This is a genomic window from Nocardia sp. NPDC020380, assembly GCF_044386975.1.
Classification (GTDB): Bacteria; Actinomycetota; Actinomycetes; order Mycobacteriales; family Mycobacteriaceae; genus Nocardia.
Genome location: NZ_JBIRVQ010000012.1, coordinates 287,148 through 329,979, shown reverse-complemented (window position 1 = coordinate 329,979; position 42,832 = coordinate 287,148). Strand labels below are relative to the sequence as shown.

Sequence of the window (42,832 nt, the reverse complement as noted above, 5' to 3'; positions counted from 1 at the left end):
GGTCATCGGTCACGATCGACACGGCCCCGCGACCGGATGCAACCCGGTCCCATGCTCTTGGCAAAACGGTGGTCCCATCACCCTGGCAGGCGACACCGTATCGGAAGGATGATTGTCCATTCTGCAATCTCTCTCGATAGACCCATGACTATCCGTAGCGGGGGAACGCACCGTCGTGGCCGCCCCGCCGCACTCGGATATCACACTGAACCGAAAACCGGCCGCGCACTTGAACGAGCACGCCAACCAGATGGAACATTTCGGCCAGGCCACCATTCGCCGTCAGGCGCGCCCGTCGGCGGCCGCCCGATCGGCGGCCTTCCTCATGACTTGTCCTAGCAATCGCCGGGTGAGCCGAGCCGGTAGGCGGCGCATCACGCGTGGCATGAGACCGGGAATCACTTCGGCACGCCCGGACGCCAACCCGCGCAGAGCCTGTGCGACACAGTCGGATACGGGCATGGCCCCGGTCTCGGGCAGCGCGCGCCTGCGCTGCAGTTCGGTGGCGACGGCTCCTGGTGCCAGGACCGTGAGGGTGATGCCCCGAGCGGCGAGCTCGTCGTGTAAGCCACGGCCGAGGGTGTTCACGTATGCCTTGGCCGCCGTATGTGCGGCAAGCCAGGGCATCCCGTGCTCGGCGCCGGGGGAACCGAGCAGCACCACACCGCCTTTCCCGCGCCGCGCCATCCTTTCCCCGAACCGATGGGTGAGGACGAGGTGGCTGAATGCGTTGAGGTGCAACGATTCCACCGCGGCGCGCGAATCCCGGTCCAGGAAGCGTCCGGGAGCCAGGTCGCCGGCATTGGACACCAGCAACCCGACATCGAGGTCGGAGGTGGCTTCGGCCAGCCGGTCGGGCGCTGCCGGATCGGTGAGGTCGAGAGCAACGACCCGACACTGGATTTCGTAGTCTCGATGGAGTTCTTCGGCCAAGGTGGCGAGCATGTCGGTCCGGCGCGCGGCCAGCACGACATGCAGTCCGTTCGCGGCGAGCTGCCGGGCGAACTCGCGTCCGATGCCCGACGAGGCCCCGGTGACCACCGCCCACGGGCCGAAACGATCAGCCGAAAACCTCGGCGCCGTCAAAGACATCGTGAGTACGCCATGGTGTCGTCGGCCGGAAACAGGCGCTCGCCGGCGGGCGTGCCCGCCGCGTGGTAGAGGGCCTGCAGGTTGTCGCGGGCAAAGAATCGGTCGGCGTCGAGGCCGCCGCCGACCAGGTTGAAGAATTGCGTCAATCCCAGCTCGCTGCCGCCGGCGGCGCGGTATGCGGCCCGGTAGAGCCGAGGGACGTTCAGCTCGGAGATCGTGCAGGTGAAATCGAAGGTCGAGGCGGTGCGCTCGTCGCGGTGGCGCTCGTATTCGCGCACTGCCTCATCGATGGGTTGTTCGCCGGACAGGCCCGCATGCAGCTTGTCCGCGAGCAGTTCGGCGTAGACCAGTGCGTCGGAGATACCCCATCCGGTGAACGGATCCTTGTGGTAGCCGGCGTCGCCGACCAGTGCCCAGCCGGGGCCGGCGGAGCGGCGGTAATAGTTGTCCGGATACCGCATGACGCGGAATCGTTCGGCACGTCTGCCGGCATCGCGCAGTTGCTCACCGTACGCAGGCAGGATCTGATCGATCACTTGATGGAAGTTGCCTTCCACGTCGGCGCGGAATTCCGTGAACCGGTCGATGCGGCGCATCACGGTGACCAGGTGCTGATTGTCGTTGGTGGGCCAGGCGCCGAACCACTGCTGATCGTTTCCGGTCCGGTGCTGGAATTCCCAGTCCAGTCCGTCGTAGTAGTTGTAGGCGAAGAAGCCGGAGGCCGACACCACTCGATGGTATTCGGCGTCCACCAGATTGCCGACGGTGGAGTTGCGGCCGTCCGCGCCGACGACGAAGGACGCACGGAATTCCTGCTCGGCGCCGTCCACGAATTTGCCGCGGACGCCCGCGACCCGCCCGTCCTGCCGGATCAGGTCGCTGACGGCGAACCTCTCGATCACCTCGGCGCCGGCGGCACGCGCGGCGTCGATCAGCAGCGCGTCGAGCACGGTCCGGCGCGGAGCGAAAGTCTCGGTGATGCCGTCGATCTCGGCGAATCCGCGCAGCGCCGAGGAGAAATTCTGCCGACGTACCGCGGGCACGCCCGTGGACACCAGTTTGTCGAGCAGGCCCCAGTCGCGCATCCGGGCCAGGCCTGCTTGAACGATGTAGTGCGTGGAGATCGTATCGCTCGGAAATGCTTTCCGGTCGACCACCAATACCCGATACCCGCGGCGGGCGAGCAACATGGCCAATGGCGAACCAGCACAGCGCGCACCGACCACGATGACGTCGTACATAAGAAATCAACTCCTTCGTGTATTCGAACGTCACCCTCGGCTGTGCCGCCGCGGCCGAGTCAAGTTCCGGCTCTGCATGAGCCATGTCACATCCGGGTCTGCGAGTTCGGCACGCTGTCACCTGGGGCTTGACCGTGCCGCGGCGGCAGGCCCGACACTGGTGTTCGGAATTCGTAATCCGTTGGAGGTTGGGATAATTGAAGTGGCCCTTCACCGCGGCGACGGTGCTCATGCTGGCGGCGTCCCCCGGAATCAGCGGGTGCGCAGACCGCGCGACCAACGCATCGGAATCCTCCGCGCGATTGCAAACACTGCTGGATAGGTTGGTGCGCGAGGCCGAGGTTCCCGGAGCGCAATTGGTGCTCACCCGCGATGCTCATGATCTCCGGTTCACCAGCGGTGTCGCCGATATCGCTAGCAGAGCCGCTTTCCCCGAGACCGCTCAGGCGCGGATCGCAAGCAATACCAAGACTTTCGTCGCATCGGTCGTGCTGCAGCTGACCGCCGAACACCGCATCGAACTCGATGCCCCGGTGGCCCGGTATCTCCCCGGCGTCGTCACCGGCCCCGGCGGCGACGGCGATCGGGTGACGGTCCGAAACCTCTTGCAGCACAGCAGCGGCATTCCGGACTATCTCAACAGCATGGACCTCGACTCCGTCGAAACCCTCACCAGCCACCACTCGATCGACGACCTGATCCGGCTCGGACTGGATCAGCCTGCACTGTTCGCCCCTGGTACCCGATTCGACTACTCCAACACCAACTACCTGCTCGCCGGCCAACTGATCGAACGGGTCACCGGCACACCCGTCGATATCGAGGTGACCCGCCGGATCCTGAGCCCGCTGGGCCTGCGCGACACCTACTGGCCGCGCTACCCCGACGAGAGCGTCATCCGCGGTCCCCACCCACACGCCTACCTCGAAAAGAACGGCGCCCGTACCGATATCACCGACATCGACCCCAACGGCGGCCTGCCCGACGGCGCGATGCTCTCGACCGGCCATGACCTGAACCGGTTCTTCATGGCACTGCTGTCGGGCGCGGTCGTACCGCCGGCACAACTGGCCGAAATGCAGCGCACCATCGCCACCGGCGACCACCCACCCCTGGCGGACCAGGTCGGATTAGGGCTGTTCCGCAGTATCACCGCATCCGGAGTCGAAACCTGGGGCCATGGCGGGAGCATCCCCGGCTTCTACACCGCGGACACCGCCACCCACGACCGCGCGGTGACGATCATCCTGAATCAGGTTCCCGCAGAGTCGGCTCCGGACATCGACGACCTCATCGCCGATCTCGTGGACGAGATCATGCGCCCGTAGAGTCAGTACGTCGAGGCTGTCCGAGCACGGCGACTCGCGGGGTGAAGTTGGCAGGGAAATCGGCGCCGTCGAACACCTGGATACGTTCCGGGTCCAGCCGCAGCACCGAGAATCGCGGGCTGTCCGGACCGGTCGCGAATTGCCGCAGGTCGTACCCGAGCGGCGGTGGAGCGGTCATGAACAGATCCCATACGCGGTGTTTCACCGCGGCATCCTCCACCCAGGTCGCGACTGCCTCGCCTTGTACGACATGCTGGGCCGGGCTCCAATAGGAGAAGGCCACAACGGGATTGGCGGCCAGATGGCGGACCTTCACGGGCGTTTTACCGGTCACGATCCAACCGACCGGCCGGTGATCGTCCATCTCCCACAGCGGATGCAGGATCCGGGAGCGCGGACGGCCGTTGCTGTCCACCGACGTGATTGTGCACCAGACGATCTCGTGCGCGAACCGGAAGAAATCGTGTTCGATTGTGTCGAATGTCGCCGCCATGCGGCACCTCCTCGAATTGATCGGGTATTGATTCTCGACGCCGGTCAACTGTGCCCGGCGCCGGAATCCGCGGCCAGCAGGTCGGCGATGCGACCGAGTACATCGAGCTGAGCGGGGTTGTACAGCTCGGTCAAGGCCAGGCCGATCGTTTCCGTGGCGACGTGCGCGCCGTACGGTGCTCCGAGGGTGAAGTCCGTCAGATCCGAATTGCTCTCGCGCATCTCCCGGACCAGCCGCGCCAGACGCTGCGCCAGTTCGTGGCGGGTCCATTCGTCGGCATCGGCGGTCAACTCGCCGAATTCCTCGACCGCGTGGTGTGTGAAATAGGTTTCCAGCAGGTCGGCGTAGGCGTCGAGCAGCGCCGGGCCGACCACGCGACTCAGCACGACCCCGAGCGCGCGGTCGGCGTCGGACAGATCCACCTCGACCGCCGCCGTCGCGAGCCGGGGCGGCAGATCGGTGGGTGTGGCCCGGTTCAGCGTGAGGGACACTTCGGCGCGAATCCGTTGCAGCCGTTCGATGGCCGCGGCCAATTCACCGTCCAGGGTGCGCAGCGCTTGTTCGGGATGGTCGGTCATATCACCCATCTCGATGATCTGCCCCAGCGAGAAACCCAGCTCGGCAAGACGTTTGATCCGTAACACCCGCACCAAATGGGTCACGCCGTAACGCTTGTACCCATTGCTCCCCCGCTCGGGCTCGGCCAGCACGCCGACCTCGTGGTAGTACCGCACCGCCCGCACCGTGGTACCGGCGAGTCTCGCCAGCTGACGTGTACTCCAAGCCACAACCGTCTCTCCTTCGGAACGGATCCGGCGGCGCGACCGCACCGCATCCAGAACAGCCCACACCGTGCCGCGACGGCATTGTCAACTCGGTGTCCGAGCTGCGGCAGGTGTTCCCACGCCGGCGGGCCGACCGGAATACGTTGATGGGCAGGGTGTTTCCTCAGGGCCGGGCTCGCGGCGTTGGCGTGGGCCGGCGATCGCGGCGGTCAGGACAATTCCGAGCATGGTGGTCCGCCCGCGGCGATCTCCGACGACACCACAGGTGAGCTGCGGCTTCGGCATGCCGGACAGGTGGATGTCGGTCATGGGCGTAGTCCTCACAGCGGGGATTCGATCACTTGAGATAACACACGTAAGGCTACGTATGTAGCCTTACCTCTCGCAAGAGGTAACACCCGTAAGGTTTTCGATGTAATCTGACGCCTCGGCGGAAATGCGGCCACAGCGCCCGCCCACGCGCCGCTGCCCCGCGCTACATACCGCCCGAATCGGCGCGACCTCGATACTGCACGAGGTCTCGACCTCTTGAATGCCAACCGAGACGGTGCGGCAGCTCGGAAGGTCAATGCGCAGAACGTCTTCGAGGTGGGTTAATGTGGGCCGATCACGGCATTTCAGCCGTTCTTGAACATGGGGGTTCGATCTCGAGTCGCCTATCGATGAGGCGTGCGCCGTCATTCACGCTCAGAGGCAGGGCGATTGGAGTCATTGCCGTATTGCTGCTGGCGGCCTGCCAGATCGGAACAGCAGCAGCGGAACCGAATCCGGCTCCACCGATCATGCAGGTCGGTGTCACGACACTCCACCTGGTCGATACGAACCGCCCAGACCCGTGGGCGCCGAACACATCTCGTGAGCTCGTCGTCACGATCCACTACCCGGCCACTCACGCCGAGACCCGCCCAGTGTCCGATCGTGTGCTGCCCGGCATTTCGAGCACGGCGCTACCCGCCCGCGCACACGTAGATGCACAGGTCAACGCCACCGCCACCTCACTGCCGGTGCTGTTGTATTCACCGGCCGCCAGCTTCCGGCCTGCCCGCCGGGCTGGCCTCCGCACTGGACCTGACCCGGATCGGGATGTACGGCCACTCACTCACCCGTCCGGTTGTGTGAGGTGTTCCGTGCCGAATCCTTTTCTCCGCCTTTGTTCGCGGCATTGTGCAGCCCGGATTTCTGCGTTGCCGCTCAGCGGATCGGGCAATACAAGAAGTTGATCGCGCCGATGCGGCTCGGATTGTCGAATGTGGGCTCGGACCTTGTGGTCGAGTTGTCGTGGCTCGACGGCACGCCGCCACCGCCGACCTCCCTGGTGCTCACGGAGTTGCTCTTCTTCGTGCGGCTCATCCGCCTGGGCACCAGGGAGCCGGTGCATCCGATCGAGGTCACCACCACGACACTGCCGGAAGTGTTGGGGCCGTATGAGGAATACCTCGGCAGTCCGCTTCGGCATGGTCCCGCTCATCGGATCGTATTCGCCGGCGCCGATGCCGCCTTGCCGTTTCTCACTGCGAACGAATCGCTCTGGGCCGTGTTCGAACCTGAGTTGCGCCGCCGTCTCGCCGATCTCGAGGCGTCGGCGACGACCGCGGAACGAGTGCGCGCCGCGCTGTTGGAGGCCTTGCCGAGCGGATCGACTTCGATGGACACGATCGCTCGAAAGCTGATGCTCAGCAAGCGAACACTGCAGCGCCGGATCGAGGCGGAGGCCACCAGCTACCAGGAGATCCTCGACACCACCCGGCACGATCTGGCCCGGCATTACCTCGAGAACACCGAATTGCCGGTCGCCGAGATCTCGTTTCTCCTCGGCTTCAGTGAACCCAATTCGTTCTATCGAGCGTTTCGCGGATGGACCGGCACCACTCCGGACAAGCTCCGGCGCGGCTTGGCGCCGCTCCGGGCAGTGTGATGCTGCCCGCCGGTGAGCCGAAACGGGTTGCGGGTTCAGGAGATTGACACGTCAGGGTGCACTGCCGCGGTGCGGAGGGCTTCGGCCAGACGAGCGGCCGGGGCGGGCAACGGGCCCGGGAGGTGGGCCACGAGCATGCGCCGAGATTCGGTCGCCCCACCCCGGACGGGCAGCGCCCGGACGGCGGGCGGGAGAGACGGAACCATGAGGGCGGGGATGGTGGTGATGCCGAAACCGGCGGCCACCAGCTGGAGTTTGGCCAGCCAATCGCGGGCGGTGTGAGCGATTTCGGGGCGTTCGTCGATGCCGGGCCAGACACCCATGGTGGTGTCACCGGTCGAGCCGGCAATCCAGCGTTGACCGTGCAGATCGGCCACATCGATGTAGTCACCGCGAGCCAGCGGGTGCTCGGCGGGGACAGCCACCAGGAGAGTGCGTTCGGTCAAGATGTGCAGCTGAAGTGCAGGGGATTCGGTGTCGGGCGGGCGATAGGGCGGCACGGAGGAGAGCAAGGCCAGGTCGATCGTTCCGGCTCGCAGGGCGCGGACCAGGGCGGGCGTGCTGCCCTCGCGGGTGAGGACGGTGATACCCGGGTGGGTGCGACGCAGGTCGGAAAGGGCATGCGGCAGCAGGGAAGCGCCGGCGCTCGCGAACCAGCCCAGGCGGACGGTGGCGCATTCTTCGGGTATGCCCGCTAATTCCCTTGCGGTGGCATCGATTTGATCGATCACACTCGCGGCGCGGCGAGCCACCATCTGACCCGCCGGGGTGAGCCGCACACCGTCATGGCGCCGCTGCAGCAACGGCATACCCGCGGCCTTTTCCAACGCCGCGATCTGGCGGGACACCGCCGACTGGGTATAGCCCAGCGCGGTCGCGGCCGCAGTCAGAGTGCCGCGATCGGCGACTTCCCGAAATACGCGCAACGCAGTCAGCGACACACCACCGAAGGACATGACATTTACGCATACCACACCTGACCAACTCTCGTTGGTGACATGGCACGGAGCTACCATCGTGCCGTGGTCACCGTCCGAATTGCAGCGCATCTGAACCGAAACGGCTCTCCCCCACTCCTCGGTGGCGTTAACTCGATGAGCAGTACTGCCGAGGACGGGGGTGGCGTTCGCCGTGTTGGTCGGTCGTGAGGTCGAGCGTGATCTGCTCGTTGTCCATTGTCGATCTTCTTTCAGACGGAGGCTGCCGGCTCGCAGCGACTTCGAGGGTCGCAGGCGAGCAGGTGAGCGGTCGTCACCTGATTCCGGTGAACTACCGTGGCGGCGCCTCCGGACGCCGGGGTCACCCCTTGTTACGGTGTGCTGGAACGGGTTTCGGTCCAGTCGACCATGAGCCGGCGTTCGGCGAAGAACCATTCACCGTCGAGCTTGACGAATTCGTCGATGTAGCGGATCGAGGCGATCATGAGCGTGCGCTGCCCGGCGTCGTCGAAGGACAGGTGATGGGCCAGGCAGTAGCTTTCCCCGGTGCCGCGTCCGTCACCGTCGAGGGCGATGGTGCTCTGACCGTTGAAGTGGGTGGTGGTGGCGTAGGTGTTGAGGTTGTCGAAGACCGGCACGAGGGCCTCGCGGCCGTGCAGATCCTGGGTGGGCACCGAGGAGGTGGCGTCCATGTACACCACGAAGTGCGTGTCGGGGGTGAAGAGCGCGAGTTGCCCCTTGGCATCCCTGCGGTCGGCGCAGTGGGCGTAGGCATTGATCAATTCGCGAATCGCGAGGTGATCGGCGGCTTCGGCGGGCGAGATCGTCGAACGGGAGCTCATCGGTGTCCCTTTCGTGCCTGATCGAGCACTGTGTGACGGATAGTCAAAAGTAACCCGCGATGCGGCAGAACTGAACGATCGGGTTAGGAGGGGCGTACATGACCGGGATATCCGGACCGGGCCGAAGCGGGCCGATCGAGCGCCGCGAGCTGGTATCGGCGCTGGACCGAGCCGTGCGGCAGCGGATCACGATCATCTCGGCGCCCGCGGGCAGCGGGAAGACTTTGCCGAGGCGACCGGTGATCACCAGTGGATTCACACCGATCCGCAGCGCGCCGCGCACGGGCCCTTCCGCGGCACCATCGCGCACGGGTATCTCACGCTCTCGCTCGCGCCGGTCATCATCTCCGATGTACTCGAGATCCGTGAGCTCACCGCGGCATTGAACTACGGCCTGAACAAGGTGCGTTTCCCGGCGCCGGTGCCGGTGGGGTCGAAGATCCGGGCGGTGGTGACGCTGAATGCGGCGCAGCAGAAGACCTCCGGCGTGGAGGCGATGTTCGGGCTCACCTACGAGATCGACGGCGGCACGCGGCCGGCCTGTGTCGCCGACGTCGTGGTGCTCTACCCGTGAGCGCCCCGTTGCCCGCCGACGCTGTCGAGCAGCGGCTGATACCCGTACTGGGACAACAGATCCGGGTCGTGGTGCGGTGGGGTACCGGCGTGCCGCTGGTGCTGTGCAACGGGATCGGCGCCGCGTTGGAGGTGTTCGATCCGCTGCTTCCCGCACTGAATCCGGAGACCACGGTGGTGCGGTTCGACGTGCCCGGCAGCGGTGGTTCGCCGATTTCGCCGTTGCCGTACGGGTTTCCGTATCTCGCGGCGGTATTGCGAGGGGTGCTGCGCAAGCTGGGCATCCGCGGGCAGGTCGATGTGCTCGGCCTGTCCTGGGGTGGTGCGCTGGCTCAGCGGTTCGCCTTCCAATATCCGCTGCGGTGCCGGCGGCTGATCCTGGTCTCCACCGGCACCGGGGTCCTCATGGTGTCCGGGCATCCGCGGGCCTTGCTGAAAATGCTGACCCCGCGCCGATTCCTGGACCACCGCTATGCCGCCGGCATCGCCGGTGAACTCTACGGCGGCACCGTCCGCCACGATGCCGCCATTGTCGAGCAGCTGTTCGACCGGCAGCTGATGGCCGGGTCGCGCATCGGCTATCTGCATCAACTGCTGGCCGGTTCGGTGTGGACGAGTCTGTTCGCGCTGCCGCTCATCCGCCAGCGCACGCTGATCCTGGCCGGCACCGACGACCCGATCATTCCGGTCGCCAATGCCCGCATCATGGGCCGTCTGCTGCCGCACGCGACCGTGCACCTGCATGCGGGCGGCCACGTCGATCTGATCACCAATGCCCGGGAGCTGGCGCCGGTGATCGAAGCCTTCCGCACCGAGAGAAACGAACAGCCATGAGCCCTTCCGCCGCCATCGACAGCGCCGACTTCTACGCCCTCGAGGATCTGCTCGACGACGGCGAGCTCAAGATCCTGCACCGGGTGCGCGAATTCATGAAATCGGAGGTGGAGCCGATCATCAACAAGCACTGGCAGCGCGGCAGCTTCCCCTTCGAGATCGTGCCCGGCGTCCGCCAACTCGGCATCGCGGGCCTGCCGTATCGCGGATTCGGTTGCCCGGGAAGATCTTTCCTGCTCGACGGCATGGTCGCCATGGAATTGGCCCGCACCGACCCGTCCGTCGCCACCTTCGCCGGTGTGCACGGCGGACTGTCCATGGGCTCGATCTACCTGTGCGGCGACGACGCCCAGCGCGAACGGTTCCTCCCGGGCATGGCGCGCCTGGAGCAGATCGGCGCCTTCGGCCTGACCGAACCCGAAGTCGGCTCCGGCGCTTCCGGTGGCCTGCGCACCACCGCCCGCCGCGACGGCGACACCTGGATCCTCAATGGCAGCAAGAAATGGATCGGCAACGCCACCTTCGGCGATCTCACCATCATCTGGGCCAAAGACGAAGTCGACGGCCAGGTCAAAGGTTTCGTCGTAGCCAACAACACCCCCGGTTTCAGCACCGAGAAGCTCGAAGACAAGATCGCCCTGCGCGTGGTCCAGAACGCCACCATCACCCTCGACAATGTCCGAGTCCCCGAATCCGATCGCCTCCAACAGGCCAACTCCTTCCGCGACACCGCCGCCGTCCTGCGCATGACCCGCGCCGGCGTCGCCTGGATGGCAGTCGGCTGCGCCCGCGGCGCCTATGAGAACGCCCTCCAATACGCCCTGCAACGCGAACAATTCGGCCGCCCCATCGCCGGCTTCCAGCTGGTCCAAGACCTCCTGGTCCGCATGCTCGGCAACATCACCTCCTCCTGGGCCCTCTGCGCCCGCCTCTCCCAACTCCAGGACCAGGGCCGAGCCGAAGACCGCCACTCCTCCCTCGCCAAAGCCTGGTGCACCGTCCGCATGCGCGAAACCGTCGGCTGGGCCCGAGAACTCATGGGCGGCAACGGAATCCTCCTCGAACACAACGTAGGCCGCTTCGTAGCCGACGCCGAAGCCATCTACTCCTACGAAGGCACCCGCGAAATGAACACCCTCATAGTCGGCCGCGCCATCACCGGCCTGGGCGCCTTCGTCTGACCAGGCAAAGCGAGGAGAGTATGAACGGAGGGGGACAGCAGCATTGACAATCCGTGACATACTCTCCCAATCCGGGCATACCGCCACCCATGGCGTGCCCCTGTCGATGCGAGAGTTCATGTACGAAGACCCTGGACGCGCCCAGGCGAAGCAGTTTCTGAACGAACTACAGCAATACGCGCAGACCCTCATGCGGCGGCGACAGCAGCACGGCATGGGAGACCCTGGCCAGCGCTCGATCGACACCGAGCTAGCCGCCGTCAGCCGACAGATCGAACTCCTACTACGCCGAGTTCCGAACCTGAACATCCCAGCCGCCGGCTGAATCCGTTGCGACAATGAGCCCGCAGCCCCACAAGGGCTGGGGGCTCAATGTTTCCACCCCACCGCGCGATGGCGATCAGGCGCGATGCCGTCCGTGCAGACGATGACAGTTCGCCACCGGCACCCGGCGGAACGACCGGCCTTCAGCGGTGAACGCAAGCCCGCCCGGCATACGCCGCGCCTCCGAGCGATCATCACAGACGCCCCACCCCACGGCAGCCACGACGCCGATGCCGCAGAACACGACGACCACGAGCTGGATCAGCACAGACATTCGAAATCTCCAATCTCACTCGTATACAGCATCTTTCGTTTCGACTACTGGTAGTACCGGCCACGCGTCGAGAGAGTCCGCCGCCCACGATCGGTGATCTCCCATATCCCCCGCCCGCCTCGTCGCCGCCCCACGATCAGCCCGCGCGAGGACAGCTTCAATACCGCGCTACGCGTACGCCACATCGTCAGCTGCGCCGACTGCGCAATGGACTCCACACCGAGAATCCCGCCGGGAGCGAGGGACGCCAGCACCGCAACCTGTGCTTGATCGAGCCGGGTAGTGAGTGTCATGCACCGAGGATGCGTGCCGCTCGTTGCCGGGGTCCGCCGGTGCAGCGACTTGGGGAAAGTTGGAAGAAACGCCAGGTCGCGTTGTGCAACACGATTTATGATGGTGCATTCCGCAACAACACTCGAGCGCAACTTGCAACGGAGGCGAGCGGCGTGACCGATGAGGACGAGCCCGCGGAGACGGGTAGCACCCTGCCCCGCAGGCAGCTCGGCAGGTTTCTACGGGAGGCCCGAGATCGAGGCGGGCTGACCGTAGAACAGGCAGCCACGCTGATGGAGTGGAACAAGTCCACTCTCAGTCGGCTGGAACGCGGGCTAACCGAAAAAGTAAGAGTCCGCGATGTTTTGGGACTGTGCGACGTCTACGGACTCGACGACGAGCAGAGAGCCGCTGCGAAGGCGCTGGCCGAGCAGACGCCCGCCAAGTCATGGTGGCACGCCTACGCCGACCTGATTCCGGCGCACTCCAACCTTTTTGTCGGACTGGAGGCGAGCGCAAAGGCAATGACCATCTTTCAGCCGTTGATCGTCCCCGGACTGTTGCAAACCGCCGACTACGCCCGAGCGCTCGACCGAACCTACTTCTCTGCGGACACCGAATCGGAGCTTGATCGCCGCATAGAGTTGCGCACACAACGCCAGAATGTGATCTTGCGTCAACGCCACCCCGCCGAAGCCCTCATAGTCCTGCACGAAGCTGCCCTACGGACGGTCGTCGGTAGCCGTCGCGTGATGGCGGCCCAGTTGCGACACATTGCGAACCTCGGCACCCGGGAGAACGTCGAGGTACGCCTGTTGCCGTTCCGCGTGGGATTCCCGCTGGGTATGCCGCTGCCGCCCTTCATCATCTTTCAATTCGGGAAGGACGCCCGTGGAAAGCTGACGGAGCCGACCGTGGTATTCGCCGAAAGTTTCGCTGGCGCAATGTACTTTGAGCGCCCGACCGAGGTTCGGATGTACCGTGAGGCGTTCAGCAAGGTTCAGCACGCCACCCTGGACGCCCACCCAAGCAAGGACCTGATCCGCGAAATAGCAAGGGAGCATGACCGTGACCGTTGATCTGAGCCGGGCCAAGTGGTTCAAGTCCAGCCACAGCTCAGGCGGACAGGACTGCGTAGAGGTCGCCTTCCTCGAACGTGGCGTGGTCGGCGTCCGCGACTCGAAGAACCCCACCGGCCCAGCTCTGATCTTCACGCCGGGCCAGTGGGACACCTTTACGAGTAGCGTCAGCGCTGGAGAGTTCAACCGCCCCAGCTGATTTCATTAAGCCGACATGCGGGCGCCCAGCCGTCACGTTCAAGCCCAAACATAGCCTGCGGCACGGCCGCTCAGCGCTGGACTACCTGACGCCGACCAAGTACGCAGCCTCGCAACAGGATCGACGATATCCCGGCTGCGCGCCAGCCCGGCCGGATTTTACTGGAGTTGAGGTAGCACGACGAGTTTGGTGGCGAGATCGATCGCGAGGTCGCAGGATTTGTTGGGGAAGCTCCCGTCAAGCAGAAGACGGTAGTCGCTCATAGGTATCAGCAGCATGCACTCCGCAGGCGAGCTCTGGATTGTCGCCAAGGTCGCGTCGTGGGCGGCAACCTTCACCTGCTGGAATGATCTGGACTGCGCCAGGACAGAGTGCAGGTAATCTCCGGTTATGTTGGTGGCCTGCAAATAGAACTCCACATCCGGATTGGATTGATACCTCACCAGGCAACCGGAGAACTGCAGGTTCGGTTCACTGAATGGACCGATGTAGTGGTTCGGTATGCGAACCTCGAGTCCCAAGGCGGACAGCTGGTCCTGCGGAACCGCAGTACAAGGATCGAACCTGAGCGGTTGGTGGCTCAGGCTTGCGGACAAGGGTTCAGCAGGGCCGGTGGGGGTAGTTGTTGTTGTCTTGCTGCATGCGGTGAGCGCTGCGACAAGAAGTACCGGCAACAGGATGAGCCGTGTGAGGGTGCGGTTGCGGCGTTGGGTCATTTCGAGGATGCCTGGACCTTAGAGCCTCCATCGACGAAGGCGTTGATTTTGTCAGGGCTGTCAGCGAGCAGGTCGGTGACGAGTTCGTTGTAGCCGGTGCCGTATCGCGTGCGATAGTCGTCGATCTGGTCCTTGCTTTGGTTTCCTCCGTTCGAGTTGGCGTCTTCGATGTGGTGGTCGAAGTCGAAATCGCCTGTGGCATGGACGTCGCTGGGGCCAGGGAATTGGACGACGACGGGGTTGGGTTTGGGATTCCAGGCTTCGATCTGGGAGTCCCATTGCTGGTCTCGCATCGTGCTTACGACCCCGTGGACGATATCGCCGCCTGGCAGTTTGTTGACGGCCTCTTTGGTGACCGTCTGAAAGACGGATTTGGCGATGTCGGCGGCCTTCTGCTTCGTGTCGTGCACTTCTTGCTGGTGCGTCAGTCCGTTCATCGTGTCATGCGCGTCTTGGTAGGTGGCAGCATTGAGGATCGCCGTGTCGATCCTGGCGTCGACACCCGCAAGGGCGCGAGTCGTGTCTACCTTACTGGGGTCCTGACCATGCACGATCTGGTCGATCACAGCGTGGTCGTAAACCTGCCGGGAAGTCTCCAGGTAGATCTTCCCTTGATCAGATTGAGCGCTCAGGAACAACAGTCGTTCAGCATCGCGGGTTGCCAAGTGCGCGACACCGTTGTCAATTCCGCCGGAATTCGGGTTGTAGCCAACGAACGAGTCGATATTCGGCGCAAGGACTTTCGCCAGCCCAGTCGCCAGTTCCGGATTCTTGATGAATGTGTCGGTATTGAGTTTGAACACCGTATCACCACCCTGGCTGAGTAGCTTGCCGGTAGCATCATGCGGTGCGAACACGTCGGGCAGCTTGGTATAAGCGTTGCGAGCCAGATCCCCGGTAGGACCTTGGTCGTGAGTGTGCTCGCCGATCCAATCCACCAGTCCTGCTGCAGATTTCCCCTTGTCGTCCCATGTGTGTTGGAATGTGTCTGCAGCGAATTTCGACGGGTCGTAGTCACCGCTCGGCTTATAGTCGTTACCGAGGGCCCCGAAGGACATGTCCGACGGGAGTTTGGTGCCGGTATGGGCGTCCAACCCTGTCAGCAGCTGGTAAGCAGACTGGTGGTTGCTTGCGCCGATGTTCACATACTGGTTGGCGGCGTTCTCGAGGGCCTTGGTCGGGTTGAAGAAGTCGTCAGGGACGATGGGTTTCCAGTTCTGGTTGATCCATTTGGCGACATCGCCATTGTTGTTGTCCTTGCCGTCCATATACGCGGCGAGGCTGGCGCCCTGACGCCCGAGCTCGGTGCCGAAGGTGGTGCCCGGTTGCATACCCTTGTCGGCATGTGAGAGAAGGTCGGCGAATTTCACCTCATCATTGAGATGATTCTGGAAGCCTGTCGGCCCACCCGGGGCAACCGAACCCAATTGGGCATCCTCCAGCCGACCGGATACGAGTTTTCGGATGTCAGACGGGAGTTGGGTGTAGTCACCAGGGGACTTCAGTTTTCCGGTGCTGTCGAAACCAGTGCCGATCTTTTCGTTGGACAGCATCAGGATGCTGTCGGAGATCGTGGTCTGGTCTTTGGCGGCGGTGGAGGCGTTGGGATTTCCGGGCTGGTTTTGATTGTTCAGGTAGTCGTCGAGGGAGATCAGTCCGTCTTTACCGAGGTTGTTGTAGAACTTCTTGTAGTAGTCCTGAACGTCGGCAGGGACGACCACATCTCGTCCGTCGTCGAGATCTTGAATATCGGCCTGCGACAACATGTTCTGAGGCATGTGGGAGAGGATCTCGTCGACCTTGGCGTTGTCGTGGTTCTTCAGCGCGTTGGCCAGATCAGTTCCGTCCTGGTCACCCGCGTGGTCGACCGTGCTCTTCGGATCCGGGGGAGCCACCTGGGTGGTGGTCAGATTGGCGAACGCGTTGTTGACCGCCGTCATCGCCTGGTCGTCCGCACTGCCGCAATCGACCAGCGCGCCCTGAATCGCCTTCTGGTACTCCTCTGCTCGGTGATCGAGGCCTGCCTGCAGTTTGGCCGCGGAGTCCTTATCGGTGAACCTGAGCAGCATGAGCACGTCGGTGCTCACCTTCACCTCGCCCGTGTCGCTGACGGTGAAGTGCGCGCCTTCGGCAGTGGCGACCTGGTTCAGCAGGGTCGTCTTGGCGGCCTGGATCGCGATGGCGCCGTTACGCGCAGCGGTGACACCATTCTCGAGTGCTGTCTTGACTGTGGTTGCGTCACCGTGGATTTCGTCATGACGGTCACGCATCGAGTCGCCGGCCGTACCGATCCAGTAGTGGTAGGAACCATCGACCGACCGCGCCGCAGCATCCAGCGTGTCGCCGAGAGTCTGTGCTTTCTGGTCCCATTCACCGGCTTGGGTATTGAGCACTTCCGGATCCCACGCCTTCACCTGAGGGATGGTCGGTGTGCCCATCAGATCGAGTCCCCCAGGGTAGTGAACTTGTCGACCGACACGGTCTCGGTCTCGACGTACTCGCCCGCACCGTTATGGGTATGGGTGTGCAGATTGCCGTAGTGGCCAGAGATTGCGGTCAAAGCTGCGCCTGCGGTCGATGCTGCTGCCACGCACGCACCTCCTACCGAGGTATCGGTCAAGCCAGCGGAGATTTGTTCTGCAGAGTCATGGCCACTCATCCCCCCGACCGTCTGTGAGGCATCCCGAAAACCGGATGCCAACGCGCGCAAGCGCTCTGGATCTACCTCTACACGCCCACCCATGCCCGATGGCCCCCTTTCGCTGGCGACTAGCGACACACGCCTGCGATGATACAAATTAGTTTCAGGTACTTTACAACGCAATCCAGCCCAGACCCGGCCCTCGCCAGGACCGCGGTACTCGAGCCGAGCGAGCAGGGGGCCTCTCACCATGGCTGATCACGGCTATCCGCGCACCAGATCACTGTTGGACTCGGTCGCAGACGACACCGAACGACTACAGGCGGCGATCGCAACGCGTACCGTCGCCGCAAGTTCGGCGGATGGACGCGTCACAGTCGAGGTGAGCGCCGACGGGAAAGTACACAACTGGCGGATCACTGATGCGGACGAACACACGAACCGGATTGTGGCCAATGTCCTGCAACTGATCGGACAGGCGCACACCGCCGCCAAACAAGCAATCCGTACCGAGCTCGACGCGATTGCCGATCGCGAGGATGTGCGAGCGGTTCATGACGCTGCCCGGGACGCTCTCGCTCTAACCACCACTACACCCTCGCCAGCGCTGACCGCCGGGGACGATTCGTGGGACGACGACTTCGACCATTTCGGCAATAGGTCTCGCATCGCCGCCGACTGAACACACCGTTTTAGATTCGTACCTGGATGGCTTTTGTTCCAGCTGCGCCGATTCGGCCGTTGGGGGGATCAGGTCAGGTCGCCGGCGAGTAGGTGGGTGGCTGCGTCCAGGACCAGGAGTGCGTGTAGGTCGAACAAGCGCGGCAGGTTGACGGAATCGCCCCCTAGTTCCTTGGCTATGAACAGGCCGTCTGCGGCGGCCATGCCGTAGGTCACCAGGAGGTGCACGGCTTGGTCGTCGAGGTCGGGGGCGAATTCTCGGATGGCTTCGGACATTCGGGCTACTGCTTGTGCGCGGACCTTCAGGAACATGGTGCGTGCGGTGGGCTCTTCCGGGCGGCGTTCGAGGGCGAGCATGAGGCCCAAGCGGAGGAAGTCAGGAGAGTCGAGCAGGGATTTCGCGATTTGTGCGGCCATGGCGCGTACGCGCTCGCGGGTGGAGTCGCCGTCGGGGATCGAGACCGCTGCCAGCCAGGTGCCGAAGCTGCGTTCGATCACTGCGGCGATGAGTTCGTCTTTGTCTTTGAAATGCCAGTAGATCGAGCTCGCGGGTAGGCCGCTGCGGGCGCTGACCGTGGCGATGCTGGTGCCTTCGTAGCCGCGTTCGCTGGCTACTTCTACCGCGGCGTCGAGGATTTTGCGGCGTGATTCTTCGCCGTTCGCCCGTGTGCGTCGCGTGCTGCGCGCCTCAGCCATGGGGTCGCAGTCCTCTCCGTCGAGTTCGTCGCTCGAATCTTACTGTAGCGATCACTCCAGGAAGGTACTACTGTAGCGATCATTCCAGGAACACTTCTTCACGACGAGGCGTGATACTCGCTGGTTCGTCGCAGCGAATGATCGAATGGAAAGGCCGAATCATGCTCGCACGCATCGATGTTCACCAGCATATGATCCCGCCGGACTACCGTGCGGCCCTCGAGCGGGCCGAGATCTCCGCACCGGGCGGGCGTGAGTTGCCCGACTGGAGTCCGGACGCCGCTCTGGCACTGATGGACTCGACGGGTATCGCCACTGCCATCCTGTCGGTGTCGACACCGGGTACGGCGTTCCTGAGCGACCCGGGCGAGGCGGCGAGTCTGGCACGCGCCGTCAATGACTACTCGGCCACACTCGCGGCCGAAAACACCGGTCGCTTCGGGTTTTTCGCCACCATCCCACTGCCCGATGTCACCGCCGCGGTCACCGAGGCGGCCTATGCGCTGGATGATCTGCACGCCGATGGCGTTGTCCTGCTGGCGAATGCCGACGGGACCTATCTCGGCACCGATGGCCAGGACGCCCTCTTCGCCGCACTCGACGACCGTGGCGCCGTGGTTTTCATCCATCCCGCCGAACTGCCCGCTCCCCCGGTGCCCGGCATCCCGCCGTTCGCGGCCGACTTTCTCCTGGACACCACGCGCGCGGCATATCTGCTGGTGCGCAATGGGATTCGGCGGCGATACCCGAACATCAGGTTCATCCTCAGCCATGCGGGTGGATTCGTCCCATATGCCTCGCATCGTATGGCTGCGACCATCATGAGTGAAACCGGCCGCGATCCCGGTGAAGTCCTCGCCGACTTCGCCGGATTCTACTTCGACACCGCACTGTCCTCCAGCCCGGCCGCGCTGCCGTCGCTGCTGGCCTTCGCCGAACCGGGCCACATTCTGTTCGGCAGCGACTGGCCGTTCGCGCCGGAGCAAGGCGTGCGTTACTTCGCGGCCGGGCTGGACACTTATCCGACGTTGCTCGCCGATGATGCGGGGATCAACCGCAGCAATGCGCTCACGTTGTTTCCCAGGTTCGAGGCGGTATCGGCCACGCGGGCGGCGAGGTAGCCGTCGGGGCGGATCAGGATGAGCTCGCCCGGCTCGGGGGTGTAGAAGCGCTGGAATTCGCCGTCGGCGTCGAGGATCCCGTCACCGGGTGTGCTGGTGATGCGGTACGCGTGCAGGTCGGCGGAGCCGGCATGCTCGATGAGAGTTGTTGCTTCGCTGCCGGTGTCGAAGGCGAGCAGGGTCCATTGCGGGCCGCGGGTGAGGTCGAACAGGTCGCCGGTGAACTCGGAGGCGCGCAGGCCCGTGGCGTTCGGGGCACGGTCGCCGGTGATGGGGTGGTCGGCGGTGCGGGGCTCGAATTGGTCGCCGTAGTGGATGCCGAGGCCGGTTGTCATGTCGTCGGCGAGTTCGTCGAGGGCGGAGGAGACCGCGGCGATGTCGCCGTTGGATCCGTCGGCTACGCGATCCAGTTTCTTGGTGCTCATTTCGAGTACGGTGCGGGCGACGGGGATGCGTTCGGCGGAGTAGGTGTCGAGCAGGTCGGGGGATGCGCCGTTGATGACCGCGCCCAGTTTCCAGCCGAGGTTGTAGGCGTCCTGGATTCCGGTGTTCATGCCTTGACCGCCGGCGGGTGAATGGACATGTGCGGCATCGCCTGCGAGCAGTATCCGGCCGCGGCGGTAGTCGGAAACCATGCGGACGTTCACGCGGTAGATCGAGAGCCAGGTGGCGCTGGTCAGGGTGATTCCGGCGTTGCGGTCGTCGAGCAGTTGCTGGTAGAGCTCGAGTGAGGGGGCGGCGGGGTCGGCGTCGGTGAGGATGGGGTTCTGGAACTGCCAGATGTCGCTGTTGGGAAGTGGTGTGAGGACGAGCATTCCGGCGGCGGAGGTCCAGATGTGCACGCGGTCACGGGGCAGGCCGGGGACGGTGACATCGCCGAGGTACCAGCGCTCCCATTCGCGGGTCTCGCCTTCCAGCGGGCGATCGATCAGCCTGCGGGTCACGCTCTTGCCGCCGTCGGTTCCCACGGCGTAGCGCGCCTCGATCGTGCGCTCACCGTCGGCGGTCCGTACGGTCACCGCGACGCGGTCGGAATCCTGTACCAGGTCAACAGCTTCCGCGCCGTACTCGACGGAGCCGCCCAGTTCGGACAGCCGGTCGCGCAGCGCGTGCTCCACGTCGAATTGGCCGATCCAGAGCATGTCGGGGTACGGCGTGTGGAAGCGCGCGGGGGCCGGGATGCCGAGCGTGGGCCGATCTTCGAAGCTGCCGGACGAATCGTGGTATCGCACAGGTAGATTCGCGACACCGTGCCGTGCGACGTAGTCGATGGCGCCGAGATCGTCGAGGACCTCCTGGGAGCGCGATTGGATTCCCTTGGCCTTGGACGCGCGACCGGGCGCGGCTTCCCGCTCGATGAGGTGGCAGGCGACGCCGCGGCGAGTGAGATCGCACGCCAAGGTGAGACCCACCGGGCCGGCGCCGATGATGAGGACTTCGGTCTGAATCGTGTCGTGTGCGTTCATGACTTCCTCCACAGGCTTTAGATGCGGATCCGCATCTTATGAATTCGAGCGTACGTCGGCCTGCTAAGATGCACAAGTGCATCCTAAAGAGGTTCAACCGGCGCAACGCCGCCGTGGCGCGGAGCTGGAAGAGGCGCTGCTCGCCGCGGCCTGGGACGTGCTGCGCGAGCACGGCTACGCCGGATTCACCCTCGAAGCCGTCGCCGCGCGCGCCGGCACCAGCCGCCCGGTCCTCGCGCGACGCTGGGCCGGACGCCACGACCTGCTGCACGCCACCATCACCTACGCCAGCCGGATGCGGCCGATCTTCGCGCCGCAGACCGGGAGCCTGCGCGGCGACCTCATCGCCCTGCTGCGCGAACTCAACAATTCACGCCTGGACCTCGCGACCGCCATGGGCGTGCAGCTCGGCGGCTACTTCCAGGAAACCGGCAGCACCCTCGCCGACCTGCGCGAAGTGTCACTCACGGGCCAGAGCACGGTCGTCGACGACATCCTGGCGGAGGCTATCGAGCGCGGGGAGATCGATCCCGCCAAACTCACCCCGCGCCTGCGCACACTGCCCGTGGATCTGCTCCGTCACCACGTTTTCATGACGCTGCAACCCATGTCGGAAGACGACATCGTGGACATCGTCGACAGCATCTTCCTGCCCCTCGTCCGGCCCGTGCCGTCCCTGCGCGAGTCCTGAATCGGGTTTCGCCTCAGGGCCTTTCGACGCCCGGCTCGCGCGCGGGCAGACCGCGCAGCAGGGCGTCGAGGAACAGTTCGAAGCGTGGGGCATTGCCACTGAAGTGCAGGTGGCCGTCCTGCATCGCCAGCCAGGCGATGATCGAGGTCGTGAAGATGTAGTAGCTCTGCTCGGCGAGCTCCGGTTCGACCCCGGCCGCTGCGAAGGCGCCGATGATCGCCACCTGCAGCCGTTCGAAGGCTCCGGCGTTGTGGCGGTGCGGCCGGGAGAGATGGGTGGCATAGCCGGGCACTGAGAGGAACTGGTCGTGCATGGCCCAGCCCAGGCGCGCGAGCCAGGGCCGCCAGGACTCCGCGTCCGGGCGGTCCGCGGGCAGAATCCGTTCCACCACAACATCACTGATGAGATCGATCAGTTCCTCGCGGTTCTTCACCCAGCGATAGAGCGCGCCGTGGGTGACCGCCAGGCGCGCCGCCAGTTCACGCATGGTCAGCGTGTCCAGATTCCCCGACGAGGTGGCAGCCTCCAGGATCCGTTCCCGGCTGATCTGCGCGGGACGACCGGGGCCTCGTCGGGTTGCGGCGGCTTCAGACATGGTGACGACTATACGAACACCCCAATTAGTGGCCACTGGTCACTAATGTTGCTACGCTGCCAACAAGTGCAGAAACGCGAGACCTCCGAGAGGACGCAGCGATGATCGACAACGCAATCCAGGGCAGCTTGGCCGCCGGATTCGATTCCGTGCGAGACGTTTTCACCGCCATCGCCGAGAGCGAAGGCGCCGGCTATGCGGCGCAGGTGGTCGCCTACCGGCACGGCGAACGTGTGGTGGATCTCTGGACCGGCCCGGGCATCACCGAGCGCTCCCTGTTCGGCGCGTACTCCGCGAGCAAGGGCGCCGCCCACCTGGTCGTGGCGCGGCTCGTGCGCGACGGCGTGCTGGACCTGGATCAGCCGGTCGCCTACTACTGGCCGGAATTCGCCGTGCACGGCAAGCAGGACATCCTGTTGCGTGACCTGCTGGCGCACCGGGCCGGATTGGCCGGCGCCGACACCGGATTCACCGTCGAGGAACTCGCCGACGACCGGGCCATCGCCGAACGCCTCGGCGCGCAACGACCCTACTGGCGGCCCAGCAGCGCGTTCGGCTACCACGCGCTGGTCGCCGCGGCGCTCAGCGGCGAGGTGGTGCGGCGTGCCACCGGGCAGAGCGTCCAGAGCCTGTTCGCCAAGCTCATCGGCGAACCTTACGACGTGGACTTCCATTTCGGACTGACCGACGAGCAGGAATCCCGCTTCGTGCCCACACTCCCGGTGATCATGACCCCCGAGATGCAAGCCGAGGCAACCGCACAGGCGACGGGCCCGAACAGCTTGTCCGGCATCGCATTCAACCGCAACAATCCCGACGGCCCGCTGGTCTGGGAGCTGCCGAATCTGGACGTGATCCGCAAACAAGGCCCGGCCTCGCTCGGCGGAGTGGCCTCCGCGGACGGCTTGGCCCGCATGTACGCGGCGGCAATCAGTTCACTGAACGGTCTGGCACCCCTGCTCGACGCGGAGACGATCGCCGCAGTGGGACAGATCCATTCGATCGGCTACGACCTGGTCAACCGAAGCCAGAAGGCATTCACCGCCGGCTTCCACGCCACCTCGGAGTACTACCCGGTGCTGGGTCAGGGCTCGTTCGGGCACAGCGGCGCGGGCGGTCAGCAGGCATTCGCGGACCCACGCAACGGGATCGCCTTCGGCTTCACCCGCCGGCGCTTCCCGTTCCCGGCCGGACCCGGCCGCGATTGCGAGCTGCTGATCCCGGCCATCTACGACGCAATCATGCGTTCGTAGGCGCGGGTTCGACCGGCACCTCCGGGTGGTCGACATCCGACCAGGTGGCCGGTGTCGGCCCGAAGATGTTGTGCGAGTTGGTGATAACGGTATTGGCCAGCGCCCGGTTACCCGCGGCGCCGATCACCGCGCCGATACCGGCGGGCAGGGTCTTGCCGAACATGAGAACGCCGCGCCGGACAATGAATTGGACGATGAACCGCTTCGCCATCGCATTGTCGATATTGCGCACGATAGGCAGATGGTCGGCCACCGCGGACGCCCAGTCGCGAGCGGATTGACTTGCGTTCTTGCCCAGCATCTCCGCGCCGCTCTCCCCCAGCACCACACCCACCACCAGCGCGCGACGGCGTTTGGGCGACATCGACTGCATCCCGTGCACGGTGCCCACCGACACCGCGTACAGCGCGGACGCCTCCAGGAAGAAGATCGATTCGACACCGCTGACCGCCAACCCGATCAGCGTGCCGACACCGGGCACGGCGGCACTGAGACCGGCGGCGGTGCCGCTGAGGGTGACGAAGACCTTGTAGCGCGTCTCCAGGCCCTGAGCGATGTCCTCCGGCGTCCGATCCGGGTGCAACCGCCGCAACCTGCGCACATATCGCGAGGCCAAGGGCAGTTGCACCCCCGCGCCGCCGCGCAACACCAACTCGGCCGACTTCTGTAGCGCGCGTTCGAACATCCACCGTCCCCTCTCCTCGAGCCCGCTGCGACAGTACGGAGTAATGCGGACCCGGCGGCGCTCCGACACGGCTTTCCGGGCAAATACGCCTTTTCAGCCGCGAGCGTAACCACTGGAGGACCTCTTCCAGCGCGTCCGCGCCGGATTCTTACACGCCTTTGTCGTTGCTCTGTGAAGCCTTTGCCGCAGAACGGGAATCGTGGCCGCTACAAGGTTCGTAGCGGAGAGAGAGGCGGTTCCCGATGGAAACCTCCATGCACGTAGTCGAGGCGATCCCCGAGCGTCCGGCATTGCCGTTCATCGGTCATGCGCTGCGCATTCCCGGCGGTGCGGACAGTCTGCAGTACCTGCTGTCCGAGTCGAAGGAACTCGGGCCGATATTCAAGATGCGGTTCTTCGGCAATGAGCTCACCGTGGTGTCCGGTCTGGACCTGGTCACCGAGCTGTCGGACGAGACCCGATTCCGTAAGAACGTGCACGCGGATCTGATTGCGCTGCGCGGGATCGTCGGGGACGGGTTGTTCACCGCCTTTCACGACGAGCCGAATTGGCGTAAGGCGCACGACATCCTGCTGCCGGCCTTCTCGCTCGGGGCGATGCGCGGCTACCACGCGACCATGCTGAGCGTCGCCAAGAGCCTGGTGGCGAAGTGGGACTCGGCAGTGGACCGTCCGGTCGATGTGGCGGGCGATATGACCCGGCTGACCTTCGACACGATCGGATTGTGCGGATTCGGTTACGACTTCGAGTCCTTCCGCCGCGATCAGCCCCATCCGTTCATCGGGGCGCTCTCGCGCACGCTGAGCTACGCCCAGGCCCAGAGTGAAGCGCTGCCCGGATTGCAGATCTTCCAGCGTGGGCGGGCCGAGCGCTACCGCGCCGATGCCGAGTACATGCGGGATCTGGTCGACGACGTGATCCGCCACCGCCGAGCACAGCCCGACACCGAGGGCGATGACCTGCTGGGACGTATGGTGCACACGAAGGACCCGGCGACCGGCGAACTGCTCGATGACGTCAACATCCGCTATCAGGTACTTACTTTCCTGATCGCCGGGCACGAAACCACCAGCGGGGCATTGTCTTTCGCGCTGCACTATCTGACCAAACATCCCGAGGTGCTGGCCTCGGCACAGGCCGAGGTGGATGCGCTGTGGGGTGACGACCCCGATCCCGAACCGTCGTATGCGGACATCGGCAAGCTGACCTACCTGCGTCAGGTGCTCAACGAGTCGCTGCGGCTGTGGCCGACCGCGCCCGCCTATGCCGTCGAACCGGTGACGGACACGATGATCGGCGGCAGGTACGCGGTGCGCGCGGGCGAGTCGTTGCTGGTGAATACCGCAGCCCTGCACCGTGATCCGGCGTGGGGCGAGAATCTCGAGCTGTTCGATCCGCAGCGGTTCGCCGCCGAGGCCGAGGCCACCCGCCCGGCGCACCTGTTCAAACCGTTCGGCAGTGGCGAGCGCGCCTGCATCGGCCGCCAGTTCGCGCTGCACGAGGCGACATTGGTACTCGGCCTGCTGGTGCACCGCTACCGTTTGATCGATCACGCCGACTATCAACTGAAGATCAAACAGACACTCACCATCAAACCCGACGGGTTCACCCTGCGACTCGCCCGCCGCGGCACCGACGACCGGCGACTGCCCGCCGCCACTCCCGGCACCGCTCATGGGACTGCCGATGTCACTTCGCGTAAAGCCGCAGGCACGACGCTGACCGTCCTCTATGGATCGAATCTGGGCACGTGCGCCGGTATCGCCCGCGATCTCGCCGCCGACGGCGCCGAACGCGGGTTCACCACGAAAGCACTGCCACTCGACGAGGTGATGGACGTCCTCCCCCACAGCGACGATCCGGTCGTGATCGTCACCGCTTCCTACAACGGCAAACCCACCGACGATGCCGCGCGGTTCTACGCCTGGCTCGAACAGCTCGATGCCGGCGCACTCGCGCGAGTCCGCTACGCGCTGCTCGGTGTCGGTGACCGCAACTGGGCCGCCACGTACCAGCACATCCCTTCGACCATCGAGCAGCGGCTGACCGCGGCCGGGGCCGATGCGGTGATCGAACGCGGTGTGGCCGACGCCTCCGGGGATTTCGCGGGCGCCGTGGACCGCTGGACCGCGCTGCTGTGGTCCGAACTGCTCGACCGTTTCGGCGCACCGGTGGCGGGCGGCGATCAGCCGGCCGCCGGGCCGGGCGACCGGACGTACACCTTGGAGGACGTCGGTGCGTCGGTCACCGACCAACTCACCGAGCGGCACGGACTGACTTCCATGGAGGTGCTCGACAGTCACGAACTGGCCGACATGACACACCCGCTCGGGCGGTCCAAACGTTTTGTGCGGCTGCGCCTTCCCGACGGCGTCACCTACCGCACCGGGGACCACCTGACAGTGCTGCCGCACAATCCCGCCGAACTCGTCGACCGCGTCGCCGAGCGGTTCGCCCTCGACCTCGACCGCACCATCCGGTTGCATGCGCATCGGCGCGGCCGCAACATCTTGCCCGTCGACCGCCCGCTCACCTTGCGCCGGTTGCTCACCGAATTCGTCGAATTACAGGATCCTGCAACACGAGAACACATCGCTGTCCTCGCCGAGCACACCGCGTGCCCGCCCGAACGCCGCCCACTGGCCGAGCTGGCCGCGGCGCCACCGGAACGATTCGATCAGGAGGTGAACGAGCCACGGCGAAGCGTGCTGGATCTGCTCTGCCGATACCGTTCCTGCACACTGCCTTTCGAGATCTTCCTCAAAATGCTGCCGACCCTGCGGCCGCGCCACTACTCCATCTCCTCCTCGTCCCTGGCAACACCGGGCACTGTGGATTTGATGGTCTCGCTCCTCGCCGCGCCACACCGCAACGGCGACGGCACCTTCCGTGGGATCGGTTCGCACTACCTGGGCACGGTTCGCACCGGCGACACCGTGCAGGCCCGGGTCAACCCGTGCCGGGAGGCATTCCGGCTGCCGGGCAATGCGGACGTCCCGGTAATCCTGGTCAGTGCGGGGACCGGCCTCGCACCGTTCCGCGGCGCGATCCTCGACCGCCTCCACACCGGTGAACCCGGCACCTTGCTGTGCTACTTCGGTTGTGATCACCCCGAAGTCGACTATCTGCACCGCAGCGAACTCGAAGCCGCGCAAGAGGCCGGCGCAGTCAGTCTCCGTCCTGCCTTCACTCATGCGCCCGAGAACGACGCCCGGTTCGTGCAGCACCGGATGCGGCACGACAGCCACGAGATCTGGGGTGCATTGCAGGCCGGTGGGCACATCTATGTCTGTGGCGACGGCGCCCGCATGGCCCCTGGCGTGCGGCAGGCGTTGAAAGACATCTACTGCGAGCACACCGGTGCCGACGCGACAGCGGCGGACGCCTGGCTGGTCGCACTGACCGACACCGGACACTACGTCGAAGACGTGTGGCAGTGACGACGGTTGGCTACCCGAGTGTGACGGGCATTTCGGTCATGCGGCGGAAGAAGATGCCGCGTCGCCAGGGCAGTTCATCCGGGTCGGTGGCCAGTGCGATATCGGGGTAGCGGGCGAGCAACCGGCTGACGCCGATGCGGGTCACCGTGCGGGCCAGCGGGGCGCCCAGGCAAGTGTGTGCGCCGTAGCCGAAAGGTAAGGAGCGCCTCGGCTTTCGGGTGGAATCGAAGGCGAAGGGGCAGGTGTTGGCGGCAAGGTCGTAGTGGGCGGCGAGCAGGGAGATCCAGATCCATTCTCCGGCACGGATTTCCTGTCCGGCGAGGGTGATCTGCTCGGCTGCCACGCGCAGGGCGGCTACCGGCTGTGGTGTGTACACCCGCAGGGTTTCATCGATGATCGCGTCGAGCGCTTTCGGGTCGGCCTTGGCACACATCATTTCGTCGGGGTTGGTCAGCAAGGCGTAGACGGTGTTCAGGATCAGCGGTGTCACCGCCTCGTGTCCGGCGAGAAGGATCAGCGCGGCGGTCGAAGTGGCTTCCTTGAAGCTCATTTCGCCGCGGCGCTGCGCCGCCGCGAGGGCGCTGAGCACGTCGTCGCGGGGTGCGATGCGGCGGCGAAGCAGGTTCGGCACGATCATCGTGGCGAAGCCGACTACCCCGTCCCGTAGTTCGGGGAGGCTGGAGAGCATGTAGTCGCCGAGCTCGGCGGAGCATCGGGAGATGGTGTCGGCGTGGCGGGCCGGGACGCCCGTGATCTCGGCGGCGATTTGAACCGGCAGCGGCACAGCGAAGGCGCTGGACAGCTCGATCGGGCCCGTCGGGTCCATACGGTCGAGTAGTTGGTCGGTGATCTCCGTGATGCGGGAGGCGCGGCTCGCGACCCCACGCGGGCTGAACGGTTCGGCGACTACCCGCCGCAATCGCGCATGCTCCGGCCCGTCGGCGCCGAGCATGTGGGTGATGATGTGCGAATTCGCCCAGCGGTTGAACCGTTGACGGCGAGTGAGCCCCGTGGTGTCCAGGAGATATGAGCCGTTGTTGGTCTCGGGTGTCTTGATGACACGGCTGTCGACGAATACTTGCTTGGCCAGCTCGTGACTGGTGATCATCCAGCCGTTGAGACCCTGTGGTGCGCTGAACCGGTGTATCGGCCCGGTCGCGGCGAGCCGGTGCATGAAATCCGCTGGTGCGGCGAAGTATTCGTCGTCGAACGTGATGTGCCGGACCGGTGTCGTTGCCACTGCTCGGTTCTACCACGCGGTTCGGTCTCACGACGGGACGAGCAGCGACGAACCGGCGATGGCGTGCGGCAGATGGCCTCGGGACGGCTACCCTTCGGTGAGCCGCCCCGAGGTTCATACCGCACCAATTCATGCGGAAACTATCGTGCGGCCAGATTCAGGTGATCGTCCGCGCTGTAGGCCGAGCGGTCGAACCGGCCGGCGGGCTGGAAGCGCGCGAGCAGTTCGGCCGGGTCCTCGCCGGTGATGTCGGCGACGAATGCGGCTGCGGCATCGAGGGAATCGACGCCGAGGAAGGATTGCGGGCGGTGCAGCAGGCCGACCAGCGCGGAGGCGAAGCGATCGTTGACCGCGGCGGTGGCGAAGAGCCGCCCGCCGATCTCGGCGAGTTCGGGATCGCCGAGGAACAGGCGGGTGACCCAATTCGCGGCATCGCCGCGCGCGGCCAGGAACTCCGCGTAGCGGCGGGTGATCCACTCGGCGTCGAACGGGCCATTGTGCACCGCGGCTGCCGCGACCAGGCGTTGCGCCTGGATGAGGCCGCTCTGTGCGCCTTGACCGGCGATCGGGTCGTAGGCGGTGGCGGTGTCGCCGAGGGCTGCGACCGGGTGGCCGCTTGCGGTGTGGCCCACGCCGGCTCGCACCAGCGGGCGCACTGCGCCTTTGAGCCAGGAGTGCGGGTCTTCGGCAATGGTGCGGGTGGACAATACTTCGGGCAGGTCCCAGTCGATGTGGTCGCGGTAGAGCTGCTGCACGATCTCGTGCGCTGATTCGGCGGAATCTGCTGCGGCGAAACGCTTTTCCCATTCACTGCCGGGGCGGGCCCAGCCGAGGAAGGCCCAGCTCGGGCCGGCGTCCTTGTGCAAGTATGGACCCCACCAGGCTTCGCCTTGCTCGGCGAAGATGGAGAAGCCGCTGTGCGCGCCGCCCGCGATGCTGCGGTGGGCGAAGACCTCCGGGCCGAAGCCGAGTCCGGTAACGGTGACGGTCAGCAGGGAGCGTTGCGGGCGGGCGTAGACGGTGCGGGATTCGTCGATCGGGAAGAGATCGGACAGGCCGCCGCGGCCGGTGGCGACGAGGGTGAGATCGGTTGCGGCGGCGATGGTGTCGAGTCGCTCGGGGGTCACTTGTTCGACGGCGAAGTGGCCGCCGCGTTCGAGGAAGGCGGTCAATCGCTCGTCGGCCTTCAGCCGGGTGTCGACCGCGACGCCGGCGTATCCGTCGAAATGGCCGTCGAATCCGATCAGTTCCTCACCGGCGGGTCCGGCGATGCGCACGCTCAAACCGGTGTGGCGGGGCGCGCGACCGGTGTAGGCGTCCAGGCCCAGTGCGGATTCGGCCTGCTGGGTTTCGCCGAATTCGAGGGCGGTGCCGGTGGCGGGGACGTCATCGCGCAGTGCGCGCTGATCGCGGTCGCTGTAGAGGGTGACGTCGAATCCGGCGTCCAGCAGGCCCAGTGCCGCGGTGACGCCGGTCTGCCCGGCGCCGATCACCGCGGCCGAGCGGGTGGAGCGGAGCGCGGAACTCTGTGATGTCATGCGAGATCTCCTGTCCGATAAATGATTTCAGTGAAAGTCGGCGGATTGGGTTCAGTGGCCGAGGACGGCCGCACCGGGCCGTGACTCGCTCTCGGGCAAGGCGGTCGAGGCGGGGCCGCCGAAGCGATAGCTCGCGCCGCGATGCTCGGGCGGGAGCCGGTCTCCCGCCTCGAACAGGGCGTTGCGCAGCGTGCCCTCGACATAGTCGGTGGTGTAGGCGCCGCGTTCGACCAGCGCCGGAATCACATGGTGGACAATGTCTTCGAAGCTGCCCGGGGTGATGGCGTAGGCCAGGTTGAAGCCGTCGAGGTCGGTGTCCTCGACCCACTCCTGCAGCTGATCGGCGACCGTGTGCCCGGATCCGACGAACACCGGGCCCATGCCGCCGATCCCCGCCCAGCGGCCGATATCGCGGACCGTCCATTCGCGGCCGTCATCGTCGAATTCCTGGAAGGCGGCCACCGCGGATTGGATGGCATTGCTCTGCACTTCGCCGATGGGGTCGTCGAGGTCGTAGGTGGACAGGTCGATGCCCATCCAGCCGGACATGAACACCAGCCCGCCTTCGACGCTGGCGTAGGACAGGTATTCCTCGTGCTTGTTGCGGGCGGCTTCGTCGGTGGCGTCGGTGATGATGGTGGCCAGGGCGTAGATGCGGGCGGCGTAGCGATCCCGGCCGGCCGCCTCGAGCGCGTCGCGGACGCGGGTAACGGTTTGTGCCAGTACTCGTTTCGAGGGGCCGGCGATGAAGATCGCTTCCGCGTTCTCGGCGGCGAACCGCACTCCGCGCGGTGAGGCGCCGGCCTGATAGATCACCGGTGTGCGTTGCGGTGAAGGCTCGGACAGGTGGATGCCCGGCACGGTGAAATGCTTTCCGCGATGCCCGATATGGTGCACCTTCGCCGGGTCCACGTAGACGCCCGCGGCGGCATCGCGCACGACGGCGTCATCTTCCCAGGAGCCCTCCCACAGCTTGTAGAGGACCTCGAGGTATTCGTCGGCCTGGTCGTAGCGGTCGTCGTGATCGAGCTGGTCGTCGGCGCCGAAATTCCTTGCGGCCGAAGGGAGATAACCGGTGACGACGTTCCAGCCGAGGCGGCCGCCGGTGAGGTGATCGAGGGTGGAGAGGCGGCGCGCGAACGGGTACGGGTGCTCGAATCCGGTGCCCGTGGTGATGCCGAAGCCGAGATGCTCGGTGACCGCGGCCATGGCCGAGACCAGCAGCAGCGGGTCCGCGACCGGGATCTGCGCGCCCTGTCGCAGGGCGGCGATGTCGTTGCCGCCGTACACGTCGTAGGTGCCCAGGACGTCGGCAATGAAGATGCCGTCGAATCGGCCGCGCTCGAGCAGTTTCGCCAGTTCGGTCCAGTAGCCGAGTTCCTTGTAGCGGTGCGACTGGTCGTCGGGGTGGCGCCACAGGCCCGGTGACTGGTGGGCGACGCAGTTCATGTCGAAGGCATTGAAGCGGATGCGGCGTGTCATCGCTGGCCCTCCCCCGCGTGCGTGCGCTCGCCGGCACTCCATGCGAAGGGCAAGGCGGCATCGTTGAGCAGGTGGTCGCCGATCGCGCGTGCCTTCTGAATGGCGGGATTGTGCACCGAGATGGTGCGGGCATTGCGCCAATGCCGATCCAAGCGCAGCTTCTCCGAAACCGCCGAGGCGCCACCGACTTCGAACAGCAGCGTGGTCGCCGGTAGCACCAGGTCGATCACCGCCAGCTGGGCCTGTGCGGCCGCGAGCTCGACGGCCACCACTTGATCCGGATCGGTCGCGCCGGCGGCGAGCACCTCGTCCAGGATGTCGGCGACGGCCAGGACGCTGGCCTGGGCGGCGAACGCGGCGGCGGACAGGCGGCCGATCACCTGCTGTACCAGTGGATCCTGTCGCGGGAGGTCGGCGGCGGAGTGGGTGTAACCGCGGGTGCGGGCCGAAACCCATTCCCGGGCATCGCGTTCGGCGCGGCGGGCGATGCCGGCGAGTACCGACAGTTGTACCAGCTGCAGGTACGCCGTCGCGTAGGTCGGTCCGGGCGCGCCGTATCCGGGTCCGAGGATGTGCTCCTCGCTGACTTCCACATCGGTGAACACCGTGGTGCCGCTGGCGGTGAGCCGCTGTCCGAATCCGTCCCAATCGTCCTGCTGGCGTACACCTTCGGCTTGCGCCCCGACGAGGACTCCCACCCGCTCGCCGTCCCGATCGGCCGCCGCCAGAATGTAATCCGCGTACAGGGACCCGGTGCTGTAGAACTTCTCACCGTTGAGCAACCAACGCTCGCCATCGCGCGTCAGCCGGGTCCGATACCGGTCCACCGCCCCCACCCCGGGCTCGGTGATCGCATTGCCGACCAGCGTGCCGGCCGCCGCCGCCCGCAGCCATTGCTCGCGCTGCGGGCCGGGTTCGGCCAGCAACTGATCCTCGACGAAGGAGAAATGCACCCGCAAGGCCTGCGGCAGATTGGATTCGGCCGCCGCCAGCTCGATCAGCAGCCGGAACAACTGCCGCACACTCACCCCGTAGCCGCCGTACTCGACGGGCACCCGCAGGGCCCCGAACTTGGCTTCCCGCAACCACCCCAGTTCGGTGAACGGCAAGCGGCGATCGATCTCTCGTTCGACGGCACCGGGCGCAATGCGCTCGAAGATCGGCCCGAAGATCGCATCCAGTTCGGCATCGCTGGTGGACCCGGTGCCTTCGTCTCTGGATGTCCCGGCATCGTTCGTGGATTTTGCGGCGATGGAAGTCATCGCCCCACGATCGCCCGGACATCGCCCGCACTCACCGGTTACGCGCAGTGCGATCGAAACTGCAGCTAGTGCTCCTGGGAAGTGTGCTTTCCGAGTTCCTTGACGAGGGACTCCTGATAGATGTCGGCGTAGGTGCGTGAATCCTTCACCAGGTCGTCGCAGAAGGCCGCGACGTCATTGCCGATGAGTTCCATGACGCCTTTGCCGGCGGCGACGCCTTCCTCGAAGAAGTCGACGATCCCCGAGAGCAGTCCGCCTTCGACCAGATCGGCCGGTCCGATCTTGAAGAAGTACTTCTGAATCTCGTTGTACACGATCTGATAATCGGGCGGCAGCGCCTTGACCCGCGCAATATGCGCTCGCCACTCCCGTTTGGCCTCGAAAATGTCGCGAATACCCACTTTATCCTCCTAGCCGACCGAGCTTCTTGGCAACGTTCTTGTTCAGCTGCCGGCGCCACCGGTCACGGAAATCCTTGGCTCCTTCTTCGCCGGCAATCGCCGCGCAGAAGCCCTTGATGTCATCGCCGAGCGCATCATGGACGCTCGCGCCTTCCGCGGCCGATTCCTCGAGCAAACCCAAGGCGCCGTCCAGAATCGGCATCAGGTTGCGGCCCGTCACGCTGGTATAGGGCGACAGGTTGGCTTTGATCTCCGTCCACGCCGCCTGATACTCGACCGGCAGCCCCGCGGCCCGCGCCTCGAAGGCCTGGTACTCCCTGGTCATATCATTGCCGGTGATGGTGTCCCAAAAACTCATTGCTCACTTCCCTTGAGCTCATTGATGCGCGCCGAGACGTAATCCCATTTCATCCAGAAAGTCGCCAGTTCTTTGCGCCCCGCATCATTGAGTGCATAAAACTTACGCGGCGGGCCAACCTCGGAAGGCCGTTTCGATACATCGACCAGCCCATTCTTCTCCAATCGCAGAAGGATGGCATAGATCGTTCCCTCGATAACGTCCGCGAACCCCAGTTCATTGAGCCGACGCGTGATGGCATAACCGTAGGTCTCCTCGGTACCGATGATCTCGAGAACGCACCCTTCGAGCGTGCCTTTCAGCATCTCCGTCAAGTTGTCCGTAGCAGCCTCCTCACCTCGAGCCGCACTACTCAGTGCCACTGACTACCAGTACACTGCGTCACAGAGTAGATGTCAAGGCACTAGAAGGAATCGGCTGCCGTCAGGACCCCAACTGCGCAGCAGTATCGATGTGCGAGGCGACGAGTTCGGCGATTGGGCAGGTACGCCGACTGACGGCCGCGACATCGACCCGCCCCTCGGCGCTCCACAGCGGCGGATAGATCGACAGCCCCGTCCCGACCGAGAGCGCTTCAACCTCCTCACCCCAACCAGGCCACCGCACACCGGCTAAAAATCCGCCAACCCCCCACCAACAGCCCAAGAGATGAACGCCGAATGCCCACCCCCGATCGGCTCCCACCGCAACGTGTCCGACCCGAAGAAACAAACCTCCCCCAACTTCCCCGGCAACCCACCACCATTCACCGCGAACTGCCCACCCAGCACATCCACCGCCACCGTCAACATCCCACGCCCACCACCGGATTCGCCGATCCCGTTCACAGCAGCCAGATCCGGCAACCCCTCATACCCGCCGCCGAGAATCCGCAACCACCCCCGATCAACCACGAGCCCACCGGTATGCAACGCCAGCGCACCGAGCGTCGAATACGCGGTCACCTGCAACCCGAACAACACCTCACGTGCACGCAGCGGATCAACGGGCAGGATGTCCACCGAAACCGCTGCACTCGTGAGTATCTCGAGCAACGAAGGCCACGCAGGATTCTCGACCTCGATAAGTTCTTCGACCGGGCGAACCTCAACCATGCCGCCCGATCCTTCCAAACACCCGACCGATACGCGCTATTGGGCCCAAGGCGGGCTGACGGGGTCGCCGCCGGGGGCTTGGGCGTAGGCGCCGACTGGGAGGATGGCGATTGCTTCGAAGGGGGTTTCGCCGGGGACGGAGACCTTGAAGAGGGTGTGGGCGGGGATTACGAGGGCGTCGCCGGCGGTGAAGTCGAAGGTTTCGCCGTTCATGGTGGCTCGAGCCCGGCCGGAGAGGGCTATGAAGATTTCTTCTCGGGAGACGAGGTGCTCGTGGCCGGGGTTGCCGGGGTGCATGGTGAAGCGCCAGGCGCTGTTCTCGGTGGAGCCGCGGCTGGGGGCGGCCAGGCCGACGGCGGTCATGAGGGGGCCTTCGAAGGTGGGGGCGTCGGCGGATTTGATGAGTGTCATGCTGGTTCTCCAAGTGCTCAACTATGGTGTTCAACCGTGGTGTTCAACTAGAGTTGAACATATTGGCGAGAGGAGAGTCAAGGATGGATTTCGGGGTGCTGCTCGGGCAGGCGTATCAGGCGTTCGTTCAGGAGCTGCATGCGCGGCTGGCCGAGCGCGGGCATCGGATGATGGGTGCGTCCTACGGATACGTGTTGCGGTCGCTGGCGGAGAACGCGCTCACCGCAAGCCAATTGGGTGAGCGGCTGGGCATCACCGCGCAGGGTGCGGCCAAGGTGGTGGATGAGATGGTCAAGAGCGGGTATGTGGAGCGGCGGGCGGATCCGGCGGACAAGCGGGCCAAGCTGTTGCATCTCTCGGATCGGGGGCGCGACATGCTCGATACCGTGCGGGAATTCCATGCCGACTACGAACGGCGGCTGATCGCTCGGGTGGGTACGGACCAGGTCGCCGTCGTCCGGGCGGTGCTCGATGAAATCGTCAGCACGACAGCGGATTCCGATGCGGCCCGCGCCTTCCGCCCACTCTGAGGACGACACGCCCCATATATCGCTTGCGGCGACTCCCGCGGTTGCCGCACAATGAGCCGCCGATGCCCGGACCTGCGGATATCCGGATCAACGAGAATTGCGAAATGGGTGGTTCATGTTCGATGTGATCATTGCCGGCTGCGGACCGACCGGCGCCATGCTGGCCGCCGAACTGCGGCTGCACGATGTGCGCGTACTCGTCCTGGAGAAGGAACCCGAACCAGGGTCGCACGTCCGCATAGTCAGTCTGCATATGCGCAGCCTCGAACTGATGGCGATGCGCGGACTGCTCGATCGCATTCTCGAACACGGAAGACAACGTCCCGTCGGCGGTATCTTCGCCGCCATCCCTGCACCCGCGCCCGAAGGCCTGGATTCCGCGCACGCCTATCTGCTGGGTATCCCGCAACCGGTTGTCAATCGCCTGCTCGAAGAACATGCGATCGAACTGGGCGCAGAAGTCCGGCACGGTTGCGCGGTAACGGGTTTCGAGCAGGACGACGAGGGCGTGACGGTCGAACTGGGCGATGAGGAGCGGCTGCGAGCGCGGTACCTCGTCGGCTGCGACGGCGCGCGCAGTACGGTGCGCAAACTGCTCGGCGTCGCCTTCCCCGGCGAGCCCTCGCGGCACGACACGCTGCACGGTGAGATGGAAATCGGTGTATCTCCCGAGGAACTCGCCGCCAAGGTGAAAGAACTGCGCGCGACCAACAACCGATTCACGATCCGGCCGGTCGGTGAGAAGATCTACAGCGTCGTACTGCCCGCCGCGGGAGTCAGCGATCGTGCGGAACCGCCCACCCTCGACGATTTCAAAGAGCAGTTGCGTGCTATTGCCGGAACCGATTTCGGCGTGCATTCCCCGCGCTGGCTCTCACGCTTCGGTGATGCCACCCGGCTGGTCGAGCATTACCGGGTCGGCCGGGTGCTGCTGGCCGGCGATGCGGCGCACATCCATCCGCCCACCGGCGGTCAGGGCCTGAATCTCGGTGTGCAGGACGCAGTCAACCTCGGCTGGAAGCTCGCCGCGCAGATTCGCGGCTGGGCGCCGGAAGCGCTGCTGGGTACCTATGAGGCCGAACGTCATCCGGTCGCCGCGGACGTGCTGAACAACACCCGCGCCCAGATGGAACTGTCATCCACCGAACCGGGCGCACAGGCCGTGCGCAGGCTGTTCACCGAACTGATGACCTTCAATGACGTGAATCGCCATCTGATCGAGAAGATCACCGCGATCGACATCCGCTACGACCTCGGCGAAGGCCCCGACCTGCTCGGCCGCCGCCTGCGCGACATCGACCTGAAACAGGGCCGTCTCTACGACCGGCTACATCAAGGCCGCGGCCTGGTACTCGATCGCACCGAACGCCTGACCGTCGCCGGCTGGTCGGACCGCGTCGACCTCCTCGCCGATCCCACTGCGGCACTGGATGTCCCGGCCATCCTGCTCCGCCCCGACGGCCACATCGCCTGGATCGGCGACGACCAGCAAGATTTGAACGAGCATCTCACCCGCTGGTTCGGCAATCCCGCCAACTGATTACACACCGGCTCGACCACTCCGCATGGAGCTGGAGTTCCTCAACAGGCATGCCGAGCGGGCTGCAACAAACTCTTGATTCGTTGCAACACATGTGAGTATGTTGCAGGGCATGAGTAGTCCCGGTCGCACCAGCGTTCTCGGCAATCAGGCACTCGACCTGGCGCGGCGCAAGTTCCTGGCCGGCGACCGGCTCGATATGCAGAAACTCGCCGCCGAACTCGGAGTCGACCGGTCGACCCTGTTTCGCTGGGTCGGCAATCGCGATCAGCTGCTGGCGACCATCCTGTCGGCGCTGGCCGAACCGACCCGCCAAGCCGCGCTCGCGGCGACCACTCGCACCGGCGCCGCCCGGATCGCCGATGTGACAGGAACATTCGCGCAGGCCTTGATCGACGCGCCCTACTTTCGCACGTTCCTGCGCCGCGAGCCCGAGCGGGCGCTGCGCCTGCTCACCACCAAGGACAGTTCGGTCCAGCACGAAATCGTTGCCGCCATAGAGCGTTTGGTGCAGCAGGAACTCGACCGCGGTCACCTCATCCATCCGATGTCCGCCCACGATCTGGCCTACCTGATCGTGCGCATCGGCGAATCGTTCATCTACGCCGATCTGATCACCGGAGAAGACCCCGACGCGACCAAGGCCGCCCTCGCGGTCGCGGCGCTGCTGGGCGATCCGGCCTATACACCGAAAGGCACTTCCGTATGACCGTGAGCGGGCAATGCAGCCCTGAATTCGATGAGCTGAGAACCCTTTTCGAGCAGAACCTCACCTCCGGCGAGGAGCTCGGAGCCTCGATGGTCATCGATATCGACGGCGAGATCGCGGTCGACCTGTGGGGCGGATATATCGACAGCGAACGAACCCGGCCCTGGGAACCGGACACCATCACCAACGTCTGGTCCTCCACCAAAACGGTCACCAGCCTGGCGGTGCTGATGCTGGTGGATCGCGGACTGCTCGACGTGCACGCACCGGTCGCGAAGTATTGGCCCGAATTCGCCGCCAACGGCAAGGAACACATCGAGCTGCGCCATCTGCTCTCGCACACCTCCGGCGTCTCGGGCTGGGAACCGCCCTTCGGGCTCGACGATCTCTACGACTGGGAGTCGGCCAGCGCACGCCTTGCAGCTCAAACACCGTGGTGGGAACCGGGAACCGCGTCGGGCTACCACGCGCAGAACTTCGGTCAGTTGCTCGGGGAAGTGGTTCGCCGGGTCACGGGCAAGACCCTCGCGCAGTTCATCGCCGAGGAGATCGCCGGGCCTTTGAACGCCGATTTCCAGCTCGGCGCACGTGAGACCGATTGGCCGCGCATCGCCGATGTCATTGCCCCGCCGCCGCTTCCGTTCGATCTCACCACGCTGCCCGAGGACAACCTGCTGCGCAGAACCCTCGGCTCCCCGCTTCTCGAGGCGGAGGCCGCCAACACCGCGCCATGGCGGCGCGCGGACCTGGGCGCCTACAACGGTCACGCCAATGCCCGGTCCCTCGCGCGCATCATGTCCGTCATTCCGCGCGGCGGAACTGTCGACGGCATCACGTTGCTGAGCCCGGCCACCATCGATCTGATCTTCCAGGAGCAGAGCAACGGGCCCGATAAGGTGCTGGGCGTCCCGCTACGCTTCGGCATCGGATACGGTCTGCCGAACCAGCTCGGCGTCCCCTACATCCCCGACGAGCGGATCTGCTTCTGGGGCGGCTGGGGTGGCTCGATGGTCGTGATGGATGTGGATCGCCGCATGACCATCACCTACGCCATGAACAAGATGGGCACCGGCCTCGTCGGCTCGGCCCGCAGCGAGGCGTATCTGCGCACGATTTATGGACTGATCAACGGCTGATCCGTCACCACCGCATCACCGGATGATCATCGCCGGCTCTATCCGGAATCATCGGCGCCATTTTCGAGCTACAACCCGTTCTAGGCTGATCTCAATCGTTTTCGACCGCACTACCATTGCCGTGCAGGCGCACGGAATTGCCTGGGAGACAGTAGGTCTCGCGCGGCAGTAGTGGTGCGGGCCACCTTACGACGGATTGGGACATCGAATGGAATTCCGCAGCACCACCGCGGCGGCCGCGCTGCTCGTCGGCGCAGTGACCGCCGGCGCGGGGATCGCGCACGCCGAGCCTGCCGCCCCGGCCGATCCGGGGATCCGGTACTCGCTCAAGGTGATCGACAAGACCGTCGTCGCCACGCTGCGGGGTGCGAAGTTCGAGCTCGGCGAGCAGGACGGTGCGACGCCCGAGGCCGCGAAGATCCCGGTGGCCAATATCAAGGACGAGACCGGTGCGACGGTGGTGTCGATGCCGCTCGACTACCGGGTCGGAGACGTCCCGATTCCGGTCACCGCGATCGCGAAGAACGATGACACCGTCCTCGAGATCACCCCGACCAAGCCGGAAGGCCTGCAGCTCTCCGGCCAGCCGGGCGCACTCGAATCGATCGCCTCGCCGGAAGAAGACCAGAAGGCGCTGAACGAATTCAGCAGCAAGCTGTCGGTCGCCAGTCAGGTCGGCGCATTGGTCGGCGGCATCATCGGTTTCGCCGTCGGCTGCGTCGCCACCATCCCGCTCGGCTGCATTCCCGGTGGTGTCGCCGGAGTGCCGGCCGGCGGAATCATCGGCGGCTTGGTCGCGGGCGGCCCGACCTTGATCGCCGTGGGTATCGACCTGCTGAATACCTGGCAGGCCGCGCCGGGCACCTCCAAGTGGGCGGGACCGCAGCCGCAGCCCGCGCCGCAGAACTGACCCGCGGGGCCAGCTCTTTAGAGTGAGGCCCGTGAAGATGCCCGAAGACCTCATCAAACTGCTGCACCGGCCCGCGCTCTGCTACCTGGCCACCTCCATGCCCGACGGGTCGCCGCAGCTCACCCAGACCTGGGTGGACACCGACGGCGAGCACGTACTGATCAACAGCGTGCTCACCCACGTGAAAACGAAGAACATCCAACGCGATCCGCGCGTGGCGCTGACGGTCACCGATCCCGATCAGCACCACCGCTACTTCCAGATCCGCGGGCGCGTACTGGAGGTGCGGACCGAGGGCGCCACCGAGCACATCGAAGAGCTCGCCCAGCGCTACCTCGGCGGCCCGTACCCCTGGTACGGCGGCCGCGACCAGGTCCGGGTCATCTTCGTCATCGAGCCCGAGCGCATCAGCGGCATCTGAGCCCCTCACTACAATGCACCGGTGACCGTGACGCGTCGAATCTCGGTAGTGGGTACCTCGGGATCGGGAAAAAGCCGCTTGGCGCACCGCATCTCCGAGGTCCTCGCAATCCCCCACATCGAACTCGACGCCATCCACCACCAGGCCGGCTGGACACCCATGCCCAAGGACGAGTTCCAGGCCGCCGTCGCCGACCGGCTCGCGCAGGACGCTTGGGTGGCCGACGGCAACTATCACGGCAAGCTCGGCGACCTGGTGTGGACGCGCGCCGACACGGTCGTCTGGTTCGATCTCCCCCGCCGGGTCGTCATGCGGCAGATCGTGAAACGCACTCTCACGCGTGCACTCACCGGCCGCGAGCTCTGGAACGGCAACACCGAAAACTGGCGAAACATGCTGTCCCTCAACCCCGAACGCTCAGTGATCATGTGGGCCTGGAAAACCCACCCCGAGAACCGCGCACGCTACCTGGCCGCCCAGACCAACCCCGCTTACCGGCACATCACCTTCATCCGCCTACGGTCCCGCCGCGACGCCGCCGCGTTCATCGCCGCCGAAACTCGAGCGGGATCCATCCGATGATGAAGAACAGCAACCCGGCAATCGAAGCCGTCTGCACCAGCAACTGTCCCATCGCATCACCCCACAGCGCACCCACACTGACCAGCGACCGGACAAAGCCCGCCAGCAGCAATCCGCAAACAACAACCGCGGCAACAACCCTGCGCTTGGTCCATCGTCTCCGCGGCGTCTCCCCCGCGATCGTCACCAGCCCGACCGTCAGCAAGGCCAGCAGGCCCGCGAGGATGCTGGCCAGCCCCAGCAGGTGAGTCGCCGTCAGGTCCCGCCAATCCTTACTGACCGCCAGCCTGACCAGCGCAGCGCCATACACTCCCGCCACCCCCAGCGCAGCGACCATCCGGATCTTAGGCCACCGCATCCCCGAACCATCCGCCACCACAGATCCCTCCCCCTGAACCAACACCACGACCCTACAAGCCCCTTGGCTCAGCACAAGATCTCCACAAATCCGTCGCCATCCCCGCACCTCCACCCGATAGCGTCAGACCTCGTACCGTGAACCTGCGGTAGGGGGAGGAAACACTGTGCGGCCGATACTCCGCAATCTCGCGTGGGCCCTGCTCGGCATCCTGATCGGCTCCGCCATCGTGCTCGGCGCCCTCTGGTACCTCTCTTACGGCGCGCCGGCCAAACCCTGGCAGCCGACCCGACGTGGGACGGAATCGTCCCCTTCATCGTCAACTGTCACTCTGGAACGACCTGCGACCTCACCAGCATCCCCGACCAACACCGGGCCTGGCAGTCAACGGAAAACCGGGCGCCACCATCTATTCCACGCCCCACCCCATTCTCGCCGACCTCCACACCGGCGATCACCTCACGTGCACCGTCCACGTAGACGTTTTCATGTGGGGCCAAGCCGCCAACGACCCCGAACCAACGATCACCGTCGAGAACTGCCACCGCCCATAACCGTTGCGGTCCAGTCACTTCCGCGTCGGCGATGGCGTGGTTGCCCATTGGTGGGTGGTGCCTTGGTGGAGGGTGGCGTAGATGCGGTCGCGGAGGTTGTTTGCTTCTTCGTCGGTGAGGGTTTTGTCCAAGCGGCGCAGGGTTATTCGGATGAGGAGGTTCTTTTGGGTGGGGTGGGCGCCCAGGCGGTGGAGGGCTTGGGGTGGGAGGGTGGCGCAGTGGGTTTCGGAGAGGATTTCGATGGATTCTATGGGGTCGGCTTGGGGGCCGAGGGCTTCGCGGATTCGGTCGCCTAGGTCTTCGGCCACGTCGGTGGGGGCTACCGCTATGGAGAGGTCTCGGCGGATCGCTGGCATGGAAGAGATGGGGCGGTAGGCGGAGAGATCCGTTAGTTGGGAGGCGATGGCGGGGGTAGAGGAACGGAGGATGCGGATGTCGGGGATTCCTTTGAGGAGCATCAGCATTCGGTCCAGGCCCAGGCCGATGGCCAAGCCGCTGTGGGAGCTGTCGAGGCCTGAACGCCGTAGCACTTCGGGGTTGGCCAGGCCGCATTCGGCTATTTCGATCCATTCACCGTGCTGTTCGACGTCCACCTGGTGGCCATGCTGGGTGTAGGGGTGGATTCGGGGGTCCAGGCGGTATTGCGCACTGGGGAGCAGGGCCTCGATGACTGCGGCGATCATTTCTTCGAGGTCGGCGGTGGTCATTTGGTTGCGGGTTATGCGCCACAGGTCCAGTTGGTGGGGGGTGCCGGTGTGGAGGCGGTCGATGCTGTCGCGGCGGTAGACGATTCCGGGGCATACCAGGAGGACGTCGGCGGCGGGGTGGGTGGAGAGTTCTCGCAGTGCGGCGGGAATCATTGCGCTGGAGTGGCTGCGGAGCATGTGGTGGTCGTGGACGTAGCGGGTGTAGCGGGTATCGCGGGTGACGTCGTCGGGGTGGTAGCCGAG

General features: G+C 65.1%; 45 protein-coding genes and 1 pseudogene (1 of these 46 running past the window's edge). 20 read left to right on the top strand and 26 right to left on the bottom strand.

What is annotated here, in order from left to right:
- Window positions 1-282 precede the first annotated feature (282 nt).
- On the bottom strand, window positions 283-1,092 hold the full coding sequence (locus ACH438_RS32260) for an SDR family NAD(P)-dependent oxidoreductase (protein WP_397012099.1): 810 nt from the start codon (window positions 1,090-1,092) through the stop codon (window positions 283-285).
- The gene (locus tag ACH438_RS32255) at window positions 1,083-2,333 is read right to left on the bottom strand and encodes an NAD(P)/FAD-dependent oxidoreductase (RefSeq protein ID WP_397012097.1); all 1,251 of its coding nucleotides are present in this window, start codon (window positions 2,331-2,333) and stop codon (window positions 1,083-1,085) included. The genes ACH438_RS32260 and ACH438_RS32255 overlap by 10 nt, the downstream gene beginning before the upstream one ends.
- 197 nt (window positions 2,334-2,530) lie before the next feature.
- On the opposite strand from ACH438_RS32255, the gene ACH438_RS32250 reads away from it, so the two are divergent.
- Window positions 2,531-3,661 (top strand): serine hydrolase domain-containing protein, encoded by a 1,131-nt coding sequence (locus ACH438_RS32250; RefSeq protein ID WP_397012095.1) that lies wholly within the window; start codon window positions 2,531-2,533, stop codon window positions 3,659-3,661.
- Here the strand turns inward: ACH438_RS32250 and ACH438_RS32245 are convergent.
- Both ACH438_RS32245 and ACH438_RS32240 read right to left on the bottom strand, forming a co-directional pair.
- Window positions 3,648-4,154, bottom strand: a complete 507-nt coding sequence (locus ACH438_RS32245; protein WP_397012093.1) for a pyridoxamine 5'-phosphate oxidase family protein — start codon at window positions 4,152-4,154, stop codon at window positions 3,648-3,650. The two genes, ACH438_RS32250 and ACH438_RS32245, sit on opposite strands and share 14 nt — an antisense overlap.
- Before the next feature lie 44 nt (window positions 4,155-4,198).
- Window positions 4,199-4,942, bottom strand: coding sequence for a MerR family transcriptional regulator (locus ACH438_RS32240; RefSeq protein WP_397012091.1), 744 nt, complete (start codon window positions 4,940-4,942; stop codon window positions 4,199-4,201).
- A 1,108-nt stretch (window positions 4,943-6,050) separates the two neighbouring features.
- Here ACH438_RS32240 and ACH438_RS32235 point away from each other — a divergent pair.
- Window positions 6,051-6,854: a helix-turn-helix domain-containing protein gene (locus tag ACH438_RS32235; protein WP_397012089.1), complete on the top strand. Its 804-nt coding sequence runs from the start codon at window positions 6,051-6,053 to the stop codon at window positions 6,852-6,854.
- A 35-nt stretch (window positions 6,855-6,889) separates the two neighbouring features.
- Here the strand turns inward: ACH438_RS32235 and ACH438_RS32230 are convergent, their stop codons facing one another.
- A complete protein-coding gene (locus ACH438_RS32230; protein WP_397012087.1) occupies window positions 6,890-7,810 on the bottom strand; it encodes a LysR family transcriptional regulator in 921 nt (306 codons plus the stop codon).
- A gap of 353 nt (window positions 7,811-8,163) precedes the next feature.
- On the bottom strand, window positions 8,164-8,634 hold the full coding sequence (locus tag ACH438_RS32225) for a nuclear transport factor 2 family protein (RefSeq protein WP_397012085.1): 471 nt from the start codon (window positions 8,632-8,634) through the stop codon (window positions 8,164-8,166).
- A gap of 154 nt (window positions 8,635-8,788) precedes the next feature.
- Here ACH438_RS32225 and ACH438_RS32220 point away from each other — a divergent pair, with 154 nt between their 5' ends.
- From ACH438_RS32220 to ACH438_RS32205, 4 genes are read left to right on the top strand one after another with little or no spacing between them, the layout of a single operon-like run.
- The gene (locus ACH438_RS32220) at window positions 8,789-9,208 is read left to right on the top strand and encodes a MaoC family dehydratase (RefSeq protein ID WP_397012129.1); all 420 of its coding nucleotides are present in this window, start codon (window positions 8,789-8,791) and stop codon (window positions 9,206-9,208) included.
- A complete protein-coding gene (locus ACH438_RS32215) occupies window positions 9,205-10,041 on the top strand; it encodes an alpha/beta fold hydrolase (RefSeq protein ID WP_397012083.1) in 837 nt (278 codons plus the stop codon). Before ACH438_RS32220 ends, ACH438_RS32215 begins: the two co-directional genes overlap by 4 nt.
- Window positions 10,038-11,222: an acyl-CoA dehydrogenase family protein gene (locus ACH438_RS32210; RefSeq protein ID WP_397012081.1), complete on the top strand. Its 1,185-nt coding sequence runs from the start codon at window positions 10,038-10,040 to the stop codon at window positions 11,220-11,222. Before ACH438_RS32215 ends, ACH438_RS32210 begins: the two co-directional genes overlap by 4 nt.
- Window positions 11,223-11,265: 43 nt before the next feature.
- Window positions 11,266-11,547 carry a hypothetical protein gene (locus tag ACH438_RS32205; protein WP_397012079.1) on the top strand — a complete coding sequence of 94 codons (282 nt, stop codon included), beginning with the start codon at window positions 11,266-11,268 and terminating at the stop codon, window positions 11,545-11,547.
- A 75-nt stretch (window positions 11,548-11,622) separates the two neighbouring features.
- Here the strand turns inward: ACH438_RS32205 and ACH438_RS32200 are convergent, their stop codons facing one another.
- Window positions 11,623-11,820 (bottom strand): hypothetical protein, encoded by a 198-nt coding sequence (locus ACH438_RS32200; RefSeq protein ID WP_397012077.1) that lies wholly within the window; start codon window positions 11,818-11,820, stop codon window positions 11,623-11,625.
- Window positions 11,821-11,864: 44 nt separating this feature from the next.
- On the bottom strand, window positions 11,865-12,113 hold the full coding sequence (locus ACH438_RS32195; protein WP_397012075.1) for a hypothetical protein: 249 nt from the start codon (window positions 12,111-12,113) through the stop codon (window positions 11,865-11,867).
- Window positions 12,114-12,152: 39 nt separating this feature from the next.
- Between ACH438_RS32195 and ACH438_RS32190 the strand changes: the two genes are divergently transcribed.
- Both ACH438_RS32190 and ACH438_RS32185 read left to right on the top strand, forming a co-directional pair.
- Entirely contained in the window at window positions 12,153-13,172 is a 1,020-nt protein-coding gene (locus ACH438_RS32190; RefSeq protein WP_397012073.1) for a helix-turn-helix domain-containing protein, read from the top strand.
- Entirely contained in the window at window positions 13,162-13,371 is a 210-nt protein-coding gene (locus ACH438_RS32185; RefSeq protein ID WP_397012127.1) for a DUF397 domain-containing protein, read from the top strand. Before ACH438_RS32190 ends, ACH438_RS32185 begins: the two co-directional genes overlap by 11 nt.
- Window positions 13,372-13,529: 158 nt before the next feature.
- Here ACH438_RS32185 and ACH438_RS32180 read toward each other — a convergent pair whose 3' ends face one another.
- The 3 genes from ACH438_RS32180 to ACH438_RS32170 are packed head-to-tail and all read right to left on the bottom strand — an operon-like array spanning window position 13,530 to window position 16,647.
- Entirely contained in the window at window positions 13,530-14,087 is a 558-nt protein-coding gene (locus ACH438_RS32180) for a DUF3558 family protein (RefSeq protein WP_397012071.1), read from the bottom strand.
- Window positions 14,084-16,525, bottom strand: coding sequence for a WXG100 family type VII secretion target (locus ACH438_RS32175; protein ID WP_397012069.1), 2,442 nt, complete (start codon window positions 16,523-16,525; stop codon window positions 14,084-14,086). Before ACH438_RS32175 ends, ACH438_RS32180 begins: the two co-directional genes overlap by 4 nt.
- Complete coding sequence (locus tag ACH438_RS32170; RefSeq protein WP_397012067.1) at window positions 16,525-16,647, bottom strand: hypothetical protein; 123 nt, start codon at window positions 16,645-16,647, stop codon at window positions 16,525-16,527. Before ACH438_RS32170 ends, ACH438_RS32175 begins: the two co-directional genes overlap by 1 nt.
- A gap of 331 nt (window positions 16,648-16,978) precedes the next feature.
- Between ACH438_RS32170 and ACH438_RS32165 the strand changes: the two genes are divergently transcribed.
- A complete protein-coding gene (locus ACH438_RS32165; protein WP_397012065.1) occupies window positions 16,979-17,410 on the top strand; it encodes a YbaB/EbfC family nucleoid-associated protein in 432 nt (143 codons plus the stop codon).
- A gap of 68 nt (window positions 17,411-17,478) precedes the next feature.
- On the opposite strand, the gene ACH438_RS32160 is transcribed toward ACH438_RS32165, so the two are convergent.
- Entirely contained in the window at window positions 17,479-18,105 is a 627-nt protein-coding gene (locus tag ACH438_RS32160) for a TetR/AcrR family transcriptional regulator (protein ID WP_397012063.1), read from the bottom strand.
- A gap of 161 nt (window positions 18,106-18,266) precedes the next feature.
- Here ACH438_RS32160 and ACH438_RS32155 point away from each other — a divergent pair, with 161 nt between their 5' ends.
- Window positions 18,267-19,226 (top strand): amidohydrolase family protein, encoded by a 960-nt coding sequence (locus tag ACH438_RS32155; protein ID WP_397012061.1) that lies wholly within the window; start codon window positions 18,267-18,269, stop codon window positions 19,224-19,226.
- Here the strand turns inward: ACH438_RS32155 and ACH438_RS32150 are convergent.
- The gene (locus ACH438_RS32150) at window positions 19,124-20,692 is read right to left on the bottom strand and encodes an FAD-dependent monooxygenase (protein WP_397012059.1); all 1,569 of its coding nucleotides are present in this window, start codon (window positions 20,690-20,692) and stop codon (window positions 19,124-19,126) included. The two genes, ACH438_RS32155 and ACH438_RS32150, sit on opposite strands and share 103 nt — an antisense overlap.
- 76 nt (window positions 20,693-20,768) lie before the next feature.
- On the opposite strand from ACH438_RS32150, the gene ACH438_RS32145 reads away from it, so the two are divergent.
- Window positions 20,769-21,383, top strand: coding sequence for a TetR/AcrR family transcriptional regulator (locus ACH438_RS32145; RefSeq protein ID WP_397012057.1), 615 nt, complete (start codon window positions 20,769-20,771; stop codon window positions 21,381-21,383).
- A 13-nt stretch (window positions 21,384-21,396) separates the two neighbouring features.
- On the opposite strand, the gene ACH438_RS32140 is transcribed toward ACH438_RS32145, so the two are convergent.
- Complete coding sequence (locus tag ACH438_RS32140; protein ID WP_397012055.1) at window positions 21,397-21,978, bottom strand: TetR/AcrR family transcriptional regulator; 582 nt, start codon at window positions 21,976-21,978, stop codon at window positions 21,397-21,399.
- A gap of 101 nt (window positions 21,979-22,079) precedes the next feature.
- On the opposite strand from ACH438_RS32140, the gene ACH438_RS32135 reads away from it, so the two are divergent.
- Window positions 22,080-23,231, top strand: a complete 1,152-nt coding sequence (locus tag ACH438_RS32135; RefSeq protein ID WP_397012053.1) for a serine hydrolase domain-containing protein — start codon at window positions 22,080-22,082, stop codon at window positions 23,229-23,231.
- Here the strand turns inward: ACH438_RS32135 and ACH438_RS32130 are convergent.
- Window positions 23,218-23,916: a hypothetical protein gene (locus ACH438_RS32130; protein ID WP_397012051.1), complete on the bottom strand. Its 699-nt coding sequence runs from the start codon at window positions 23,914-23,916 to the stop codon at window positions 23,218-23,220. The two genes, ACH438_RS32135 and ACH438_RS32130, sit on opposite strands and share 14 nt — an antisense overlap.
- Before the next feature lie 254 nt (window positions 23,917-24,170).
- On the opposite strand from ACH438_RS32130, the gene ACH438_RS32125 reads away from it, so the two are divergent.
- Window positions 24,171-27,356 carry a bifunctional cytochrome P450/NADPH--P450 reductase gene (locus ACH438_RS32125; RefSeq protein WP_397012049.1) on the top strand — a complete coding sequence of 1,062 codons (3,186 nt, stop codon included), beginning with the start codon at window positions 24,171-24,173 and terminating at the stop codon, window positions 27,354-27,356.
- A 10-nt stretch (window positions 27,357-27,366) separates the two neighbouring features.
- Here the strand turns inward: ACH438_RS32125 and ACH438_RS32120 are convergent, their stop codons facing one another.
- From ACH438_RS32120 to ACH438_RS32080, 9 genes and pseudogenes are all read right to left on the bottom strand, one after another.
- Window positions 27,367-28,596 carry a cytochrome P450 gene (locus ACH438_RS32120; protein ID WP_397012047.1) on the bottom strand — a complete coding sequence of 410 codons (1,230 nt, stop codon included), beginning with the start codon at window positions 28,594-28,596 and terminating at the stop codon, window positions 27,367-27,369.
- A gap of 140 nt (window positions 28,597-28,736) precedes the next feature.
- On the bottom strand, window positions 28,737-30,134 hold the full coding sequence (locus ACH438_RS32115) for a styrene monooxygenase/indole monooxygenase family protein (RefSeq protein ID WP_397012045.1): 1,398 nt from the start codon (window positions 30,132-30,134) through the stop codon (window positions 28,737-28,739).
- Window positions 30,135-30,185: 51 nt separating this feature from the next.
- Window positions 30,186-31,616: an LLM class flavin-dependent oxidoreductase gene (locus ACH438_RS32110; protein WP_397012043.1), complete on the bottom strand. Its 1,431-nt coding sequence runs from the start codon at window positions 31,614-31,616 to the stop codon at window positions 30,186-30,188.
- The gene (locus ACH438_RS32105) at window positions 31,613-32,878 is read right to left on the bottom strand and encodes an acyl-CoA dehydrogenase family protein (protein WP_397012041.1); all 1,266 of its coding nucleotides are present in this window, start codon (window positions 32,876-32,878) and stop codon (window positions 31,613-31,615) included. Before ACH438_RS32105 ends, ACH438_RS32110 begins: the two co-directional genes overlap by 4 nt.
- A gap of 65 nt (window positions 32,879-32,943) precedes the next feature.
- A complete protein-coding gene (locus ACH438_RS32100) occupies window positions 32,944-33,279 on the bottom strand; it encodes a DUF1048 domain-containing protein (protein ID WP_397012039.1) in 336 nt (111 codons plus the stop codon).
- Window position 33,280: 1 nt separating this feature from the next.
- On the bottom strand, window positions 33,281-33,637 hold the full coding sequence (locus tag ACH438_RS32095; RefSeq protein ID WP_397012037.1) for a DUF1048 domain-containing protein: 357 nt from the start codon (window positions 33,635-33,637) through the stop codon (window positions 33,281-33,283).
- On the bottom strand, window positions 33,634-33,942 hold the full coding sequence (locus ACH438_RS32090; protein WP_397012035.1) for a PadR family transcriptional regulator: 309 nt from the start codon (window positions 33,940-33,942) through the stop codon (window positions 33,634-33,636). Before ACH438_RS32090 ends, ACH438_RS32095 begins: the two co-directional genes overlap by 4 nt.
- A gap of 118 nt (window positions 33,943-34,060) precedes the next feature.
- Window positions 34,061-34,731 (bottom strand): annotated as a pseudogene (locus ACH438_RS32085) (DUF2625 family protein).
- A 36-nt stretch (window positions 34,732-34,767) separates the two neighbouring features.
- Complete coding sequence (locus ACH438_RS32080; protein ID WP_397012033.1) at window positions 34,768-35,142, bottom strand: cupin domain-containing protein; 375 nt, start codon at window positions 35,140-35,142, stop codon at window positions 34,768-34,770.
- A gap of 83 nt (window positions 35,143-35,225) precedes the next feature.
- Between ACH438_RS32080 and ACH438_RS32075 the strand changes: the two genes are divergently transcribed.
- The 7 genes from ACH438_RS32075 (at window position 35,226) to ACH438_RS32045 (ending at window position 40,970) form a co-directional block, all read left to right on the top strand.
- On the top strand, window positions 35,226-35,672 hold the full coding sequence (locus ACH438_RS32075) for a MarR family winged helix-turn-helix transcriptional regulator (protein WP_397012031.1): 447 nt from the start codon (window positions 35,226-35,228) through the stop codon (window positions 35,670-35,672).
- 115 nt (window positions 35,673-35,787) lie between these two features.
- Window positions 35,788-37,212, top strand: coding sequence for a rifampin monooxygenase (gene rox, locus ACH438_RS32070; protein ID WP_397012029.1), 1,425 nt, complete (start codon window positions 35,788-35,790; stop codon window positions 37,210-37,212).
- A 112-nt stretch (window positions 37,213-37,324) separates the two neighbouring features.
- Window positions 37,325-37,921: a QsdR family transcriptional regulator gene (locus ACH438_RS32065; protein ID WP_397012027.1), complete on the top strand. Its 597-nt coding sequence runs from the start codon at window positions 37,325-37,327 to the stop codon at window positions 37,919-37,921.
- Window positions 37,918-39,057 (top strand): serine hydrolase domain-containing protein, encoded by a 1,140-nt coding sequence (locus ACH438_RS32060; RefSeq protein WP_397012025.1) that lies wholly within the window; start codon window positions 37,918-37,920, stop codon window positions 39,055-39,057. Before ACH438_RS32065 ends, ACH438_RS32060 begins: the two co-directional genes overlap by 4 nt.
- 208 nt (window positions 39,058-39,265) lie before the next feature.
- Window positions 39,266-39,967 carry a hypothetical protein gene (locus tag ACH438_RS32055; protein ID WP_397012023.1) on the top strand — a complete coding sequence of 234 codons (702 nt, stop codon included), beginning with the start codon at window positions 39,266-39,268 and terminating at the stop codon, window positions 39,965-39,967.
- A gap of 37 nt (window positions 39,968-40,004) precedes the next feature.
- The gene (locus ACH438_RS32050; protein WP_397012125.1) at window positions 40,005-40,388 is read left to right on the top strand and encodes a PPOX class F420-dependent oxidoreductase; all 384 of its coding nucleotides are present in this window, start codon (window positions 40,005-40,007) and stop codon (window positions 40,386-40,388) included.
- 21 nt (window positions 40,389-40,409) lie between these two features.
- Window positions 40,410-40,970, top strand: coding sequence for a hypothetical protein (locus ACH438_RS32045; protein ID WP_397012021.1), 561 nt, complete (start codon window positions 40,410-40,412; stop codon window positions 40,968-40,970).
- Here the strand turns inward: ACH438_RS32045 and ACH438_RS32040 are convergent.
- Together ACH438_RS32040 and ACH438_RS32035 are read right to left on the bottom strand one after the other, a co-directional pair.
- Entirely contained in the window at window positions 40,933-41,307 is a 375-nt protein-coding gene (locus tag ACH438_RS32040) for a hypothetical protein (protein WP_397012019.1), read from the bottom strand. The two genes, ACH438_RS32045 and ACH438_RS32040, sit on opposite strands and share 38 nt — an antisense overlap.
- Before the next feature lie 589 nt (window positions 41,308-41,896).
- A protein-coding gene (locus ACH438_RS32035) for a hypothetical protein (RefSeq protein ID WP_397012017.1) crosses the window boundary here: on the bottom strand, window positions 41,897-42,832 show its 3' portion. 195 nt of this gene lie beyond the right edge of the window; 936 of the gene's 1,131 nt are visible here — the last part of the coding sequence; the start codon falls outside the window, past its right edge; its stop codon occupies window positions 41,897-41,899.

What these genes read in the sequence shown, in the direction of transcription:
- ACH438_RS32260 (WP_397012099.1), bottom strand. Translation starts at nt 1,092, where the DNA reads ATGTCTTTGACGGCGCCGAGGTTTTCGGCTGATCGTTTCGGCCCGTGG.
- ACH438_RS32055 (WP_397012023.1), top strand. Translation starts at nt 39,266, where the DNA reads ATGGAATTCCGCAGCACCACCGCGGCGGCCGCGCTGCTCGTCGGCGCA.
- ACH438_RS32115 (WP_397012045.1), bottom strand. Translation starts at nt 30,134, where the DNA reads ATGACATCACAGAGTTCCGCGCTCCGCTCCACCCGCTCGGCCGCGGTG.
- ACH438_RS32090 (WP_397012035.1), bottom strand. Translation starts at nt 33,942, where the DNA reads ATGCTGAAAGGCACGCTCGAAGGGTGCGTTCTCGAGATCATCGGTACC.
- ACH438_RS32150 (WP_397012059.1), bottom strand. Translation starts at nt 20,692, where the DNA reads ATGAACGCACACGACACGATTCAGACCGAAGTCCTCATCATCGGCGCC.
- ACH438_RS32065 (WP_397012027.1), top strand. Translation starts at nt 37,325, where the DNA reads ATGAGTAGTCCCGGTCGCACCAGCGTTCTCGGCAATCAGGCACTCGAC.
- ACH438_RS32105 (WP_397012041.1), bottom strand. Translation starts at nt 32,878, where the DNA reads ATGACTTCCATCGCCGCAAAATCCACGAACGATGCCGGGACATCCAGA.
- ACH438_RS32165 (WP_397012065.1), top strand. Translation starts at nt 16,979, where the DNA reads ATGGCTGATCACGGCTATCCGCGCACCAGATCACTGTTGGACTCGGTC.
- rox (WP_397012029.1), top strand. Translation starts at nt 35,788, where the DNA reads ATGTTCGATGTGATCATTGCCGGCTGCGGACCGACCGGCGCCATGCTG.
- ACH438_RS32140 (WP_397012055.1), bottom strand. Translation starts at nt 21,978, where the DNA reads ATGTCTGAAGCCGCCGCAACCCGACGAGGCCCCGGTCGTCCCGCGCAG.
- ACH438_RS32175 (WP_397012069.1), bottom strand. Translation starts at nt 16,525, where the DNA reads ATGGGCACACCGACCATCCCTCAGGTGAAGGCGTGGGATCCGGAAGTG.
- ACH438_RS32040 (WP_397012019.1), bottom strand. Translation starts at nt 41,307, where the DNA reads ATGGTCGCTGCGCTGGGGGTGGCGGGAGTGTATGGCGCTGCGCTGGTC.
- ACH438_RS32080 (WP_397012033.1), bottom strand. Translation starts at nt 35,142, where the DNA reads ATGACACTCATCAAATCCGCCGACGCCCCCACCTTCGAAGGCCCCCTC.
- ACH438_RS32225 (WP_397012085.1), bottom strand. Translation starts at nt 8,634, where the DNA reads ATGAGCTCCCGTTCGACGATCTCGCCCGCCGAAGCCGCCGATCACCTC.
- ACH438_RS32245 (WP_397012093.1), bottom strand. Translation starts at nt 4,154, where the DNA reads ATGGCGGCGACATTCGACACAATCGAACACGATTTCTTCCGGTTCGCG.
- ACH438_RS32050 (WP_397012125.1), top strand. Translation starts at nt 40,005, where the DNA reads ATGCCCGAAGACCTCATCAAACTGCTGCACCGGCCCGCGCTCTGCTAC.
- ACH438_RS32180 (WP_397012071.1), bottom strand. Translation starts at nt 14,087, where the DNA reads ATGACCCAACGCCGCAACCGCACCCTCACACGGCTCATCCTGTTGCCG.
- ACH438_RS32110 (WP_397012043.1), bottom strand. Translation starts at nt 31,616, where the DNA reads ATGACACGCCGCATCCGCTTCAATGCCTTCGACATGAACTGCGTCGCC.
- ACH438_RS32230 (WP_397012087.1), bottom strand. Translation starts at nt 7,810, where the DNA reads ATGTCCTTCGGTGGTGTGTCGCTGACTGCGTTGCGCGTATTTCGGGAA.
- ACH438_RS32160 (WP_397012063.1), bottom strand. Translation starts at nt 18,105, where the DNA reads ATGGCTGAGGCGCGCAGCACGCGACGCACACGGGCGAACGGCGAAGAA.
- ACH438_RS32095 (WP_397012037.1), bottom strand. Translation starts at nt 33,637, where the DNA reads ATGAGTTTTTGGGACACCATCACCGGCAATGATATGACCAGGGAGTAC.
- ACH438_RS32195 (WP_397012075.1), bottom strand. Translation starts at nt 12,113, where the DNA reads ATGACACTCACTACCCGGCTCGATCAAGCACAGGTTGCGGTGCTGGCG.
- ACH438_RS32200 (WP_397012077.1), bottom strand. Translation starts at nt 11,820, where the DNA reads ATGTCTGTGCTGATCCAGCTCGTGGTCGTCGTGTTCTGCGGCATCGGC.
- ACH438_RS32210 (WP_397012081.1), top strand. Translation starts at nt 10,038, where the DNA reads ATGAGCCCTTCCGCCGCCATCGACAGCGCCGACTTCTACGCCCTCGAG.
- ACH438_RS32060 (WP_397012025.1), top strand. Translation starts at nt 37,918, where the DNA reads ATGACCGTGAGCGGGCAATGCAGCCCTGAATTCGATGAGCTGAGAACC.
- ACH438_RS32135 (WP_397012053.1), top strand. Translation starts at nt 22,080, where the DNA reads ATGATCGACAACGCAATCCAGGGCAGCTTGGCCGCCGGATTCGATTCC.
- ACH438_RS32255 (WP_397012097.1), bottom strand. Translation starts at nt 2,333, where the DNA reads ATGTACGACGTCATCGTGGTCGGTGCGCGCTGTGCTGGTTCGCCATTG.
- ACH438_RS32155 (WP_397012061.1), top strand. Translation starts at nt 18,267, where the DNA reads ATGCTCGCACGCATCGATGTTCACCAGCATATGATCCCGCCGGACTAC.
- ACH438_RS32125 (WP_397012049.1), top strand. Translation starts at nt 24,171, where the DNA reads ATGCACGTAGTCGAGGCGATCCCCGAGCGTCCGGCATTGCCGTTCATC.
- ACH438_RS32130 (WP_397012051.1), bottom strand. Translation starts at nt 23,916, where the DNA reads ATGTTCGAACGCGCGCTACAGAAGTCGGCCGAGTTGGTGTTGCGCGGC.
- ACH438_RS32075 (WP_397012031.1), top strand. Translation starts at nt 35,226, where the DNA reads ATGGATTTCGGGGTGCTGCTCGGGCAGGCGTATCAGGCGTTCGTTCAG.